The sequence below is a fragment of the Arsenophonus nasoniae genome, assembly GCF_004768525.1.
GTDB classification, from domain to species: Bacteria; Pseudomonadota; Gammaproteobacteria; order Enterobacterales; family Enterobacteriaceae; genus Arsenophonus; species Arsenophonus nasoniae.
On the sequence record NZ_CP038614.1, the window covers coordinates 57672 to 114642 of the forward strand.

The 56971-nt window shown below is 39.4% G+C and carries 58 protein-coding genes and 8 pseudogenes (2 of these 66 only partly in view); 38 read left to right on the plus strand and 28 right to left on the minus strand.

All coding sequences use genetic code 11. The annotated features are described in order from the left end of the window. The 7 genes from ArsFIN_RS19895 to ArsFIN_RS19920 all read right to left on the minus strand — a co-directional run. A protein-coding gene (locus ArsFIN_RS19895) for a hypothetical protein (protein ID WP_135678321.1) crosses the window boundary here: on the minus strand, nt 1-86 show its beginning. The gene continues 286 nt to the left of window position 1, outside the view; 86 of the gene's 372 nt are visible here — the first part of the coding sequence; the start codon lies at nt 84-86; its stop codon lies beyond the left edge, outside the window. Beyond that, nucleotides 83-223 (minus strand): hypothetical protein, encoded by a 141-nt coding sequence (locus ArsFIN_RS26585; RefSeq protein ID WP_155847048.1) that lies wholly within the window; start codon nt 221-223, stop codon nt 83-85. Before ArsFIN_RS26585 ends, ArsFIN_RS19895 begins: the two co-directional genes overlap by 4 nt. A 117-nt stretch (nt 224-340) precedes the next feature. After that, complete coding sequence (locus tag ArsFIN_RS19900) at nt 341-550, minus strand: chromosome partitioning protein ParB (protein ID WP_026824034.1); 210 nt, start codon at nt 548-550, stop codon at nt 341-343. 20 nt (nt 551-570) lie between these two features. Then, nucleotides 571-1200 (minus strand): ParA family partition ATPase, encoded by a 630-nt coding sequence (parA, locus tag ArsFIN_RS19905; protein WP_026824035.1) that lies wholly within the window; start codon nt 1198-1200, stop codon nt 571-573. Nucleotides 1201-1306: 106 nt separating this feature from the next. After that, nucleotides 1307-2239 carry a replication initiator protein A gene (locus ArsFIN_RS19910; protein WP_026824036.1) on the minus strand — a complete coding sequence of 311 codons (933 nt, stop codon included), beginning with the start codon at nt 2237-2239 and terminating at the stop codon, nt 1307-1309. Nucleotides 2240-2887: 648 nt separating this feature from the next. Further along, the gene (locus ArsFIN_RS19915; protein ID WP_135678323.1) at nt 2888-4090 is read right to left on the minus strand and encodes an IS91 family transposase; all 1203 of its coding nucleotides are present in this window, start codon (nt 4088-4090) and stop codon (nt 2888-2890) included. Nucleotides 4091-4099: 9 nt separating this feature from the next. Continuing rightward, nucleotides 4100-4558 carry a hypothetical protein gene (locus tag ArsFIN_RS19920; protein ID WP_210409124.1) on the minus strand — a complete coding sequence of 153 codons (459 nt, stop codon included), beginning with the start codon at nt 4556-4558 and terminating at the stop codon, nt 4100-4102. A gap of 725 nt (nt 4559-5283) precedes the next feature. On the opposite strand from ArsFIN_RS19920, the gene ArsFIN_RS19925 reads away from it, so the two are divergent. The 9 genes and pseudogenes from ArsFIN_RS19925 to ArsFIN_RS19965 form a co-directional block, all read left to right on the plus strand. After that, nucleotides 5284-6735, plus strand: a complete 1452-nt coding sequence (locus ArsFIN_RS19925; protein ID WP_246067508.1) for a UvrD-helicase domain-containing protein — start codon at nt 5284-5286, stop codon at nt 6733-6735. A 227-nt stretch (nt 6736-6962) separates the two neighbouring features. After that, nucleotides 6963-7940, plus strand: coding sequence for an Rpn family recombination-promoting nuclease/putative transposase (locus tag ArsFIN_RS19930; RefSeq protein WP_135678326.1), 978 nt, complete (start codon nt 6963-6965; stop codon nt 7938-7940). Nucleotides 7941-7943: 3 nt separating this feature from the next. Continuing rightward, complete coding sequence (locus ArsFIN_RS19935; protein WP_026823687.1) at nt 7944-8531, plus strand: ProQ/FINO family protein; 588 nt, start codon at nt 7944-7946, stop codon at nt 8529-8531. 48 nt (nt 8532-8579) lie between these two features. Continuing rightward, entirely contained in the window at nt 8580-11588 is a 3009-nt protein-coding gene (locus ArsFIN_RS19940) for a type I restriction endonuclease subunit R (protein WP_026823686.1), read from the plus strand. After that, entirely contained in the window at nt 11581-12903 is a 1323-nt protein-coding gene (locus ArsFIN_RS19945) for a restriction endonuclease subunit S (RefSeq protein WP_026823685.1), read from the plus strand. Before ArsFIN_RS19940 ends, ArsFIN_RS19945 begins: the two co-directional genes overlap by 8 nt. Before the next feature lie 48 nt (nt 12904-12951). Then, nucleotides 12952-14580 (plus strand): type I restriction-modification system subunit M, encoded by a 1629-nt coding sequence (locus ArsFIN_RS19950; RefSeq protein WP_026823684.1) that lies wholly within the window; start codon nt 12952-12954, stop codon nt 14578-14580. A 121-nt stretch (nt 14581-14701) separates the two neighbouring features. Beyond that, nucleotides 14702-15262, plus strand: a complete 561-nt coding sequence (locus ArsFIN_RS19955; RefSeq protein ID WP_026823683.1) for a flavodoxin family protein — start codon at nt 14702-14704, stop codon at nt 15260-15262. A 100-nt stretch (nt 15263-15362) separates the two neighbouring features. Then, nucleotides 15363-15539, plus strand: coding sequence for a Rop family plasmid primer RNA-binding protein (locus ArsFIN_RS19960; RefSeq protein WP_071846899.1), 177 nt, complete (start codon nt 15363-15365; stop codon nt 15537-15539). 420 nt (nt 15540-15959) lie between these two features. Next, nucleotides 15960-16493 (plus strand): annotated as a pseudogene (locus ArsFIN_RS19965) (DNA methyltransferase); the annotation flags it as partial. 157 nt (nt 16494-16650) lie between these two features. Here ArsFIN_RS19965 and ArsFIN_RS19970 read toward each other — a convergent pair. From ArsFIN_RS19970 to ArsFIN_RS26590, 5 genes are all read right to left on the minus strand, one after another. After that, the gene (locus tag ArsFIN_RS19970) at nt 16651-17850 is read right to left on the minus strand and encodes an IS91 family transposase (RefSeq protein ID WP_135678329.1); all 1200 of its coding nucleotides are present in this window, start codon (nt 17848-17850) and stop codon (nt 16651-16653) included. A 33-nt stretch (nt 17851-17883) separates the two neighbouring features. After that, complete coding sequence (locus ArsFIN_RS19975; RefSeq protein WP_026823954.1) at nt 17884-18162, minus strand: hypothetical protein; 279 nt, start codon at nt 18160-18162, stop codon at nt 17884-17886. Between the two features lie 682 nt (nt 18163-18844). Beyond that, the gene (locus tag ArsFIN_RS19980; RefSeq protein ID WP_026823953.1) at nt 18845-19111 is read right to left on the minus strand and encodes a helix-turn-helix transcriptional regulator; all 267 of its coding nucleotides are present in this window, start codon (nt 19109-19111) and stop codon (nt 18845-18847) included. Nucleotides 19112-19167: 56 nt separating this feature from the next. Further along, nucleotides 19168-19788 (minus strand): helix-turn-helix transcriptional regulator, encoded by a 621-nt coding sequence (locus ArsFIN_RS19985; protein ID WP_026823952.1) that lies wholly within the window; start codon nt 19786-19788, stop codon nt 19168-19170. After that, nucleotides 19785-19949, minus strand: a complete 165-nt coding sequence (locus ArsFIN_RS26590) for a hypothetical protein (protein WP_167876721.1) — start codon at nt 19947-19949, stop codon at nt 19785-19787. The genes ArsFIN_RS19985 and ArsFIN_RS26590 overlap by 4 nt, the downstream gene beginning before the upstream one ends. An 830-nt stretch (nt 19950-20779) precedes the next feature. On the opposite strand from ArsFIN_RS26590, the gene ArsFIN_RS19990 reads away from it, so the two are divergent. From ArsFIN_RS19990 to ArsFIN_RS20010, 5 genes are all read left to right on the plus strand, one after another. Then, entirely contained in the window at nt 20780-21235 is a 456-nt protein-coding gene (locus ArsFIN_RS19990; protein WP_051297169.1) for a helix-turn-helix transcriptional regulator, read from the plus strand. A gap of 34 nt (nt 21236-21269) precedes the next feature. Next, the gene (locus tag ArsFIN_RS19995; protein ID WP_026823951.1) at nt 21270-21941 is read left to right on the plus strand and encodes a M15 family metallopeptidase; all 672 of its coding nucleotides are present in this window, start codon (nt 21270-21272) and stop codon (nt 21939-21941) included. Between the two features lie 172 nt (nt 21942-22113). Beyond that, nucleotides 22114-22572: a hypothetical protein gene (locus tag ArsFIN_RS20000; protein ID WP_135678330.1), complete on the plus strand. Its 459-nt coding sequence runs from the start codon at nt 22114-22116 to the stop codon at nt 22570-22572. A gap of 9 nt (nt 22573-22581) precedes the next feature. Beyond that, on the plus strand, nt 22582-23784 hold the full coding sequence (locus ArsFIN_RS20005; protein WP_135678014.1) for an IS91 family transposase: 1203 nt from the start codon (nt 22582-22584) through the stop codon (nt 23782-23784). 124 nt (nt 23785-23908) lie between these two features. Then, nucleotides 23909-25201 carry a purine-cytosine permease family protein gene (locus tag ArsFIN_RS20010; protein ID WP_051297163.1) on the plus strand — a complete coding sequence of 431 codons (1293 nt, stop codon included), beginning with the start codon at nt 23909-23911 and terminating at the stop codon, nt 25199-25201. A gap of 66 nt (nt 25202-25267) precedes the next feature. On the opposite strand, the gene ArsFIN_RS20015 is transcribed toward ArsFIN_RS20010, so the two are convergent. After that, on the minus strand, nt 25268-26824 hold the full coding sequence (locus tag ArsFIN_RS20015; RefSeq protein ID WP_026823911.1) for a hydantoinase/oxoprolinase family protein: 1557 nt from the start codon (nt 26822-26824) through the stop codon (nt 25268-25270). Then, nucleotides 26821-27915, minus strand: a complete 1095-nt coding sequence (locus tag ArsFIN_RS20020) for a DUF917 domain-containing protein (protein WP_034250221.1) — start codon at nt 27913-27915, stop codon at nt 26821-26823. Before ArsFIN_RS20020 ends, ArsFIN_RS20015 begins: the two co-directional genes overlap by 4 nt. A 546-nt stretch (nt 27916-28461) precedes the next feature. Here ArsFIN_RS20020 and ArsFIN_RS26595 point away from each other — a divergent pair. The 5 genes from ArsFIN_RS26595 (at nt 28462) to ArsFIN_RS20040 (ending at nt 32961) form a co-directional block, all read left to right on the plus strand. Then, nucleotides 28462-28638 (plus strand): hypothetical protein, encoded by a 177-nt coding sequence (locus ArsFIN_RS26595; protein WP_167876722.1) that lies wholly within the window; start codon nt 28462-28464, stop codon nt 28636-28638. Between the two features lie 9 nt (nt 28639-28647). Beyond that, complete coding sequence (locus ArsFIN_RS20025; protein ID WP_135678014.1) at nt 28648-29850, plus strand: IS91 family transposase; 1203 nt, start codon at nt 28648-28650, stop codon at nt 29848-29850. 124 nt (nt 29851-29974) lie between these two features. Further along, entirely contained in the window at nt 29975-30730 is a 756-nt protein-coding gene (locus ArsFIN_RS20030) for a conjugative transfer relaxase/helicase TraI domain-containing protein (RefSeq protein ID WP_135678332.1), read from the plus strand. 142 nt (nt 30731-30872) lie between these two features. Continuing rightward, complete coding sequence (locus tag ArsFIN_RS20035) at nt 30873-32543, plus strand: type III secretion system effector inositol phosphate phosphatase (RefSeq protein ID WP_051297160.1); 1671 nt, start codon at nt 30873-30875, stop codon at nt 32541-32543. Between the two features lie 7 nt (nt 32544-32550). Next, on the plus strand, nt 32551-32961 hold the full coding sequence (locus tag ArsFIN_RS20040; RefSeq protein ID WP_051297161.1) for a type III secretion system chaperone family protein: 411 nt from the start codon (nt 32551-32553) through the stop codon (nt 32959-32961). Nucleotides 32962-33147: 186 nt separating this feature from the next. Here ArsFIN_RS20040 and traM read toward each other — a convergent pair whose 3' ends face one another. Further along, complete coding sequence (traM, locus tag ArsFIN_RS20045; RefSeq protein WP_026823888.1) at nt 33148-33522, minus strand: conjugal transfer relaxosome DNA-binding protein TraM; 375 nt, start codon at nt 33520-33522, stop codon at nt 33148-33150. Between the two features lie 553 nt (nt 33523-34075). Here traM and ArsFIN_RS20050 point away from each other — a divergent pair. Together ArsFIN_RS20050 and ArsFIN_RS20055 are read left to right on the plus strand one after the other, a co-directional pair. Continuing rightward, nucleotides 34076-34537 (plus strand): annotated as a pseudogene (locus tag ArsFIN_RS20050) (transglycosylase SLT domain-containing protein). A 26-nt stretch (nt 34538-34563) separates the two neighbouring features. Further along, nucleotides 34564-34863, plus strand: coding sequence for a hypothetical protein (locus ArsFIN_RS20055; RefSeq protein WP_135678334.1), 300 nt, complete (start codon nt 34564-34566; stop codon nt 34861-34863). 27 nt (nt 34864-34890) lie between these two features. Here ArsFIN_RS20055 and ArsFIN_RS20060 read toward each other — a convergent pair whose 3' ends face one another. From ArsFIN_RS20060 to ArsFIN_RS20070, 4 genes are all read right to left on the minus strand, one after another. Continuing rightward, a complete protein-coding gene (locus ArsFIN_RS20060) occupies nt 34891-35106 on the minus strand; it encodes a hypothetical protein (RefSeq protein ID WP_135678335.1) in 216 nt (71 codons plus the stop codon). 136 nt (nt 35107-35242) lie between these two features. Next, on the minus strand, nt 35243-35605 hold the full coding sequence (locus tag ArsFIN_RS20065; RefSeq protein ID WP_135678337.1) for a hypothetical protein: 363 nt from the start codon (nt 35603-35605) through the stop codon (nt 35243-35245). Beyond that, on the minus strand, nt 35602-35772 hold the full coding sequence (locus tag ArsFIN_RS26600) for a hypothetical protein (RefSeq protein WP_155847014.1): 171 nt from the start codon (nt 35770-35772) through the stop codon (nt 35602-35604). The genes ArsFIN_RS20065 and ArsFIN_RS26600 overlap by 4 nt, the downstream gene beginning before the upstream one ends. Before the next feature lie 100 nt (nt 35773-35872). Further along, a complete protein-coding gene (locus ArsFIN_RS20070) occupies nt 35873-36103 on the minus strand; it encodes a hypothetical protein (RefSeq protein ID WP_135678339.1) in 231 nt (76 codons plus the stop codon). Nucleotides 36104-36179: 76 nt separating this feature from the next. On the opposite strand from ArsFIN_RS20070, the gene ArsFIN_RS20075 reads away from it, so the two are divergent. Further along, nucleotides 36180-37339, plus strand: a protein-coding gene (locus ArsFIN_RS20075) for an IS3 family transposase (RefSeq protein WP_135678343.1) whose coding sequence is annotated in 2 segments (ribosomal slippage) — nt 36180-36459 and nt 36459-37339 — 1161 coding nt in all. Because the reading frame shifts where the segments join, the coding sequence is not laid out codon by codon here. 315 nt (nt 37340-37654) lie between these two features. On the opposite strand, the pseudogene ArsFIN_RS20080 reads toward ArsFIN_RS20075, so the two are convergent. Then, nucleotides 37655-38814, minus strand: a pseudogene (locus ArsFIN_RS20080) (IS3 family transposase). Between the two features lie 85 nt (nt 38815-38899). On the opposite strand from ArsFIN_RS20080, the gene ArsFIN_RS20085 reads away from it, so the two are divergent. From ArsFIN_RS20085 to ArsFIN_RS20120, 8 genes and pseudogenes are all read left to right on the plus strand, one after another. After that, entirely contained in the window at nt 38900-39388 is a 489-nt protein-coding gene (locus tag ArsFIN_RS20085) for an Rpn family recombination-promoting nuclease/putative transposase (RefSeq protein ID WP_246067510.1), read from the plus strand. 3 nt (nt 39389-39391) lie between these two features. Next, entirely contained in the window at nt 39392-39943 is a 552-nt protein-coding gene (locus ArsFIN_RS20090; RefSeq protein ID WP_135678345.1) for a ProQ/FINO family protein, read from the plus strand. A 249-nt stretch (nt 39944-40192) separates the two neighbouring features. Beyond that, a complete protein-coding gene (parM, locus tag ArsFIN_RS20095) occupies nt 40193-40744 on the plus strand; it encodes a plasmid segregation protein ParM domain-containing protein (protein WP_135678347.1) in 552 nt (183 codons plus the stop codon). Nucleotides 40745-40777: 33 nt separating this feature from the next. Further along, nucleotides 40778-41254: pseudogene (locus ArsFIN_RS20100) on the plus strand (IS91 family transposase); the annotation flags it as partial. Nucleotides 41255-41338: 84 nt separating this feature from the next. Then, the gene (istA, locus tag ArsFIN_RS20105) at nt 41339-42379 is read left to right on the plus strand and encodes an IS21 family transposase (protein WP_135677651.1); all 1041 of its coding nucleotides are present in this window, start codon (nt 41339-41341) and stop codon (nt 42377-42379) included. Further along, on the plus strand, nt 42366-43127 hold the full coding sequence (istB, locus tag ArsFIN_RS20110; protein ID WP_135677409.1) for an IS21-like element helper ATPase IstB: 762 nt from the start codon (nt 42366-42368) through the stop codon (nt 43125-43127). Before istA (ArsFIN_RS20105) ends, istB begins: the two co-directional genes overlap by 14 nt. 204 nt (nt 43128-43331) lie before the next feature. Next, on the plus strand, nt 43332-43790 hold the full coding sequence (locus ArsFIN_RS20115; protein WP_135678317.1) for a hypothetical protein: 459 nt from the start codon (nt 43332-43334) through the stop codon (nt 43788-43790). Between the two features lie 9 nt (nt 43791-43799). Next, nucleotides 43800-45002: an IS91 family transposase gene (locus ArsFIN_RS20120; protein WP_135678014.1), complete on the plus strand. Its 1203-nt coding sequence runs from the start codon at nt 43800-43802 to the stop codon at nt 45000-45002. Between the two features lie 161 nt (nt 45003-45163). On the opposite strand, the pseudogene ArsFIN_RS20125 reads toward ArsFIN_RS20120, so the two are convergent. Together ArsFIN_RS20125 and ArsFIN_RS20130 are read right to left on the minus strand one after the other, a co-directional pair. Next, nucleotides 45164-45436, minus strand: a pseudogene (locus tag ArsFIN_RS20125) (transposase zinc-binding domain-containing protein); the annotation flags it as partial. A 9-nt stretch (nt 45437-45445) separates the two neighbouring features. Then, nucleotides 45446-45904, minus strand: coding sequence for a hypothetical protein (locus tag ArsFIN_RS20130; protein ID WP_210409132.1), 459 nt, complete (start codon nt 45902-45904; stop codon nt 45446-45448). 106 nt (nt 45905-46010) lie between these two features. On the opposite strand from ArsFIN_RS20130, the pseudogene ArsFIN_RS20135 reads away from it, so the two are divergent. Then, a pseudogene (locus tag ArsFIN_RS20135) lies at nt 46011-46397 on the plus strand (transposase); the annotation flags it as partial. Between the two features lie 135 nt (nt 46398-46532). Further along, nucleotides 46533-46664 (plus strand): hypothetical protein, encoded by a 132-nt coding sequence (locus tag ArsFIN_RS28340; protein WP_276324693.1) that lies wholly within the window; start codon nt 46533-46535, stop codon nt 46662-46664. 84 nt (nt 46665-46748) lie between these two features. Here ArsFIN_RS28340 and ArsFIN_RS26605 read toward each other — a convergent pair whose 3' ends face one another. The 5 genes and pseudogenes from ArsFIN_RS26605 to ArsFIN_RS20155 all read right to left on the minus strand — a co-directional run bounded on the left by ArsFIN_RS26605 (nt 46749) and on the right by ArsFIN_RS20155 (nt 49744). Beyond that, nucleotides 46749-46913 carry a hypothetical protein gene (locus tag ArsFIN_RS26605; RefSeq protein ID WP_167876723.1) on the minus strand — a complete coding sequence of 55 codons (165 nt, stop codon included), beginning with the start codon at nt 46911-46913 and terminating at the stop codon, nt 46749-46751. 16 nt (nt 46914-46929) lie between these two features. Further along, on the minus strand, nt 46930-47520 hold the full coding sequence (locus ArsFIN_RS20140; RefSeq protein WP_135678351.1) for a ProQ/FINO family protein: 591 nt from the start codon (nt 47518-47520) through the stop codon (nt 46930-46932). A gap of 4 nt (nt 47521-47524) precedes the next feature. Beyond that, complete coding sequence (locus tag ArsFIN_RS20145) at nt 47525-48121, minus strand: Rpn family recombination-promoting nuclease/putative transposase (RefSeq protein WP_338023359.1); 597 nt, start codon at nt 48119-48121, stop codon at nt 47525-47527. 36 nt (nt 48122-48157) lie between these two features. Then, nucleotides 48158-49324 (minus strand): annotated as a pseudogene (locus ArsFIN_RS20150) (IS3 family transposase). Nucleotides 49325-49432: 108 nt separating this feature from the next. Then, nucleotides 49433-49744, minus strand: coding sequence for an Rpn family recombination-promoting nuclease/putative transposase (locus ArsFIN_RS20155; RefSeq protein ID WP_246067515.1), 312 nt, complete (start codon nt 49742-49744; stop codon nt 49433-49435). Nucleotides 49745-50274: 530 nt separating this feature from the next. Between ArsFIN_RS20155 and ArsFIN_RS20160 the strand changes: the two genes are divergently transcribed. The 5 genes from ArsFIN_RS20160 (at nt 50275) to ArsFIN_RS20180 (ending at nt 55475) form a co-directional block, all read left to right on the plus strand. After that, on the plus strand, nt 50275-51672 hold the full coding sequence (locus tag ArsFIN_RS20160) for a pentapeptide repeat-containing protein (RefSeq protein ID WP_051297190.1): 1398 nt from the start codon (nt 50275-50277) through the stop codon (nt 51670-51672). 184 nt (nt 51673-51856) lie between these two features. Then, the gene (locus tag ArsFIN_RS20165) at nt 51857-52315 is read left to right on the plus strand and encodes a hypothetical protein (RefSeq protein ID WP_135678353.1); all 459 of its coding nucleotides are present in this window, start codon (nt 51857-51859) and stop codon (nt 52313-52315) included. A 9-nt stretch (nt 52316-52324) separates the two neighbouring features. After that, entirely contained in the window at nt 52325-53527 is a 1203-nt protein-coding gene (locus ArsFIN_RS20170) for an IS91 family transposase (RefSeq protein ID WP_135678014.1), read from the plus strand. A 277-nt stretch (nt 53528-53804) separates the two neighbouring features. Beyond that, nucleotides 53805-54263: a hypothetical protein gene (locus ArsFIN_RS20175; RefSeq protein ID WP_210409124.1), complete on the plus strand. Its 459-nt coding sequence runs from the start codon at nt 53805-53807 to the stop codon at nt 54261-54263. Nucleotides 54264-54272: 9 nt separating this feature from the next. Continuing rightward, nucleotides 54273-55475 carry an IS91 family transposase gene (locus tag ArsFIN_RS20180; RefSeq protein WP_135678014.1) on the plus strand — a complete coding sequence of 401 codons (1203 nt, stop codon included), beginning with the start codon at nt 54273-54275 and terminating at the stop codon, nt 55473-55475. 155 nt (nt 55476-55630) lie between these two features. On the opposite strand, the gene istA (ArsFIN_RS20185) is transcribed toward ArsFIN_RS20180, so the two are convergent. Next, complete coding sequence (gene istA / locus ArsFIN_RS20185; protein ID WP_246067475.1) at nt 55631-56608, minus strand: IS21 family transposase; 978 nt, start codon at nt 56606-56608, stop codon at nt 55631-55633. Between the two features lie 86 nt (nt 56609-56694). On the opposite strand from istA (ArsFIN_RS20185), the pseudogene ArsFIN_RS20190 reads away from it, so the two are divergent. Beyond that, a pseudogene (locus tag ArsFIN_RS20190) lies at nt 56695-56971 on the plus strand (transposase); its annotated part runs 83 nt beyond the window's last position; the annotation flags it as partial.

The window sequence follows — 56971 nt, forward strand, 5'->3', positions numbered from 1 at the left end:
GCGTTGGCCTTAATTTCCCCCTCACTATCCGCAAAACCACAAGGAACAGCGCTACTCAAAAAGAATTTAATCATCTCGGAGTTCATGCTGCACCTCCAATACTACGAAGGTACTCACGCTGACGGGTTGTAAGGTGTTTTGATGTGAGAGCAAAGCTCAAAAGCTGCTCGATTGATATGTCGCACGCTTTCATTATGCGCGCAATATGCGTACTATTTCGCATAGTCCGACTCCTAGTTTGCTTAGGTTTTGGATTAGCTATCTTGTCAGAGCTCTAATTCTGGCAAGATAGTGATAAAATTAACTCAAATAAATTTTAACTCATTTAAGTAAATAAATGTTACTCAGGTAAATGTTCAACAAATTCTGTTAAAACTTCTTTTATAGTTTTTCCTCTTTTTGCAGCATACATCTTTAATTTCAAATGATTATCAAAAGTTAAATCAAAATTTACTCTTTTTAATTGAATATCATCTGATAAGCTAGCAAGCATTTTTTCTTTATTTTTTAATGTTGGCCTACCAGCCGAAAGTATTTTTTGTTTACTCATATGAGTTTTTCACCATAAACTTAAATAAGCTTTTGTTTTATTTCTTCATACAAAGAAATAATCTCAATTGAGGCTGGATTATTAAGATCTTCATCAAGAACTGTTTTGCCTCTTGCCGCCGTGCTAGGATAAACAACACGTTGAGTTATTTTACTTTCCAGCACAGGCAATTCATATTCACTCAAAGTATCGGTTACTTCATTCCCTATTTTTGTCCCTTTAATTACTCTTGAAACTATAAAAGAGGCTTTCACTTTTCCATCAGTGACTTCGATTCTTTGTTTTACCAAATCAACTAAATCAGATGTAGCCCATATATCATATGGAGAAGGTTGGACTGGGATTAAAACAATATCAGAAGCTTTTATTGCAGAAACAGCAAGATCCGCAGCTTGAGGAGCTCCATCAATAATAATAAAATCTTTGTATCCTATATTTTTCAGATCTCTTCCAATAGTTGGTCGATCAATACCCACAACTGTTAAGGGCTGATCTTCTCTTACCGCCGCCCAATCTCTAGCACTACCTTGAGGATCTGAATCAATTAATAAAACGCTAGCACCAAATAATTGGAAAGCTCTTGCTAAATGCGTTGCTATAGTTGTTTTTCCAGAACCACCTTTTTGATTCAAAACAGCAATTATCTTCATCATTACCTCAATAGAGCTTTTGAACTTATACTCTTAAACTTATTTAAGTATAAACTTAAAAAAATGTTAACTCAAATAATTTTTTACTCATTTAAGGAGGGAATAATTACTTTGAAAGTTTATTTTTAATTTTATAAATTTCCTTTTTTCCTTTTTCTCGTTTACGTGATGCTTCTGCCTGAGGAGTATTTTGATTGCGATTTTTGAAAGTAACCTTGTCTGTAATAGAATCAAAAAAAATTTCATAATCAGGGAGATCATTTGTTTTTGCTAGTTGTTTTAGATTATGTCTAAACATTTTTAGAAGGGCTGTACTTCCTGTTTTTATATGTAGTTTTTCAAGAAAAATAGTAAATTCATGTTGACTACCACAATGCTTACGAGCAATTTCGTATAATCGTCTATCGATAGCTTTTCGTATGCGAAAATAATCAGGGCTAATTTTGATTATCTTCTTTTTGTACAATGCCTGATATAACCACTCTGGCAAAGTAATTTCAATCATCCCTATATCAAGTTTACCTTTTTTTTCTCCAATAATACGTGCACTTTCAATCAATCCAAATAAACAAGTTTCTTGTTTATCATCAAAATAATTTATATTTGTTTCAATGACTGTGCCTTTTAAGCGATTTAATGCCTTTCTTAATTCCTTATAAGCGACTCCACTTGTACTTCTGTTTGTTGTAATAAAAAAATCATAAGGGGTAAAAGCCACAGTACGACTAATATCAGAATTATTGTTAATCGCTTCCTGCAATTTTGAAATAGCATAAATCCAGATATCTTTATCAAAGACTGTTGCTAAACCAATTTCAGCAGAAGATCTAACAGTAACTGTTATATTGCCATTTTTATATTTTCTAACTTTTGTATCACCCCCTTTCAAAGCAAAAAAAGGATGTTCCATACTCGCTATTTCGTCACGAAAACTAAAAATATCAATATCGTCAGCGATAAAAAATTCAATTTGCTTATGTTTTTGTGGACGTAACGTCTTCAAATTGCATTTTCCTGTTTTCTTTGTATGATCAGCCATAGCCTCACTCCTAGAGTAATTAGGATTGTTGGTTAGATTCTGTAAGGTGCTGACACACTTTACAGAATCGATATTTTCGTAATTTAAAAACCAAGTTTTAATTATATATATCGTAATTTAAAAACTAATATATCGTAATTTAAAAACCTACTCAATATTTACAGAATAAATTATATAAAAAATAAACAATTTCCCTGTTAATAAGTCATTTCAACTATCGTAATTTAAAAACCAACTATCGTAATTTAAAAACCAACAAGCAGTGTTAAGTGTTTTTTTTATATTTAAAATCAATTTCTTATATTCATTTTGTTTATCTTCTTTTAGTCTTTAACTCTTTTAACTTATACATAACTAAATATAACTACGCGCGCGCGAGGTTTTTCTGTGGATAACTTTTTTTCTAACAAAACCCTAAACCCCAAAATAGGTGACTACTGAGTGACCGTATTTCTCTTTTGCAATTGTGATATTCCGCTTCCTCGATGGTTAGGAAATTGAATCGCTTTTAAAGTGAGTAGCAAAAGCCATCCCTTATTGCAAAAAGGAGATGGGGATCGATTTATTGTGTTTAGTGCCAGTTAACATTTCCTCAGAGAGTGTAATTTCTAACCTGATTTCCTTATTTTAGACACATTGATCCTGCGTTTAGCTGCGTAACCATCGCTTTTTCTCCAGGTTATGCAGTCTTTCTGACAACAATTCCGTTGCTTTTTTACCCATTTGCGCCCCGGTGAAAAGTAGCCTGTCGCCACACAGAATACATTTGTACGGATCGGTACGCAGAAATCCTTTCATCAGCACAGAAAAACCTGGGTTCTCCGGTTTTTTACGTGCCGTCATCTCAAGTGCCTTATACACTTTCGGCAATAGTTTTCCCCGTTTACGATTCGACAAAAAACCAGAGTAACGCACCATTTTAAAATGCCTGGCCGGAATATGGCTTATATAGCGTCTAATCATCTCTTCCTGCGGCAGAGTCTGCTGCCGATGCTGGCCAGTTCGGTGCTCATGGTAGTGATGAACAACGGCACCCCCTCGGTAATGCCGCAGTTTTGACGCAGATACCGGTGGGCGTTTAAGGTAGCGACCGAGGTACTTAACACTATGCCATGCCCCTTTCGTTTTTTTAGCAAAGTGCACTTTCCAATAACGTCCGTACTGCGCCCTCAAGTAACGCCGCCAATGTTTTTTGTCACGGATATGGCCAAGACCGGGAAGAAGGCCAGGGTTAATTAAATCATAACTGTGACGCAGTAGTCGGATAACAGCCCCTCGCCAGATTTCTTCGACATCCTTTTTTTTGAAAAACAGCTTTCGCCATACACTATGTTTACTATCCAAACCCCCTCGAGTGACGGAAACATGAACATGCGGATGTTGATTGAGTTGCCGGCCATAAGTATGCAAGGCACAGAAAATACCAATTTCGATACCCTGTTTGCGAGCCAACTGCAGCATAGCTCGAGTGGCTGCCCGAAACAGAGCATTAAGTAGCGGCCAGTTATTGTTAAAAAAAGGCCAAAGGAGATGTGGCATGGTGAAAGTAATGTGTTGCCAGTCGCAGTCGGGTAAAATATGAACCTGCTGTGCTAACCACTGCTCGGTGGCTTTAAAGCCACATGAACTGCAGGCTTTTGACTTACAGCTTTGGCAGAAAAAACGGCTGTGAGAACAATCAGACGAAGCGCAACAATAGCGCCGGACACCCATGGCACAAGTGCCGCAGGCAAGCATGCGCTCCACAGATAAACTCGTCCACGAACTAACGCTATCGCCGTATTTTTCGAGGAATTTATTCCAACCGTCATCAATGGTGAAAAGTAGTTTAGCAGGACGAGGGATATACATCTGACTCAATTACCTTATGGGCATCTTGCCAAAGAAACAGAAATTGTCAGATTCGTCAGCCCAGTTATCGGTGTGTTTATCCCAGGGTTCAAAGGAAACAGGGATTATTCCTAGCTCCGTATAGGTGATGAATTCATCGGCAGGCAGACTTTCAGTTATTACCCCCTCAGTGTAGTCGTATCCAGCGTCATCGGCTTGGTCTTGGCGTTGTTCAAAACCCCTGATAATCGTGACTAGCGGCGGGTAATACTGCGTGTCGAGAAAAAATTGGGGGCCGAGTCGGACGCAGTGGCGTATGGCTTCTTTTAGGGTGTCATAAAAAAATTCAGGCGGTCTGTCATCATCATTTTCGGGTGGGAGAGAGATCATAAAACGTTTCGGATAAACAGGCGCTGTGGCACGTGAAGTGACGGGCAGCCTGCCTGATTTAACCGGTTTACGCTTTCTGGGAGATTTATTGCGAGCCATCGAGATGAATCCCTGAAAAAAATTAACCTACTGCAGAGTATAAAACAGTACTCAACTCATTAACATCCCCGAAGCAGCACCGCTGCGCCGCTCACGCGTAGCGTGCTACGTTCTGAACATTTTGATAAATTCTTTTGGGTACAATGTGATATTACCTGGATTTTCTGTTTTTGAGTCTACTTTAGATAAAGCTAATAGAACATAAGCACGCCTTTGGCGTGAGCAGCACGGCAAAGGCGTGCTTATGTTCTCATGGTTAATCAACGAGAAAACTGTCAGAATTTAATAGAAATATTGAGTTCAAAACACCTCCATTAATGCCTTACTGTATTGATTGAGATTCCTAACCATCAAGATACAAGCCGTTTTCTCGATAAAAACGCAAATGCGCACCGCTAAAATTTTATCGGCTCTCACAATGTGTTTGGCGAATTTTTCATTTTCGGATTTCAAAAAAGAAAAAGCCAACTTCAAAAGTTGGCTAATTATGTTGATGGAAATTTTTTTATTTCTAATTTTCAATTATCGACTCACAGCAACTCAATCATAAACTTTCAACAAAGATTTTCAACTCCATATTTCACAATCAAACCCATCCAAATTGTTATATTTTGCCAACTAACTTTAGAGGCTATGCGTTTCGACAAATGTAGACGTTTTATCTACAAAACTATTTATTGGATTCTCTGGTAAACTTATAGCATTAAGTTATGCAGGAGAAGATTTTGATTAATCCAACGCCAGAACAACAAGCCGTTATTGACTGGGAGGGAGAGAAGCTTGTCGTTAACGCTTTTGCCGGAACAGGGAAAACCTCAACGTTAGTGAAATATGCCGAAAAGCATCCCGAACTCCGGATGCTCTACATTGCGTTTAATCGTTCAGTGAGGGAAGAGGTAGACGAGAAATTTCCTGCTAATGTGCTTTGCAAAACATCCCATCAACTGGCATGGCCTGGTTTTGGTAGAAATTACGCTCATCGATTAACAAATTCTCTGCGTCTTTTTGATATTGCTAATGCTACTCAGAGTGAAGACTGGGTATACGTAAAAGCGATTCAGGACACCTTAAAGAACTTTATGTGCAGCGTGGATAGTCAGATTATGTTACGCCACTGTCCCTCAATATTGATGGGTGAAGTTAAACAACCATTTATGGCTCATGATGTCGTCAGACAGAGCGAACGGCTCTGGCATCGAATGATTGACCTTGCTGATAATTTTCCCGTCATTCATGATATGTATTTAAAATTGTACCAACTCTCCCAACCTAATCTTTCCCATCGTTTTGACGTTATTTTGTTTGATGAAGCGCAGGACGCTAATCCGGTTACTCACGATATTGTTTTTCGTCAAACCACGAAGTTAGTGATGGTGGGTGATGCTCATCAACAGATTTATCGTTTTCGAGGGGCGGTCGATGCATTAAATGCGCCTTCGCTGAGTGAAGCTGACCGTCTCTGGTTAACCCATAGCTTTCGCTTTGGTGCCTGTGTCGCGGATATGGCTAATGCATTACTGGCCATGAACGGTGAAACGCATCAGGTGGTTGGCAGAGGTGAAAAAGATGACATTCTTATTGATGTCCCTAAGAAAGGCTTTCCTCACCGCGCCATACTCAGTCGAACGGTAGCAGGCGTCATTGGTTCGGCGCTGGAAGCCAGTAGCAAAAAAGCCACTATCTACTGGGTCAACGGGATAGATGCTTATCGTATCGATGAATTAATTAACCTTCACTGGTTTTCACTCGGTAAGCGAAAAAAGATGAGTCACCAACGGCTTTACACCGAATATCGCAATTATGCGAATTATAAGCACATGGCGAATACCAGTGGTGACCAGGAAATGTTGCAATCTATCAAAATCATCGAAAAATTTACGCCATTACCGAAGAAAGTGGATGTTTTACGTAAACGAACGGTAGATACTGAAGACGAAGCCAGCATTACTGTTACCACTGCCCACCGAGCAAAGGGATTAGAGTGGGATATCGTTGAAATCAATAATGACTTTCCGAATAATCTTTTTGACCCTGAAATGGACAAAGCAGCCTTTAGAGATGAAGTGAATTTACTGTATGTTTCCGCGACCAGAGCGAAGAAGACACTTATCATCAATAAATTGTTGGTAAATATTCTAGCCAACGTTGCTGAGAATGAAAAAACGGCAAAAGTTTAATTCAGAAATACCTCTAGAAACGCTTGTAATCGATTTTGAGAGGTTTTCTTGTGATTAGCCATAAAAAGATACCAGTAACAAAAAATAGACGCACCTGAGAAGAATAGGGTGCGTTTTTCTATGGCTGGATTATGATGTATGAAATGTAATGAATAAATAGCGTATTTAATATAGCGGGTTTGTTTGCCATAATTCAATCTGACGCGAGCAATTACTGAAGATATCGGATGAGTAAAAAATTCACCCCAACGCCCCACGATGCGGTATTTCGCCAGTTTCTAAGTGAGAAAGCGACAGCAAAAGACTTCTTTGATATCTGGCTGCCGGATGAGATTAAGTTGCTGTGTGACTTAGATAGCCTCAAAGTGGAGTCTGGCTCATTCATCGATAGTGAGATGAAGAATTACCAAAGTGATATTCTCTATTCAGTTAGCACTATAAAGGGAAGTGGATATATTTACGTATTGATTGAGCATCAGTCCACCCCTGATAAACTCATGGCATGGCGATTGATGCGTTATAGTATGGCAGCGATGCAGAAACATTTAGAACAGGGAAATAAGCAATTACCGCTCGTTTTCCCAATACTCTTTTATTGCGGTGAACAAAGCCCTCACCCCTATAGCACGAATTGGTTGGACTGTTTTCATGATAGAAAACTAGCAGAACGTATCTATACACAACCGTTCCGATTAGCAGATGTTACAACTTTAGATGATGGTCAAATTATGCAGCATAGACGAATGGCGTTATTGGAGTTAATCCAGAAACACATTCGTAGAAGGGATATGACAGAGCTTATGAATGAAATTGTGACGCTGTTGTCGTATAATTATTATACCGATAATCAAGTTATTACCCTGTTTAACTATCTCATCCAAGAAGGTAATACCCAAAAGCCAATGGAATTTATCACTGAGATAGCCAAACAATCAGAAAAACACGAAGGAGCACTTATGACTATTGCTCAAGCATTAAAACAAGAAGGATTACAAGAAGGATTACAAAGAGGAAAGCTGGAAGGCCGTCAAGAAGGCTATCAGCTAGGTAAAAATGACGGCGTTCAAGAAGGTAAACTTGAAGGCGAAAAACAGGCTTCGATGAAGATAGCGCGGCAAATGCTTGAAAGTGGCATGGACAGGCAATCTGTGATGAAATTTACGGGCTTAAATGATACTGAAATGAGCACCCTGTTTAAAGATTGAACCATGACAGAACGCAAGAAATTAAGCCTCAATCGCTCAAGAAAGGCTTCACAGGAAGAGCAGCCACAAAGTAACTCAGTTTACCGTAAAAAGGTCTGGGTGAATGCTGCGCCCAAAAAGCAGGCAAAAAAGCCTCATCCTCCCAAAGTAGCAAAACAGCAACCCAAGAAGGTGGTTGAAAAATCTAAACAGGCAGTGAAGGTTAAAATACCAAAACCGCCCACACTGCCCAAAAAGCGATTGCCGTTAGAGGAAGCGATTTCCCAGATAACCACGTTTTGGCCTAATTTATTTCCTGAAAATCAATTGAGACCCATGAAAATTGGTATCCAGCAGGATATGTGGCAGGAGGTTAAGAAAAAATCATTACCGATAGCCAGAAGGCGCTTGAAAGCCTGTCTAGGCAGTATTGGTCATCATGTTGATTATCGGGCACTTATCCAGTTAGGGGCGTTTCGTTATGACAAAGAAGGTCAGAGAGTCGGAAAGGTCACCCAAGCCGATGTTAAGGATAACTTGCAACGTTTAGCACGGCGAAATACATCAAATCATCACGTTATAGATTGTATTCTTCCTTTGACTAAAAACTGAGAATGTTAAAAATTCTTCCTCATGCAGCAAAATTAACAGGTTTCTCTCATGACCAAAGAACAACATATTGAACAAGGGTTAATCGCCAAACTGCGCGAGCTGAAGTATATTTATCGGGATGATATTCGTGATAAGGTGAGTCTTGAGCAAAACTTCCGTAAGAAGTTTGAATCCCTAAACCAAGTCAGCTTAACGGATGTGGAATTTACCCGCTTGTGTGATGAAATAGTGACGCCTGATGTTTTCGCGGCTGCGCAAAAACTGCGTGAAAAAGGTAAATTTACCCGAGAAGATGGTACACCGCTTGAATATATGCTGGTGAACATAAAAGACTGGTGCAAAAATGATTTTGAAGTTGTTAACCAATTCCGCATTAATACTGAAAATAGCCATCAACGCTATGACGTTATCTTATTGATTAATGGTTTACCTTTGGTACAAATTGAGCTTAAGGCTTTTCAGTTAAGTCCACGAAAAGCGATGCAACAAATTGTTGATTATAAGAATGAGCCAGGTAATAGCTATAGCCATACACTGTTTTGTTTTATGCAGTTGTTTATCGTTAGTAACGGCAATGATACCCGTTACTTCGCAAATAACCGAAATGCGCATTTCAGTTTTAACGCAGATGAGCGGTTTCTGCCCATTTATCAGCATGCTGATAAAGATAATAACAAGATAACCCACCTGCATGATTTCGCCGATGACTTCCTGGTGAAGTGTACGCTTGGGCAATTAATCAGTCGTTATATGGTATTGGTGCAAGTTGAGCAAAAAACCCTCATTATGCGCCCCTATCAAATCTACGCTGTTAAAGCGATGGTTGAGGCCATTCATCAAAATCGCGGAAACGGCTATATTTGGCATACAACCGGTTCAGGCAAAACCCTAACTTCTTTCAAAGCCTCTACCTTACTTAAAGATAACCCCGACATTGAGAAATGTTTGTTTGTTGTCGACCGCAAAGACCTTGATCGGCAGACACGCGAAGAATTTAACAAATTTCAGGTGGGCTGCGTCGAGCAAAATACCAATACCGAAGCGCTGGTGCGCCGCATGTTATCGGAAGATTATGCTGATAAAGTGATTGTGACGACTATCCAAAAACTGGGGTTGGCATTGGATAAAAACCGTCGACATAAGCAAGGTGAACAAACTTACAATGAACGACTCGAATCGCTGCGCAACAAGCGGATTGTTTTTATCTTCGACGAATGTCATCGCTCCCAATTTGGTGAAAATCACAAATTGATTAAGGCCTCTTTTCCGAAAGCCCAGTTGTTCGGTTTTACGGGAACCCCTATTTTCGACCAAAACTCAATCTATCAGCAGGTTGATGGTAATTTGGCTTCTTTTAAAACTACTGCAGATATTTTTGAGAAAGAGCTTCATGCTTATACCATCACCCATGCAATTGAGGATAAGAATGTCTTGAGTTTTCATATTGATTATTTTGCTATAGATGGGAATAGCAAATCAAAAAAAGGTCAGAAGCCCTCACCTGAAGCCGTAATCAGAACCATTTTTGAAAAGCATGACAGCGCTACCAATCATCGCCGCTTCAATGCTTTGGTGGCTACCGCCTCTATCAATCAGGCGATTGAATATTTTGAACTGTTTAAAATTATGCAGATGGAAAAACAGGCGGGAGATGAAAACTTTAAGCCACTTAATATCGCCTGTGTGTTTTCCCCGCCCGTTCAAACTGTGGTAAAAGAGGGGGAAGCAAACAGTAAGAACATAGTGGATATCAAACAATTGCAGGAAGATTTACCGCAAGAGCGTGCCGACAACAAGGTTGAGCCGGAAAAGAAAAAAGCGGCGCTTATGACGATTATTTCCGACTATAATGCACAATACGGCACGAATCACAGTATAAATGAATTCGATCTTTATTATCAGAATGTCCAGCAGCGTATAAAAAACCAGCAATATAGCAATGTTGATTATCCCCGAAAAAACAAAATCGACATCACTATCGTGGTAGATATGTTGCTTACAGGGTTTGATTCCAAATACCTCAACACGCTATATGTCGATAAAAACCTCAAACAACATGGTTTAATTCAGGCTTTCTCGCGCACTAACCGCGTGCTAAACGACACCAAGCCGTGGGGTAACATTCTTGATTTCCGTTATCAGGAAAACGAAGTTAACGCGGCTATCGCGTTGTTCTCAGGCGGTGCTAAAGACAAAGCCAGAGAAATCTGGCTGGTTGAACCTGCACCGAAAATGGTAGAAAAGTTCGAGAAGGCGGTAGAACAATTGCACGCTTTTATGGTGGGTAAAGGTTTACCGTGCGAACCCTCTCAGGTTCATAATCTAAAAGGCGATATAGCGAAAGCTGAATTTATCAACCACTTCAAAGAGGTGCAAAAGCTAAAAACCCAGTTGGAGCAATACACTGACCTGGATGAAAAAAGCAAAACCTTAATTGAACAGAGGCTGCCTACCGATACCTTGCGTGGCTTCAAGGCCATTTATCTTGACACCGCAATGGAATTGAAACGTAAGCACGGAAAAAACGAAGAGGTTGATAAAACGCTAGAACAATTGGAATTTGATTTGGTGTTGTTTTCCTCCAGTATCATTGACTACGATTACATTATGGAACTGATTGCCACCTCTACCCAATCTGTTGGCAAGCGAAAGATGACTCGGCAAGAGCTTATCGACATGATAAGCGCAAACGCTAACTTAATGGATGAGCGAGAAGATATCATTACGTATATCAATAGCCTAAAAGTAGGCGAAGCCTTAAATGAAAAAGAAATCAGGGAAGGCTATCAAGCTTTTAAAGCGCAAAAAGCCGTTCAAGCCTTAACACAGATAGCCAAGAAACATGGACTACAAGCTCAGTCTTTACAAGTGTTTGTCGAGAATATTATTGAGCGCCTGATATTTGATGGTGAGCAATTGACTGACCTGTTTGCACCATTGGTGCTAGGTTGGAAGGCGCGGCGAGGGGCGGAACTGGCATTAATGGCAGATTTAGTGCCTTATCTGCAAAAGCAGGCGGCAGGACGTCAGATTTCAGGGTTGAATGCTTATGAGTAAGCAGAAGAATGGATTGGTTCCCGTGTTAAGGTTTCCAGAGTTCATTGGTGAAACAAAATGGTGTTTTGAGCAGTTTGATAAGATATATGAATTTAAATCTACTAATTCTTTATCAAGAGATAAACTTAATTCCAACGGTGGAACGGTTAAAAATATTCATTATGGAGATATTCATACTAAATTTTCAACTCTCTTCGATATTACTTCAGAAAATATCCCTTATATTAATGATTCGAAATTTTTAGAAAAGTTAAAACCAGAAGCATATTGTCGTGAAACCGATATTATTTTTGCTGATGCCTCTGAAAATATGGAAGATATTGGGAAAAGCATTGAGATAATTAATATTAACAATGAGAGGCTCATTTCAGGACTTCATACTTTATTGGCTCGACAAAAGAATCAGAAGTTAATAAAAGGTTTTGGTGGGCATTTATTTAACGCGACTGTAATTCGAATGCAGATTCAAAAAGAAGCACAAGGAACAAAGGTTCTTAGTATAACTACTAGACGAATTGCCTCTATAAAAGTGCCACATCCGGATGATAAAAAGGAACAACAAAAAATTGCGGATTGTCTTTCTTCCATCGATGAGCTTATTATGGCTCATACCCAAAAACTCAATAGCCTAAAAGCCCACAAAAAAGCTCTAATGCAACAACTTTTCCCTTCCAAAGGAGAGAGTTTGCCTAAACTCCGTTTTGTAAAAGATGATGGTGCAGACTTTCTACCTTGGAAGAGTGTAAAGCTAGAAGCCGTTGCAAATCGTGTAATAAATAAAAACAAAGGTGAAAAACTATTTCGTGTTTTAACGAACTCGGCAGTCGATGGGGTTGTTGATCAAAAAAATTATTTTAAAAAAGATATCGCTGTTAAAGGTAATTTAGATGGATATTATATTGTTGAATTAGGCGATTATATTTACAACCCAAGAATATCAACTTTGGCACCAGTTGGACCTATTTCTAAAAATAAGGTTGGTAAAGGAGTTATATCACCCCTCTATACAGTTTTTAGATTCCTTAATAAGAATAATGATTTCTATGAACAGTATTTTAAGTATTCTAATTGGCATCACTTTTTACAATCTGTATCAAATAGTGGAGTTCGCCATGATCGTATAAGTATTAAGAGTAACGAATTTATGGTAATGCCAGTCCCGGATCTTGATGAGAAAGAACAACAAAAAATCGCTGATTGCCTTTCTTCCCTTGATCAACTGATAGGCTTACAAAACCAAAAACTCGAAAGCTTAAAAAAACACAAAAAAGGCTTAATGCAACAACTTTTTCCTGTCATTAGTGAGATGATTTAACCCAGAATTCTTCATGAAATGGCAATGAAATTAGGCGAAGAAAATAGTATGACAAAAGAACAATTAAGCCAACTTGGGAAAACCCTTTGGAACATAGCTGATAATTTGCGGGGTGCGATGAATGCGGATGATTTTCGTGATTACATGCTGTCATTTTTATTTTTACGTTATTTGTCTGATAACTATGAACAGGCAGCTCAAAAAGAATTAGGTCGCGATTATCCGAAACCTAAAGAGGGAGACCGTAGGGCACCGCTGACTATTTGGTATGAAAATAACCCTACCGATATTATTGACTTTGAGAAGCAAATGCGGCTTAAAACCCATTATGTCATTGAGCCGCCGTTTTTATGGAGTAGTATTGCCGAAATGGCTCGAATCCAAAGTGATGATTTACTTATCATCCTTGATAAAGGGTTTGATTATATTGAATCGCGTTCGTTTGGGTCTAATTTTCAGGGGTTATTTTCTGAAATTAATTTGTACTCGGAAAAATTAGGGAAAACGCAAAAAGCCCGTAATGATACCCTTTGTGAAATTATAAAAAAAATCGCGGGGGGTATTACTCAATTTAGTACTGATAAGGATATTTTGGGGGATGCTTATGAATATCTCATCGGTCAGTTTGCAGCAGGTTCAGGTAAGAAAGCTGGTGAGTTTTATACCCCGCAACAAATATCGACGATTCTTTCTGAAATTGTGACGCTTGATAGTCAAGACCCCACCACGGGTAAGAAGAAAAAAATTAGACAGGTGCTCGATTTTGCCTGTGGTTCTGGCTCCTTATTATTAAATGTTCGTAAACAGTTACATGAAGCCGGTGGAAAAATCGGTAAAATCTTCGGGCAAGAGAAAAATATCACGACTTACAACCTAGCTCGTATGAATATGTTGTTACATGGGGTGAAAGATACCGAATTTGAGATTTATCATGGCGATACACTGGGAAATGACTGGGCTATGCTTAATGAGTTAAATCCCGCTAAAAAGCAACAGTTTGATGCGGTGGTTGCTAACCCACCCTTTAGTTATCGTTGGGAATCAACTGAATTATATGGAGAAGACTTCCGTTTCAAAAATTACGGTGTGGCGCCCAAATCTGCGGCGGATTTTGCCTTCCTGCTTCATGGATTTCATTTCCTGAGTGACGATGGTGTGATGGCTATCATTTTGCCACATGGGGTGTTGTTTAGAGGCGGTGTAGAAGAACGTATCCGTACCAAATTGTTAAAAGATGGGCATATTGATGCGGTGATAGGTTTACCAGCTAACCTGTTCTTCTCTACGGGAATTCCGGTATGTATTCTGGTTCTCAAACGATGTAAAAAATCTAATAATGTGCTGTTTATTAATGCGTTAGAGCAATTTGAAAAAGGCAAACGCCAAAATCAGCTATTGCCAGAACATATCGAAAAAATCATCGATACCTATCAATTCCGCAAAGAAGAGGTGCGTTATTCACGTAGGGTGTCAATGGAGGAGATTGAAAAGAATGATTATAATCTTAATATCACTCGTTATGTGAGTACCGCAAAGGCAGAAGAAAAAATAGATTTACAAAAGGTGAATAATGAACTGTTAGATTTAGAGAAACAGATTTACAACGCTACTTTACGTCATAACGAGTTTCTTATCGAATTAGGACTTTCGCCACTGCCATTGACAGGCAAGAAATGATGCTGATTATTGTGCATTTATCTATTTAAGTACATATATTTATTATAAAGCGTGTCAAATGATCTGATAGACCATATTTACAACGTTTAGCATGGTGAAATAATAATAACAGGAGGACATAATGGTTAATATTGCAGTGGTTTATCATAGTGGTTATGGTCATACCAAAGCGATTGCTGAAGCGGTTATTGATGGCGTTAAGGAAGTGACTGATGTTGATGTTAAATTAATTTCGGTAGAAGACATAGACCAACATTGGGATTTTCTTAATAATCAAGCCAATGCGATTATATTTGGTTCGCCAACTTATATGGGTGGCGTATCTGCTCAGTTTAAAGGTTTTATGGATGCTTCATCTAAACATTGGGGTAGTTGGCGAGATAAATTGGCGGCAGGTTTTACATGCTCTGCTTCACGTAGTGGTGATAAGTTGTCAACTTTGCAGCATTTATCGGTATTTGCCGCGCAGCATCAAATGTTATGGGTGAGTTTAGGATTAATGCCTGGTAATAATAATTCTCAAGGCTCTGAAAATGATGTTAATCGTTTAGGTTCATTTCTTGGTATGATGGCACAAGCAAATGCTGACCAGGGTATAGAAGGTATTAGGTCATCTGACAAAGAAACGGCTAAAATATTGGGAAAACGTGTCGCGCAAGCTACATTACGTTGGAATAAATAATTTTTCATTGTAATCAATTATCCCTTGCTGATTTTATTTTTTAGGGTCAGTAAGGTTAGTTCGTGTATTTTAAAAGCTTAAAATTAATACTTAAGAAGTTATGACAAAGCAAGAGCTAACAGCCCTCAATATGGCCGGTTTTATCAAAAGTCAGACATTAATACTCTTAGATAAGCTCAATCAACTTAATCTGGATGATTGTGCAGATGAGTGCGAAGAATTGCACGACATGGCAGAAGCACTTTATCTTAATTTGAAGAGAACACTGGAAAGATAATTACTCACTCCTATTTTTTGCACAGAAAAACAAACAAAAGATTGTAATTACTCATAAAAATAAGGATGTCGCCGCTAATGGCGGCTCCACTTATGTTTCCCTACGGGATGTCAGAAGCATAGTGAAAAAAAGCGTATCGCTTAAATAAATTGAATTCCGCCTGTAAATCAGATTTATCCATCGCATTAATTTAAAATTTGAAGGATTTCCCTTACTGCCCGATGCCAGCTTGCCATTCGCCCATTTTTAGGGGACGGCAAGCCTTAAAGTGGCTTTCGCGGCATATCCTCGCCATACATGGCTCCGGTATTCCACGTTCCAGTTGACCCCAAATGGTCAATGGCTTCGTGACATCGGGCAGTAAGGGAACGGTGACGCGGGGTCACCTCCTGCTGTCCCACTAAATAGGAGACACCTGAAATGTCCCGATTTATACAGGGTGACAGCCTTAAAATTATGTCAACTTTTCCTGATAATGCAATCGATTTTATCCTGACCGATCCTCCCTATCTGGTTGATTATACCGATCGCTCAGGGCGTTCAATTGCCAACGATAAAAATGACGAATGGCTAAAGCCAACCTGTCAACAAATGTTTCGTGTGTTGAAAACCAACAGTCTGATGGTTAGTTTTTACGGCTGGAATCGGGTTGAAAAATTTGTTGATGCGTGGAAAAAATCCGGCTTCCGTATTGTTGGTCATCTCGTTTTCAAGAAACGTTATGCGTCGAAAACTGGTTTTTTGGGGCACAGCCACGAAAATGCTTATCTGCTGGCGAAAGGCCGTCCCGTGATGCCCGTCAAGCCAATGAAAGACGTACAGTCATGGCAATATACAGGCAATATACAGGCAATATACAGGCAATATACAGGCAATATCTATCATCCAACTCAAAAGCCTGTCAGTAGTTTACAACCCCTCATAGAATCTTTTACGCAACCTAACGCTATTGTACATGGTTAGGAATCTCAATCAATACAGTAAGGCATTAATGGAGGTGTTTTGAACTCAATATTTCTATTAAATTCTGACAGTTTTCTCGTTGATTAACCATGAGAACAGTAATTCGGTTAAATTATCATCTAAAAACCTAATAATAGGCACACTGCTCCTAGGCTGCGGTTTGTAACCATCGTTTTTTGACCATTTTATCCCGCCTTTCTGACAGTAAAGTGACGGCGTGTATTCCTTTTTCCGCACTCATAAACCGCAATCGGTTTCCACATAAAATACATTGGTACGGGTCAGTATTTAAAAAACCTTTGATAAGGGCCCCAAACCCAGGTTTTTCAGGCACATTAGGAGATATCATGTCTAACGCCTCATACACCTTCGGTAATAAGCACCCGCGTTTGCGATTGGCTAAAAAACCGTAATAACGGATCATCTTAAAATGTCGCGCAGGGATATGACTGACATAACGCCGTATCATTTCTTCTTGGGATAAGGTCTGTCGTCTGTATTGTTGGCTGTGGTGGTCATAGTAATGATGAACCACGGTGCCGCCGCTGTAGTGTTTCAATTGAGAAGCGGAGATAGGGGGACGTTTAAGATAACGGCCCAGATATTTCACATTATGCCAGGCCCCGCGTGTCTTTTTGGCAAAATGTACTTTCCAATAACGTTGAAACTGGGCATTGAGGTAACGGCACCAGGTCTGATAATTGCGAATGTGCCCGAAGCCAGGCAATTTATTGGGTTGTAACTGAAAATAGTTATCCCTAAGGAGTCGAATGACCGCACTGCGCCAGACCTTTTCAACGTCTTTCTTTTTAAAGAAAATCGGTTTCCAGGTGTCATATTGAGTGAGTCCCCCACGCGTGACGGATAAATGAATATGCGGATGTTGATTGAGTTGGCGACCGTAAGTATGCAGCGCACAAAAAATGCCAATTTCGAGGCCTTGGCGCTTGGCGTGTTTGAGCATGGCGCGGGTTGCACAGCGAAAGAGTTGGTTGAGCAAGTACCAGTTATTGTTAAAAAAAAGCCAAAGTAGGTGAGGCATAGTGAGGGTAATATGTTGCCATTCGCAATCCGGCAAAATATGGCGCTGCTGGGCAATCCACTGTTCGGTGCCTTTGAGGCCACACGCACTGCAGGCTTTGGATTTACAGGTTTGACAAAAGAAGCGTGAATGAGAGCATTCAGGTGAAGAACAGCAATAACGGCGAACGCCCATAGCGCAGGTGCTGCAGGCGAGCATCTTTTCGACAGAGAGTAGTTGCCATTCATCCACCTGATTATTTTCGATGAAAAGGTTCCATCCGTCATCGTATTGAAATAGCAGTTTTGCAGGTCTGGGGATGTACATAGAGCAGAGTATAAAAGACGAGAAGGGAATTGCCTAGAAATAGAGCGCCTTTGCCGCGATGCTCACGCCAAAGGCGTGCTTATGTTCAATAATCCAAACTATTCTCGTTCCTAGCTTATAACCATAAACTTCGGTTGTGATAGCCGAAAGCAAATAACAAAGAGAAAAAATTATCCCACTTGCCGTTATTTTCACAGAATAAAAATCAAACGTCTTATACACAAGTGTGTCACAGGTAATCATAATGGTTACCGTTAACCCTACAAATAACTCGTACAATTTAAAGTCATTTTTTAATACTAATTTATTCATACTAAACCTTACGCTTACATAAAATATACTTTTAAAAGGGTACTTAATAATATAAGCGAAAAAGTAAGATGTGCTATCTTCCTAGTAAGGTTACTAGAAATAGAAGTTTTTTCTTCACCTAGAACAATAATATAAAATATTATAATGCTTATTTTTATAGCTATTTTTTATAATGAAGCTTATTACTACATAATTAAATCAAAAACAACTTAACGTGGGTGTACACCTGTGTCGGCATACGTCCGGCCAGAAAGCGTTATAAGCTCCGCCTTGAGCGTAAAAATCAAGGCTACCGGCGATCAACCCGTTATTCCGTCGCTAATTTTTAGCAGCGAAATAACGAGTCATGCAACATGACTACATCGTTTTCCGCCATGCGGATCGCCGATACTGATTTGTTAAAGAGCAGATGCAACTGTCAAAGGCACCTCTACCAAAACTGGATGTTTTCAGTTTCAGATTCGACCAGAAAACGTGGGCGAGGGAAAATGATGCCTTAAAAAATTAGCTCGGGGTATGGAGGTAACCTCCGTTTTTCAATAAAAATAAAAACTTAAAAATCAATAAGTTAAAAATAATAAAAAATAAAACACCTATTTATCAAATATTTATTAATGAGCAGTATTTAAAATAACACTCTACAAATTTTATGACTGAATTGCAGAGTGTTTTCTCATTACAGTTACGTAGAAGCGATTAACTTAATAAAGGCATCTTGAATAATAAAGTTAAACAATGCTTTTAATTCAGAAGAGGAATTAAGTTCGTACTTATGCATTGAACTGTTCAAATGATTATCTATCGTACTTACACTAATATTCAGTTTTAACGCTATTTCACTCCTCGTTAATCCAACCCTAAAAAGTGATAAAATCTCAATTTCTCTTTTAGATAGCTTTGGAAAAAGCTCTGAGTAAGGTGTAAAATCTTCAATACGAAAATACTTCATTATTTCCCCTATTCAGTTAGCGTAACCGTCAGAGCACACCGCTCTGACGACAAGACTTAAACGCTAATGACTTGACTACCAGAAGGTAGAAATTCAGGAGGAAGGTATTGATTCATACCGTTAGTGCAGCAATAGTTCCTAAATTGCCGACAATTATGCACACCCGATTTCTGATAAATCGATTGCAAATTGTTTTCTATCGTCCGATGGGATAAATTAAGTTTTCTGCCAACTTCTTTGCTACTTAATAGCTGTAGTGTAAAAAATACAATCTGGCGCTCTCGCTGACTAAATCGGTTATCTGACTGAATCAGATTAATGGTATAAGGTGACTCACCTTCGATATACTCAAGCAGCGATAAAAACAAGAAGGGTTGAGCATAAAAAAATGCCCCTTGATAAACGTTCTTTTCATCGAATCTCGGAAAAAAATCAAACAGCAACGGTTGAGACGGTTTTTTGTAACCAGCGGGTAGCGTACTCAGCAGCGATAACGGCAATTTCTTATGGCGAAAGACCTCCTCGTGCTCATAGAAAACGTCCAGCACCTGAGAAGATTCTACCGTCATCCCCAGAATATCCGTCATCGCGGCATTGGTATAAACCTCTGATTCAGCGTCAGTAAAGCCACAGGGGATAGTGAGACTTTGGTAAAATTGCGTGATTGGGCTGTTCATGCAACACCCCCTATTTTCAGAAGGTATGCACGTTGGCGCGGTGTCAAATTGTGTGAAATGTGTGCAAATTTAGCGAGTGTGGCATGTCTGGCGTTACAGACACGTTGGCAAAAAATGGGATGCAGATTTCTAGGACGAGCCTTAAGGTGGGTAGTAGCCATGATAGCAACCTCAGTAAGTGGCTGGTTTTGCTACCACCAGAGTTCTGACACTCATAGGGTGGTAACCCAGACGGGGGTCAGAAACCGGCCTTACTGAACACCGGCCATCCCAAAGGATGCCCCGCCTGAGTCACCATTATTTCAGCTATACTTAGGCGTTTTGCAACACATAAAAAAGACGCATGGCGCGTCTGGTGTCGCCAGTAAGACACACGGGTTCTGACGCCCAGTTAACCATTGAGAGTTAACGTTTCAATTATAGCGACGGAACGGAAAAGCAGCAAGGATATAATTTAACTATACTGATTATTGAGTTATATCAATAGATCTAATAAGATAGCGATGTCACTGGAGAACTACAGTGATCAAGGTTTTGCAGCCTTGGACACATACCACTGGTAAAAATATTTACCAGTGTACTCCTCCTGTTATCACCTTCTATGGCGGTTCAGGTGGGGGAGTCGAAAGACTCGCCGGAGTATGTGCCGGTCTGCAAACCCCGTCTGGATCGCCACCCAACTTTCATTTTTCTCACTAAAATAAGGGTGAGATTAAACAGAAGTTGATCTAACCAACACTTCAGGTGGGGGGGAAGCATGAAACATAAAAAAACCAAGAAAAAAAAATGATTTTGGATCTTTTATTGATTTTATCGATAGAAGTGATATGCCTTATTTTATAAGAGATAATGAATCAAGATTTCTTTATATTAACAAATCCGGTCTCTTTTTTTAAATATCCCCTCAAATTTTAAAATCGAAGGAAAACTAGACAAAGATTTACCTGTCGATTGGGCTGAATTTAGTGAAGAATTTCAAAGACAGGATAGAATGACAGAAAATCTAGAAAAAAGCTCATCGATAATTTCAACGCAATTATACAATTTTAAAAATGAAATAGAGCCTTTCTTTTGCCCTAAAAGTCCATTTTATTTAGGAAATGAATACATTGGAACTTTAGGCTCAGCAAGTAAGTTAAAATTCATTTCTGTCCCTACCTTTATCGATCAAAGAAAACCTTTTGTGCTGTCAACACATCCGCCAAATCATCTTTTTACAAAAAGAGAACTTGACATAATCTTTTGGTTACAGCAAAGATTAATGAGTAAAGAAATTGCCAGAAGGTTAAATATCTCACATAGAACGGTCAATAATAAAATTCAGATTATTTATGATAAAGCTAATGTGCATTCTTTTATTCAATTTATTGAATTTTGTAAATATTCAGGGTTTGACCGTTATATTCCGCCAGAATTTATCAATAAAGGAGTTCAATTTATTACCTAGTTTTGGTTTAACAATAAGTGATTAAGGGTTAACTATGTTTGATACGCATATTGAAATAAGGGTGCCCTCTGACTTTGTTAATGTTCAAAATGAAATACCAGAGATAAAAACAGATATAAGATATTTTAATGGAAATAATTTCACGGGTAGGAAAATTAATGGATATAACGCCCCCGTGTGTTTAATGACAAAGTCAGCCACTGAAGCCCTTAAAAAAGTGGTTCGCATTTTATACCCGTTAGGTTTAACACTAAAAGTTTACGATTGTTATCGCCCTCAAAGCGCAGTCAATGATTTTATTTCCTGGTCACAGGACGTTCACAATCAGTCAATGAAGAACGTATTTTACCCTGATGTAGAGAAATCAAAGTTATTCAAAGAAGGTTATATTGCTAAAAAATCCGCACATTCACGTGGTAGCACCGTTGATTTAACTATTGTCCCGGTTAATTCAAATGATTATTCAAAAGAACTTGATTTCGGCTCCTATTTTGATTTTTTTGACCAAAAATCCGCTTTCTTATATCAAAATCTTCCCGAACAGGCTAAAGCAAATCGATTATTACTTAACCTATTAATGACCTCTGCTGGGTTTAAAGGATATGACAAAGAATGGTGGCACTTCACATTAACCAATGAGCCTTACCCAAATACCTATTTTGATTTCCCGGTAAACAACCTAAATATGAAGGTAACGCGCCCATGAAAAATAAAAACGTGGTATTCAACCATGATCACCATACCTTATCCAGAGTACCGTTGAATGAACGTAGCACGCTACGCGTGAGCGGCGCAGCGGTGCTGCTTCGGGGATGTTAATGAGTTGAGTACTGTTTTATACTCTGCAGTAGGTTAATTTTTTTCAGGGATTCATCTCGATGGCTCGCAATAAATCTCCCAGAAAGCGTAAACCGGTTAAATCAGGCAGGCTGCCCGTCACTTCACGTGCCACAGCGCCTGTTTATCCGAAACGTTTTATGATCTCTCTCCCACCCGAAAATGATGATGACAGACCGCCTGAATTTTTTTATGACACCCTAAAAGAAGCCATACGCCACTGCGTCCGACTCGGCCCCCAATTTTTTCTCGACACGCAGTATTACCCGCCGCTAGTCACGATTATCAGGGGTTTTAAACAACGCCAAGACCAAGCCGATGACGCTGGATACGACTACACTGAGGGGGTAATAACTGAAAGTCTGCCTGCCGATGAATTCATCACCTATACGGAGCTAGGAATAATCCCTGTTTCCTTTGAACCCTGGGATAAACACACCGATAACTGGGCTGACGAATCTGACAATTTCTGTTTCTTTGGCAAGATGCCCATAAGGTAATTGAGTCAGATGTATATCCCTCGTCCTGCTAAACTACTTTTCACCATTGATGACGGTTGGAATAAATTCCTCGAAAAATACGGCGATAGCGTTAGTTCGTGGACGAGTTTATCTGTGGAGCGCATGCTTGCCTGCGGCACTTGTGCCATGGGTGTCCGGCGCTATTGTTGCGCTTCGTCTGATTGTTCTCACAGCCGTTTTTTCTGCCAAAGCTGTAAGTCAAAAGCCTGCAGTTCATGTGGCTTTAAAGCCACCGAGCAGTGGTTAGCACAGCAGGTTCATATTTTACCCGACTGCGACTGGCAACACATTACTTTCACCATGCCACATCTCCTTTGGCCTTTTTTTAACAATAACTGGCCGCTACTTAATGCTCTGTTTCGGGCAGCCACTCGAGCTATGCTGCAGTTGGCTCGCAAACAGGGTATCGAAATTGGTATTTTCTGTGCCTTGCATACTTATGGCCGGCAACTCAATCAACATCCGCATGTTCATGTTTCCGTCACTCGAGGGGGTTTGGATAGTAAACATAGTGTATGGCGAAAGCTGTTTTTCAAAAAAAAGGATGTCGAAGAAATCTGGCGAGGGGCTGTTATCCGACTACTGCGTCACAGTTATGATTTAATTAACCCTGGCCTTCTTCCCGGTCTTGGCCATATCCGTGACAAAAAACATTGGCGGCGTTACTTGAGGGCGCAGTACGGACGTTATTGGAAAGTGCACTTTGCTAAAAAAACGAAAGGGGCATGGCATAGTGTTAAGTACCTCGGTCGCTACCTTAAACGCCCACCGGTATCTGCGTCAAAACTGCGGCATTACCGAGGGGGTGCCGTTGTTCATCACTACCATGACCACCGAACTGGCCAGCATCGGCAGCAGACTCTGCCGCAGGAAGAGATGATTAGACGCTATATAAGCCATATTCCGGCCAGGCATTTTAAAATGGTGCGTTACTCTGGTTTTTTGTCGAATCGTAAACGGGGAAAACTATTGCCGAAAGTGTATAAGGCACTTGAGATGACGGCACGTAAAAAACCGGAGAACCCAGGTTTTTCTGTGCTGATGAAAGGATTTCTGCGTACCGATCCGTACAAATGTATTCTGTGTGGCGACAGGCTGCTTTTCACCGGGGCGCAAATGGGTAAAAAAGCAACGGAATTGTTGTCAGAAAGACTGCATAACCTGGAGAAAAAGCGATGGTTACGCAGCTAAACGCAGGATCAATGTGTCTAAAATAAGGAAATCAGGTTAGAAATTACACTCTCTAAGGAAATGTTAACTGGCACTAAACACAATAAATCGATCCCCATCTCCTTTTTGCAATAAGGGATGGCTTTTGCTACTCACTTTAAAAGCGATTCAATTTCCTAACCATGAACGAAAGGGGTTATTTACGACTTGCATCATCAGAATAGGCGCAACAACATCTCTCGTGCAGTTTATGTTGGGGGCGACATTAGGCCATAGCATGACATTTAATCAGGCAATGATTGCAACCATTTTAGGGAGTCTTTTTCTGGAATTTATCAGTCTCGGATTAGGTATTGCGGGTGCAAAAGAAGGATTATCAACCAGCCTTTTATCGCGCTGGTGTGGATTTGGCTACTTTGGATCAGCCTTAATCGGCGGGATGATATCGATAAGTACCCTTGGCTGGTTTGGGGTACAAAATGCAATCGTAGCTAAAGGCATATTGGCTGCCATGGCATTAGAGAACCCTCACTATGCTTTTTATGTCGTGGCAGCAATTTCAGGCTTGTCATTATCCACGTTAGTTGCTTTTGGGTTCAATGGGTTAAGCTGGATAGCCAAGACTGCATTGCCTCTTTTTTTTCTAGTGGTTGGCTGGAGTTTTTATCAAATCTTAAAAAATTACGATATATATCCCTTATTCACTATGGAACCTCTAGGAAATCCTCTTTCTATCAGCGCGGCAGCAACAGCGGTAGCCGGTGGATACATCGTGTTTGCAATTATTAGCCCTGATATGAGCCGCTATTGCAAAAATGGAAGACAGGTTTTTGGGATGATGACCAGTTCTATTTTTGTCGGGGAATTCATTGTTAACGGCATATCAATATTAATTTCTCACGCACTGAATACCGCTAATGTGGTCGAAATTATGACACAAAGCGCGGGATGGATTGGGCTTTTTTCTGTCTTGCTTTCTGCGGTTAAAATTAATGATCTAAATTTATATTCGGCCGTACTTGGTTTTTCAAATTTTTTATCAGTTATTACCCGAAAGAAATGGCATTATGCAGGTTTAACCTTATTCTTGGGTGTAACAGGCACTTGCATTTCAATGATCGGTATTTTAGAAAAGTTTATTCCTTTTCTTATCATGCTGGGCGTATTATTTCCGCCGGTCGCAGGGATAATGCTGGTTGATTACTACATTTTACGCACTCATCGTGATTTACTTGAACTCACGCACAATCGGGGAACGCTCCCAAGCATAGAATACATAAAGAAAACAGGTAAAGCGGCAATGATGGCATGGATTGGAGGGAGTGTAGTTGGATTCACTATTGAATCGGGGATACCTTCACTTAACTCGCTACTCGCTGCGAGTGTCATTTACGGGGTTATCTGTATCTTTAATACAAAAATACAGATTTTAAAATAATCAAGATAAAATAAAAATGAATTTTAACCGTATAATGGATGGATAGATAATCCCCTATAGCGGTATTTATCGTCTTAATGACCCAGCTGCTTTTGCTTTTATTCTTATCGTATTTTCTGACATATACCCCAAAGGTAAAGATTCGAGTTCAATAAGTGTTATTGATTCCGGTACAGCTCCCGCTTCTACCGCCGCTTTAATTGCCATATTTTCAGCCTGTTCTAAATAAGTTTCTAATGTTTTTCTTTTGGTAGAAATAATCATATCAACACTACCGCTCACCTGAGCCATAGCAACACCAATAGCATTTGCTACTCCAGAATGTAATAGCCTGATAACCTTTGAGGCACCTTTTAATTTAATGGGTAAAAGTTCAGCCCCACCCCCAACTAAAATAACCGGCAAATCATTAGCACTGTTGTTCATTTTTTCCAGAACACTTTCTATCATCGATACGTAACAACGTGCCGCTTTTTCTACTAATTTTGAAGAAAGATAAGCGATTTTATTTCCATCACCTATGTTCGCCCACCCCATAGCGACGGCTATATCAGTAACCGTCAACACATCACCACCGAAAACAAGGGACTTCTGGGGTAACTGATAACCAACACTCTCTGGGCCGATGGTTACGGTATTATCTTCACTTACCTTAACAACAGACCCACCCCCGAGACCAATAGAGGTCACATCAGGCATCCGAAAATTAGTCCGTACACCCCCGATCTCTGCAGATAAATAGGATTGTCTAGGATAGCCATTTTTTACGATACCCACATCTGTCGTTGTACCGCCAACATCAACCACAATGGCTTCATCCAAACCAGCTAACTTTGCTGCCCCGAATATACTGTTAGTCGGACCTGATGCAATGGTTAAAACCGGAAATTTTCTTGCCTGACTCAGAGACATCAACGTGCCATCATTCTGACCAAAATAAAGTTCAGCGCTGATATCATGTCGCTTTAGTGTTTGTTGGAACCCTTCGGTAATTCCCTTTGCAACCTGACATAATGCAGCGTTAAGGATAGTGGCATTTTCGCGTTCCAGTAAACCAATCGTTCCAACTTGCGACGATAGAGAGATGGCAACAGAATCCCCCAGAATTTCTTTTATCAACACTTCAGCTCTACGCTCTTGTTCGTCAGTTATTGATGAAAATAAGCCACAGACTGATACTGATTTTATTACGTCTTTGATTGAATAAAGTTGTTTTCTCAGTGTTTCTTCATCAAGTGCAGAAAACAACGTACCATCATAGTGATACCCACCTTTAACCGAAAATAGATGGACAGATAGACTATTTTTAAATTCCAGTGGCATGTCTGTTAAAGGCGCTATCGATAAAGCGGCGGGTGACGTCAACCGAAAATGCGAAATCGGTGACAACCCTTTTCGTTCCACAATGGCATTAGTGCAATGGGTCGTCCCTAACATAGCACGATGAATTAACGCTCGATTGATTGACTTATCGGCAAGTAACACCTCTAAGGCTTTATTGATACCTTGCATAACCTGAGATGTTGTAATTTGTTTAGTTTTAGCCACAATTCTATTATGAGAATCAAGCAAGACTGCATCCACATTCGTACCACCTACATCAATTCCGATACAGTAAGTCATACTCTTTCCCGCTTGTCATTCTCGACCAATTGTTCAACCGAGACATAATTCAGCGAATATTTAAAGTAATTGGGTCCACTGACCTCAATACCACGAGGTGTCCGCCATTTTTCATTAGCCGGCGCACCAATCGCAACAACATTCATGCCATAACTTAATCGCTCAGTCAGTATAGGAACACCGGTATCCTCATCAACCAAAATAATTAAATCCGGGGTCATACATAACGGCGTGTCGGTTTTCTGTACCAATAAATATTCATTTTGAAATAAAACAGTAAAACTCATTTTTTTATCATCTAAACTAAGAAAACTAGCATATCCATGTGTAAAACCGCCTTCACTACGTCGATTCAATCGATTCAATTTTCCACGAAACAAAACATAGCCATTAAGTATCGACGCCAACGTATTAACTAAATTATCTTTATTCACAATAGCTTGGTGCATCTGCTCACCAATAGATTTCATTAAACTTAGAGATCCTGCAATCCCCGATTTTTCGGCTTGAATAGCCGAAATGGGATAACCAGCAAAAATAGCCGCCCCACCCATTTTATCAGTGATGGTACGGATAAAAATTTCAGATTGATAACTGTCTGTAGCATCGACCATAACTGTGTTCAGTTTTTCATCGATAACAACAAAAGGAGAAGCATTGATTTTATCAAGATAAAAAGTGGTCATATGAAACTGAGGAAAAGCTCGTCCCATCCCATCGACATCTACTACAGGCAAACCTAAAAGACAGGCGGTGGTGAGCGGTAACAAAGAATTAATTCCACCGGCTTCTATGGGATAAATAGCCGTAATTTTTTTCTTTAAACTTTCTTCCACTCGACGACAGGCTAAAATAGATTCTTTACCATTCGGTAGTTTTTCTATCATAACAGCCGGAGAGCCTGTCATGCCTGTTGACAACAACATGTCATTTGGGTGCAATTCATTAATGCTAATTAATCGAATTGGGCCATGTTTTTCAATAGCCTGCTGAGCCATTATTTTCCCGATATATGGATCACCCCCGCCGCCACTCGCTAAAACCGAAGCACCATAGCTAATATGCTCTATTGCCTCAACATCAAGAAGCATCACTGTTTTTCTCTTAAAAAGATATAAATAGTGCAAGCTATCATGATAGAGAAAAACGAATAATTCAAGGGCGCAATGCTTATTTATTTCTGTTTTTATAACAATGTTTTTACAAAATCTACATCATAATATTGCTTCTACAACGTAAATCCAACTAAAAGGCTTAGACAAAATTAATAATAAAAAAGAGTAATTAATCACCATATCTAATGATTAGATATGGTGTTATTTTTTAAAAACGCGTTACACCGACGTATAACAATACTAAATTTTAACTCAAAATGATGATGTACGAAGAGACGTTAAATTTTTCAAATAAAAATAGTTTGAATTTAATAATAAAAAACCACGAAAAATGGGGCTTTGAGAATTAGTTTTAGCTGGCAAATTAGCCAACATCAGGGAAATACAATAATAATTATTTTGCTTTAAAGATTACTTTTTTACTTACCAACACCATGGAAACACCCAAAGGGAATATGTAGCAGTACAAGAGCATATTCCCTTTACCTAAAATTTTCTTTTGAGAACAAAGAGGAAATTATCATGATTCAACCCAACAAACACAGAACAACATTTCGAAGACTCCAACCTGGTATGTCCGTTTTGTACAACGAAGAAGTTGTAAAAATAATAAGATTAGAACCCTGGGATAAACACACCGATAACTGGGCTGACGAATCTGACAATTTCTGTTTCTTTGGCAAGATGCCCATAAGGTAATTGAGTCAGATGTATATCCCTCGTCCTGCTAAACTACTTTTCACCATTGATGACGGTTGGAATAAATTCCTCGAAAAATACGGCGATAGCGTTAGTTCGTGGACGAGTTTATCTGTGGAGCGCATGCTTGCCTGCGGCACTTGTGCCATGGGTGTCCGGCGCTATTGTTGCGCTTCGTCTGATTGTTCTCACAGCCGTTTTTTCTGCCAAAGCTGTAAGTCAAAAGCCTGCAGTTCATGTGGCTTTAAAGCCACCGAGCAGTGGTTAGCACAGCAGGTTCATATTTTACCCGACTGCGACTGGCAACACATTACTTTCACCATGCCACATCTCCTTTGGCCTTTTTTTAACAATAACTGGCCGCTACTTAATGCTCTGTTTCGGGCAGCCACTCGAGCTATGCTGCAGTTGGCTCGCAAACAGGGTATCGAAATTGGTATTTTCTGTGCCTTGCATACTTATGGCCGGCAACTCAATCAACATCCGCATGTTCATGTTTCCGTCACTCGAGGGGGTTTGGATAGTAAACATAGTGTATGGCGAAAGCTGTTTTTCAAAAAAAAGGATGTCGAAGAAATCTGGCGAGGGGCTGTTATCCGACTACTGCGTCACAGTTATGATTTAATTAACCCTGGCCTTCTTCCCGGTCTTGGCCATATCCGTGACAAAAAACATTGGCGGCGTTACTTGAGGGCGCAGTACGGACGTTATTGGAAAGTGCACTTTGCTAAAAAAACGAAAGGGGCATGGCATAGTGTTAAGTACCTCGGTCGCTACCTTAAACGCCCACCGGTATCTGCGTCAAAACTGCGGCATTACCGAGGGGGTGCCGTTGTTCATCACTACCATGACCACCGAACTGGCCAGCATCGGCAGCAGACTCTGCCGCAGGAAGAGATGATTAGACGCTATATAAGCCATATTCCGGCCAGGCATTTTAAAATGGTGCGTTACTCTGGTTTTTTGTCGAATCGTAAACGGGGAAAACTATTGCCGAAAGTGTATAAGGCACTTGAGATGACGGCACGTAAAAAACCGGAGAACCCAGGTTTTTCTGTGCTGATGAAAGGATTTCTGCGTACCGATCCGTACAAATGTATTCTGTGTGGCGACAGGCTGCTTTTCACCGGGGCGCAAATGGGTAAAAAAGCAACGGAATTGTTGTCAGAAAGACTGCATAACCTGGAGAAAAAGCGATGGTTACGCAGCTAAACGCAGGATCAATGTGTCTAAAATAAGGAAATCAGGTTAGAAATTACACTCTCTGAGGAAATGTTAACTGGCACTAAACACAATAAATCGATCCCCATCTCCTTTTTGCAATAAGGGATGGCTTTTGCTACTCACTTTAAAAGCGATTCAATTTCCTAACCATCAAGGCAGAGCCGCTTTACGCGCGTCCCATCTTTCAGGCGAAAGTATGGGTAAATGGCTTAGAATGGGTAAGAAATACCCACAAAACTACTTAGGCTTCCCTGTTTTTGACCAAAACGGCAAACAGGCTGGCGTGTGGATGACACGATTGAATAACGGCAATACCCAAAAGCCAATCGGAAACCACACGATAGGAAAAAGAATAGGTAGCCAGGAAGCCCGATTTTTAGCTTTTCAGCATAGCCAAAACGGGAAAACGGCTCTTGCAAACACCCTGACGGAAGCCGTCGAGATTGCTGCCAATCATCCACAAAACGGCTTAATAGTGAGACTGGAAGGCAATGATATCCCTCACAACCTCAAAGCCATCACAGGCGGGCAGCAGTGGGCTAATCAGCCACCAGACGAATTTACGCAAACCAAACGGGAACTGGAGGAAAACGCCAGGAAGATAGCCAAATCGTTTGGCAAAGAAACGGATAAATTCAATCCGCTTTCACCAGATAAGACCAAAGAATATGTTGATAGCCTGAAAGAAAGACAAACCTCAACATTAACCCCTGAGCAACGAAAAGCCCTGGAAGATTATCAGCAAAAACAAAATATCGATGAGATAGTCAAAAAAGTCGTCAATGAAAATCGATTAACCAAACAACTTCAACAAATAGAACGGGAGATGGTACGTGATCTTGCTAAAGAAAAAACGTTAGGAGACTAAAACATATTACATTTATAAACAAATTGATAAAATTTATTGTGTTATAGTAAAACTAAATAATAAGTTATTGAACAATAAAGTTATTAATATATATCTGTCAAAATTATTTTTCAATTAAAACCAGGTTAATAAATTATTAAAAATGAATATGAAAATAATAAATAATAGTTTGAATGTTAATCTTTATCATTCAAATAAAGAAAAAATAAATAGTGTAGAATTTAATAAAGTTAGATTAACTGTTAGTCATGGTAAACCACCAAAAAAAGCTTATAAAGCTTATCAAAAAATCATTTCTCTGAATAAATCAATAAAAAATAAATTTAAAACCAACCAATCAATTCATGATATCTACGACTATCAGCGTAATTTAATAGATGCCGCTATTCTAGCTATGAATAAGGTAGGAGGAGATAGTTCTACGCTAATTTCGCTATCCAATCAATTGGATGCTTCAAAATTTAAGGAAAACAGAGTCGCAACAGATAAAGAAATAGAAATTTCCAAAAAATTACGTAATAATCTTGTTAACTTAATATCTAATAACTTTTTACAAAATAAACATTCTTCTTTTAAAGCTAAAAAATTAGCCAATATCACTTTTAAAGAAGCATTAATTGAACACCTAAATAATAAAAATTGGCGTACCATAAAAAATAATATTACCTATGCTGGGAAAACCTATTTAAGTAAACAACAACCAGCAAGTAAAATGAAATTAGGGAAAGATGATATTTTCCCTATATCTTATTCCGATAAAGGTATCTGTTCATCCTCAACAAAAGAAACTTATCATGCGACTAATTTATGGAAATCATCAATAAGTATAAAAGAGAATGGTATTAATAAAACGCTTTTTGAAGGTATACGTCACGGGGTTTTATCACCTTATGAATTGCCAGAAAATTCGTACGAAAGAACCCTTGGAGCTAGAAATCGAGCCAGAGAAGTAGTTACAGCAGCGCTTTTTTCTAAGACACATATCCTTGATAAAGCCTTAAAAGGAGAGCCTGTTAAACTACGGTTGGTATCTACTTCTTTATTAACCAATACTAAGATAGGTAATGAAGAAACAATGCTACGTGATCAGATCAAAGCATGGGAGGCGCTTAGTAATCAACAAAAAATGACTTTAAGAATTAGAGACAAACAAGGTCAAATACAAAATGTTAAAGTTATCTTAGAGGTATCTGCTTTTAATTTTGGAGTAAACGAATTAGCACTAAAGTTTAAGGTGGGTAATTCAGCCTCTGATGTTTATAACTCTATGGCAATGCAAAAATTATTAGGTGATGATTTGGAGCCAAATTCAACTCCTGGAGGTTGGGTTGGTGAGTATTTAAAAGGAAACCCAGATAATGTAGATAAAGTCCTGGAGTTAAGCAAACAAATAAAGACTATATGGAAAAATAAATGGCATCATGTTGATGATGGTGAACCTTATAAAGCATCAAAACGCATTGCTATGCTTGCATATGAAATTAAAGCGGTTCCATGCTGGAATTGTAAAAGTGGAAAAGATAGGACTGGAATGCTAGATTCAGAGATAAAACAAGAAGTTATTTCCTATAATCAAAGAATAAAACTTAGTAAACCAGGATCACCTTATGGTGGAATAAACAATGAGTTAATGAAAGAAGTTTTCACCAAAAGTGGTAATCAAGAAATACAGTATTATAATACTGGAGCAAAAGGTAATAAAGTCATCAAAAATTTGCCATTAAGTTTTTTAAACCTTTCATATGAAAAACGTATTGCTGATAAAAAGGTATTCAATAGCTTAAAAGGTCTTTCTAATTTAGTTAAAAGTTGATGGATTTATGCAAAAATTGCTATCATTTTTATATGATTACTTTGGTCTAGAATTAGATAATGAAGAGCCTGTGTTATCTATAAATAATGATCTATCTATTTACTTTGATAGATCAAATGGAGTAATAGAGATGATCTGCCCTTTAATGAGGGCAACTAATGACCCAGAATTATTAATCCAAATTTTAAAAATAAACTATTATTCTAATGTAATATTATCTACGGATTTAGATGCTTCAGTGATATTAGCAATTTATCGTATACCAGGAGAAAGTTCAGAATCAGATATGTTGTCAGCATTGGAATTAATAATTAATTTTTCTATAAAATTTCAACAAGACTTTTTGTACGATAAAAAACCAGTTTTAAAAAATGAAATAAGTGATAAAAAATATTTATTTAATACTAAAAAGATATAGTTTTTCCTTAAATTTTATATTTACCTAAAAAATATTTTTGTACGTAATATTTAGGTTATTTTTTATTTTTATCTCAATTTCTGTTATACATATTCAAATCATGATCGGCGTGATGCAAATATGCAATAATTACAAATAAATTTAAAATACCGTCAAAATGACGGTATTCAATTAATAGAGTTAAAATTAATCATCTGGAAAAAATTTCTTAATCTCTTCTTTAGCAGCATCTCTAATTTCATTAACCATTTTATGATATTCATAATTTTCTTTTCCTTCTAAATAAGGAGAAAAAGATTGCATACCTAAAATTAACGACACGGCTTTTTTTGTCTTTATTAAACTTTCAAGTACAACTTTATTAAAGGCTTCCTGATTAAAAGAATTATCTTCATTATTTTGTTGAGCTTCATAAACCCTTAAACCAAGTTCAAGTAACATTGTCCCTACACTGGATAAGCTAATTTCAGTTTCATTCGCACCCTCATTTTTTTGTTGATTTACGATATTAACAATCCGATTAAAAACATCATTTGACGTGTAAATTTGTAATCTTGCCATGAAATTTTATCCTTGACGAATAGACTATGATTAGGTTAAAAATTAGCCATATCAAAGCAAGTTGCACACAACTCTTTATTGAGTCAATAACGAGTCGTTTACGACTCACTCACAACTCTTTATACAACTCGCATAACAAAAATGCAAGTCGTAAACGACTTACATAACGACTCGTAAGACGACTCATTGCTCAGAAATACGAGTCGCTAACGACTTGAATTACGACTCTTATACGACTTACAAATAGAAAAACACGAGTCGTAAGGCGAGTCTTTTAAGGACTTGACTCTAGAGTTGAGTCTAGCTATCCGTATGAAAAATAACAATAACTCTAATAAGACTCTATTTTTAAGTTGTTAACGACTCTAGTTTTTTAGATGTAAAATAATTAATTAAATATTAAAAAACCTAACTTATTGATTTTAAATTTATTTATTGCAAATTTTTAATTTGCGTGGGGTGTGAACATATTCTATGCTAAGGAGTGGGCGATAAGAAGTGTTGTGAGAGCGATGGACTAGGGACTTTTGGGGGATAAAATCGAGGCTGTTTGATGAAATTTTTAAAACTTTTAATCGTAATTTTTCTGTTTGGATTTTTCACTAATGCCAGTTTTGCCGATTGTTTTTATTTGGCGGGCAGAGATTATAAAATAGACCCTGATTTATTACGGGCTATCGCTTGGGTAGAATCAAAATATAATCCGAATGCTATCGGAAAAAATAATAATAACAGTATTGATATTGGCCTCATGCAAATTAACTCACAGCATATTAATTATCTTAAATCGTTAGGTATTACCCCTTATCAATTAAGAAATGATGCTTGTATGAATATTTATACTGGCGCTTATTTTTTAGCGCTGGCATTTAATAAATGGGGTGTAACCTGGTAAGCAATAGGCGCTTATAATGCCGGATTTAAAAATAATGAAATACAGAATAAACAAAGATTAATTTACGCCAGAAAAATTAACAAAGTTTATCGTAAAATAAAAAATAATCAGCACCAGTAAATAAACATTAAATTAAGGAATAATAAATGAGAATAAAATTTAATGGTCGCTGGAATAAACAAAGTCTTAAGAAAGCAATTTGTGAAGCGATTGAAGAATTACAATTTTATGACATTAAATTTCTCTCCGGCGTTAATCTTTATTTTCATGGTGAAAATATTAATTTTGATAAGATTGAAATTCGGAACGAAAATGATGACCCTGTTATGTTTATTTATGATAATCATATTCCGGTTATAAAACCACGCAAAAAGAAAAGAAGGAAAGCACCCGTTATCAGCCTTGCGGATTTTAAAATAAATAAACAGCAAAAAGATAAATTATAAAAAAAGGCGGATATACCGCCGATTTTATTATAATTGCTTATTTCCGATATAATTTATAATCGTTTTAAATTTTCTTAACCTTTTTTGATTAAAAATTTGAGGGGCAAAGTTTTGTGTCTGCTCTACAACTCTTTTGGTTTCTTCAAAATCACGGTTAATCATTTCACACAAGGCAAAAAATTCATTCTCATTATCAAAAATTGATAATAGTTTCGAATTATCATCAAAACAATCAGTTTGCATAACTGCCTCCTTCACACCCCGTTATCACCTTTTTATCATGATCATAAAGTCCCCAGGTCGTCTTTTCAGAAAAAGGCAAATTATCATAATCTTTGCCTTTCCAACCGTTACCATCATTAAAACCGTTTTCTATTAGCTAAAATTTACACGCCGTTAGTAATTCGCCTTTCATTTTGTTTAATATTTTCATGACTATCGTTTTATTGCCGATGTCTGTCCCGCAAGATTGATAATGATAAAAGGCAATATTAGCCATAATTTGTAGGCCAGCGGCATAAGCCTTATAGCCATCTTCCTCATATAAATCAGTTTGTTGTTTTGAAAAATCATATCTTACTGTCGGTTCATTCTCGGAATAACGCTCGTTTACTGATCTAGAATTTAAACTCATCATCATATCTAAAAATGCTTGCGCTTCGGCTTCATGAATGTAATCCAACTCAATCAATGCAGTTACGATACTGGAGGCAGTTTTGTTGTTAATGATATAGCAACTCATTTATCATCCCCTCCTTCAATGCGCTGTTCCGCTTGTTGTTTTAATGTCGCTACAAGACAAATAAAATTGACACACTCACGAATAATTAAAATTTTTGACGTACAAAACGGCTTGTTTAATATGCTGCACGCTTTCATTACGCGTGCGATATGCGTATTATTTCGCATAGCTCAACTCCTACTATCTTTAGGTTTTAGGTTAGGTACTTGAAGGGAGTCGGATCCCTACAAGTACCGTTAGATTTTATTTAATTCTTTATAATCAAATTCAGAATTGATAATTTTGCCGTGCCATAGCAACTTCAACACAAAGAGATTGCTCAAATTGGTTACGAACAAAAGCAATTATTTCCTCCCCTAATTCACCGTACAAATCGGGAATTAAGGTTATTGCCTTTATCCAATATTTGACCACGGAATATTTTAACTTTGGTTCCTGCCAGTTACTTACGCCGTGATTTAAGACGTTTTCAGTTATTGCCATGAGTTGTTCAAACAACCATTGGCCTGTAGTGGTCTAATAAAACTGTAGAGATTTATAGCTTATAATTAAGCAAAATCTTATAGGTATAAATATGACCCGAAAAGTAAAAGTAACCTTTAGCGGAAAGCAAAAACTGGAATATGCAAAACTCATGGTTGAAGGTGGATATAGCAATATCCAAGTTGAAAAAATATCCGGTGCGGGTAAATCTGCCGTATCACGATGGAAGCAACAATATCTTGCCGAGTTAAATGGGAATACGCCTGTAAAATCAAAAGCGTTAACACCCGAGCAACAGCGCATACAAGAATTAGAAGTTCAACTTAAGCGTGCTCAGAGGGATAATGACATATTAAAAAAAGCCGCGGCTTACTTCATCCTCGACAATCAAAACTCAAAATCGTGAAGCAACTGAAAATCATGTACCCCAATTTTACGGTCACTGAGTTATGCCATCTTTTTGAAGTAAGCAGCAGTAGTTTTTATTATGAAACGAAAATACCGACAGTTGAAAATGAAAGACTGTGTGGCGAAATCAAACGTATTTTTTATACATCGGGTCAAATTTATGGCAAAAGACGTATTCAAGCCGAGTTAAAGGGTTTAGGGCACCAAATTGGCACTTATAAAATATCGAACATCATGAAATTAAATCAATTAGTTGCAATTAGACCAACGAAAAAGCACTACTATCACTCATCGGGTAACGAACATCGATATACCCCTAATTTGCTTAAACGACAATTTTCCCCTGAACAGCATAATCACTATTATGTCGGGGATATCACGTATATTAGACATCACTATGGGTGGAGCTATTTAGCCTGTGTGTTGGATTTAGCCACCAAAGAAATTATTGGTTATGCCTTATCAACAAAACCGGATTCGAAATTAGTGAAAGAAGCCTTAGATAACGCAATTGAACGGCAATTACCGGATACGACAAGTTTGATGTTCCATTCAGATCAAGGTTGCCAATATTCATCGGAGGAGTTTAGGGCGCACCTCTTTGAACGGAAAATAACTCAAAGCATGAGTCGGCGAGGTAATTGCCTCGATAATGCCGTGATGGAAAGATTTTTTAGGAGTTTAAAGACAGAAAGACTTAACCGTTTATCGTTTATGAATCATCAATCTGTTGTCTGTGAAGTTGAAAATTATATTCAGTTTTACAATTATTATCGACGCCATTCAACGATTGGTTATTTAACGCCATATCAAAAATATCATGAACTAAAAAATGCCGCTTAGATCTTCTACAGAATTTGTTGACCATTACACTGTTTAATTATCTCATCCAGGAAGGTAACGCCAAAAAGCCAATGGAATTTATCACTGAGATAGCCAAACAATCAGAGAAACATGAAGGAGCACTTATGACTATTGCTCAACAAATTGAAGAAATAGGTATTCAAAAAGGTATTCAAATTGGTGAACAAAAAGGTGTTCAAAAAGGCAAACTTGAAGGAATTCAAGAGGGAATGCAAAAGGGTAAATTTGAAGCTCAACTTGAGATAGCAAAACAAATGCTAATAACTGTAATGGTCAACAAATTCTGTAGAAGATCTAAGCGGCATTTTTTAGTTCATGATATTTTTGATGTGGCGTTAAATAACCAATCGTTGAATGGCGTCGATAATAATTGTAAAACTGAATATAATTTTCAACTTCACAGACAACAGATTGATGATTCATAAACGATAAACGGTTAAGTCTTTCTGTCTTTAAACTCCTAAAAAATCTTTCCATCACGGCATTATCGAGGCAATTACCTCGCCGACTCATGCTTTGAGTTATTTTCCGTTCAAAGAGGTGCGCCCTAAACTCCTCCGATGAATATTGGCAACCTTGATCTGAATGGAACATCAAACTTGTCGTATCCGGTAATTGCCGTTCAATTGCGTTATCTAAGGCTTCTTTCACTAATTTCGAATCCGGTTTTGTTGATAAGGCATAACCAATAATTTCTTTGGTGGCTAAATCCAACACACAGGCTAAATAGCTCCACCCATAGTGATGTCTAATATACGTGATATCCCCGACATAATAGTGATTATGCTGTTCAGGGGAAAATTGTCGTTTAAGCAAATTAGGGGCATATCGATGTTCGTTACCCGATGAGTGATAGTAGTGCTTTTTCGTTGGTCTAATTGCAACTAATTGATTTAATTTCATGATGTTCGATATTTTATAAGTGCCAATTTGGTGCCCTAAACCCTTTAACTCGGCTTGAATACGTCTTTTGCCATAAATTTAACCCGATGTATAAAAAATACGTTTGATTTCGCCACACAGTCTTTCATTTTCAACTGTCGGTATTTTCGTTTCATAATAAAAACTACTGCTGCTTACTTCAAAAAGATGGCATAACTCAGTGACCGTAAAATTGGGGTACATGATTTTCAGTTGCTTCACGATTTTGAGTTTTGATTGTCGAGGATGAAGTAAGCCGCGGCTTTTTTTAATATGTCATTATCCCTCTGAGCACGCTTAAGTTGAACTTCTAATTCTTGTATGCGCTGTTGCTCGGGTGTTAACGCTTTTGATTTTACAGGCGTATTCCCATTTAACTCGGCAAGATATTGTTGCTTCCATCGTGATACGGCAGATTTACCCGCACCGGATATTTTTTCAACTTGGATATTGCTATATCCACCTTCAACCATGAGTTTTGCATATTCCAGTTTTTGCTTTCCGCTAAAGGTTACTTTTACTTTTCGGGTCATATTTATACCTATAAGATTTTGCTTAATTATAAGCTATAAATCTCTACAGTTTTATTAGACCACTACACTTGATGATGGTGAAATAATGCAGCATAGGCGAATGGCTTTGTTGGAATTAATACAAAAGCACATCCGCAGACGGGATATGACCGAGCTTTTGAGTGAAATTATCACACTGTTGTCGTATAATTATTATACTGATAATCAGGTTATTACTATGTTTAACTATCTCATCCAAGAAGGTAACGCACAAAAGCCCATGGAATTTATCACCGAGATAGCCAAACAATCAGAGAAACACGAAGGCGCACTTATGACTATTGCTCAACAGATTGAAGAAATTGGAATCAAGAAAGGTATACAACAAGGTATGCAACAAGGTATGCAACAAGGTAAAGCCGAAGGTCGCCAAGAAGGTAAAATTGAAGGCATTCAAGAGGGTATGCAGAAGGGTGAAAAACAGGCTTCGATGAAGATAGCGCGCCAACTTCTTGATAAAGGGGTAGAAAGAGATATTGTGAAACTATCAACAGGGCTTACTGATACTGAAATGAGCACCCTGTTTAAAGATTGAATCATGAAAGAACGCCAAAAATTAAGCCTCAATCGCCCTAGAAAGGCTTCACCAGAAGAACAGACTTCAAGTACCCCTGCTTACGGTAAAAAGGTATGGGTGAATGCTGTGCCCAAAAAACAGGTAAAAAAGCCTCATCTTCCCAAAGTAGCAAAACAACAACCCAAGAAACCCGTCGTTAAACCTAAACAGGCAGTGAAGGTTAAAACACCAAAACCACCGACTCCGCCAAAAAATCGATTGCCGTTAGAAGAAGCCATCTCACAGATAACCACGTTTTGGCCTTATCTTTTCCCTGATGGCAAGTTATGCCCAATGAAAATTGGTATCCAGCAGGATATGTGGCAAGAGGTTAAGGATAAGTGTTTACCGATAGCCAGAAGGCGTTTGAGTGCCTGTTTAGGCAGTATTGGTCATCACGCTGATTATCGCGGACTCATTCAGTTAGGCGCGTTTCGTTATGACAAAGACGGTCAGATAGTCGGAGAAGTTACCCAAGCGGATGTTGAGGATAATCTGCAACGTTTAGCGCGACGAAACAAGAAAAAGATATAACCAAAGACAATAATCTCAAAGTGAGCAAGATTGTTATTATCTTAATATGATAAAAAGCATATCTTTTCTTGTGTGGTCTCAATTTGAGGTTTTGTTATTTTTTGTTTCAATTTGAGTTGGTTAATGCTCTATATTTTCTTATTTATGTTTAATTTTATTTTTATTAACACTCATAATGATTTTTATTTGAAATTTAACTCATTTTGAGTTAATTTATGTAAATATAATTACCCTTATTGAGTTTTATTTATGTTGAAAATTGCCTGTGATGATGGTTCTACTAGCGTTAAATTAGCCTGGCTAGAAAATGAAAAAATAGTGACACATATATCACCAAATAGCTTTAAAGAAGGTTGGAATACTGAGATATTGAGTAATAATCCAGTATTCAATTATTTAGTTGATGATAAAAAATATACTTTTGATATCGGGAGTAGTTCTGTTATTGAAACAACGCATGTGTCCTATCAATACAGCGCGCTCAACCGACTCGCCATTCACCATGCGCTTTTAACTTCGGGTTTACTCCCCCAAGATATTGAGTTGACTGTGACGCTTCCTGTTACTGAATTCTTTACGGAAGATGCGCAAATTAACGAAAAAAATATTCAGCGAAAAAAAGAAAATATTTTAAAGAAAGTTAATATCAATAAAGGGGAAAACTTTAACATCGTTAACGTGATGGTGATGCCTGAGTCTATTCCGGCAGTGAGGGAAGTATTAATAAAAGATAATATTTCTTCTTTAGAACATAAGCACGCCTTTGGCGTGAGCATCGCGGCAAAGGCGCTCTATTTCTAGGCAATTCCCTTCTCGTCTTTTATACTCTGCTCTATGTACATCCCCAGACCTGCAAAACTGCTATTTCAATACGATGACGGATGGAACCTTTTCATCGAAAATAATCACGTAGATGAATGGCAACTACTCTCTGTCGAAAAGATGCTCGCCTGCAGCACCTGCGCTATGGGCGTTCGCCGTTATTGCTGTTCTTCACCTGAATGCTCTCATTCACGCTTCTTTTGTCAAACCTGTAAATCCAAAGCCTGCAGTGCGTGTGGCCTCAAAGGCACCGAACAGTGGATTGCCCAGCAGCGCCATATTTTGCCGGATTGCGAATGGCAACATATTACCCTCACTATGCCTCACCTACTTTGGCCTTTTTTTAACAATAACTGGTACTTGCTCAACCAACTCTTTCGCTGTGCAACCCGCGCCATGCTCAAACACGCCAAGCGCCAAGGCCTCGAAATTGGCATTTTTTGTGCGCTGCATACTTACGGTCGCCAACTCAATCAACATCCGCATGTCACCGATCATGCAAAACTGATCCACTAACGATCATCTAAAACTGATCCACTTGGTATTATTCGCACATTTTTGTACGGATAATTTATGTTAACCAAGGAGATATTTGTGGATATTCATGTTCGCTTTGCACAAGGACAAAGCCTTCGAAAAATTGCCAGTGAGTTGGGTATATCCCGTAACACCGTAAAACATCATTTACAACAACAGACAATGCCAACTTATGCTAAAAGAAGTCAACAACCGACTAAATTATCCCCCTTTAAACCTTATTTGCTTCAGCGAATTGAACTGGCTAAACCTGATTGGATCCCTGCAACAGTCTTATTTGATGAGGTAGTTGAAAACGGCTATCAAGGTGGTATTGCTCAATTACGCCGATTTGTTTGTCAATTTAAACCAAGCATTGTTCCCGAAGTAGTCGTCCGTTTTGAAACACAGCCAGGTCAACAAATGCAAATCGACTTCACCAGCATCCGGCGAGGTAAAAAATCGCTGAAAGCGTTTGTTGCAACGCTAGGCTATTCGCGTGCGAGTTATGTAAAGTTCTTTGATAATGAACGAGCAGAATCGTGGCAGCAAGGTTTAAGAGAAGCTTTCGACTACTTTGGTGGTGTACCACAGGAAGTATTGTGTGATAACGCAAAATCCCTCATCATCGAACGGGATGCTTATGCAGAAGGTGAGCATAAATTACATGTCGAAATGCTTCAAATGTCGAAAGATTACGGGTTTAAATTGAAGGCTTGCAAGCCCTACAGGGCAAAAACGAAAGGGAAAGTAGAGCGCTTTAACCACTATTTAAAAAACAGCTTTATCGTGCCATTAAACACCGACCTTCGTGCTCATAATCTTGAACTGGATATTGAAATAGCTAATGCAAAAGTGGGTCCATGGTTACAACGCGTTGCCCATCAGCGAATTCATGGAACAACGTTAGAGAAGCCAGCAGATAGATTAGCTAAGGAAGTGAAGTCTCTTCTACCCTTACCAGCAAGGGTTTGCCAATCTATCCCACAGACTAATACGCTTAATATCCCTATCGTACCGCCCCTTGAATCTGTCAGTTTGCAACACTCAATCAGCGTATACGAAGCATTACTGGGAGGTGAACATGTTATTGCATGAACAAATTGAACACCTGTGTGAGTCATTGAAATTAAATTCTATTCCGACTCATTGGTCATCACTTGCCGAAAAATGCATTGCCCAAGACAAAAGCTACGGAGAGTTTTTACTGTCCCTGTTAAAATGTGAGCAACAACAACGAGATGAACGAACTCGTAATCTTTTGAGTCGGATGGCAGGATTCCCAGCACATAAAGAACTTAATACGTTCGATTTTAAGTTTGCAACGGGGATCCCCAAACAACACATACAGGAATTAAGCGCATTAACGTTTATTGAACGTAATGAAAATGTCGTGTTGCTTGGCCCAAGCGGTGTAGGCAAAACGCATTTAGCTATTGGGTTAGGATTAAAAGCAGTACAGGCCAAGAAGAAAACCCGCTTTACCACGGCAGCTGAACTGATGTTGCAACTCTCAACTGCCAAACGACAAAATAAGCTCAAACAATATCTATCACGTTCGGTGATGGCCCCGAAGTTGTTGATTATCGATGAGATTGGATACCTGCCGTTTGGGCGAGAAGAAGCAAACCTGTTTTTCAATGTGATTGCCAAGCGTTATGAGCATGGCAGTGTCATATTGACGAGTAACCTATCATTTGGGCAATGGCCAAGTGCTTTTGCTGATGACGCAACATTAACTGCCGCTATGCTTGATCGTTTACTTCATCATTCGCATGTACTGCAATTAAGCGGTGAAAGCTACCGATTGAAAGATAAGCGGCGCTCAGGAGCAATAACTGAGTAAAACAGTGGATCAATTTTGATTGATCGGATTTAGATAAAAAGTGGATCAGTTTTCGGTGATCGTTGACACCAGTCGCAGTCGGGTAAAATATGAACGTAGCACGCTACGCGTGAGCGGCGCAGCGGTGCTGCTTCGGGGATGTTAATGAGTTGAGTACTGTTTTATACTCTGCAGTAGGTTAATTTTTTTCAGGGATTCATCTCGATGGCTCGCAATAAATCTCCCAGAAAGCGTAAACCGGTTAAATCAGGCAGGCTGCCCGTCACTTCACGTGCCACAACGCCTGTTTATCTGAAACGTTTTATGATCTCTCTCCCACCCGAAAATGATGATGACAGACCGCCTGAATTTTTTTATGACACCCTAAAAGAAGCCATACGCCACTGCGTCCGACTCGGCCCCCAATTTTTTCTCGACACGCAGTATTACCCGCCGCTAGTCACGATTATCAGGAGTTTTGAACAACGCCAAGACCAAGCCGATGACGCTGGATACGACTACACTGAGGGGGGAATAACTGAAAGTCTGCCTGCCGATGAATTCATCACCTATACGGAGCTGGGAATAATCCCTGTTTCCTTTGAACCCTGGGATAAACACACCGATAACTGGGCTGACGAATCTGACAATTTCTGTTTCTTTGGCAAGATGCCCATAAGGTAATTGAGTCAGATGTATATCCCTCGTCCTGCTAAACTACTTTTCACCATTGATGACGGTTGGAATAAATTCCTCGAAAAATACGGCGATAGCGTTAGTTCGTGGACGAGTTTATCTGTGGAGCGCATGCTTGCCTGCGGCACTTGTGCCATGGGTGTCCGGCGCTATTGTTGCGCTTCGTCTGATTGTTCTCACAGCCGTTTTTTCTGCCAAAGCTGTAAGTCAAAAGCCTGCAGTTCATGTGGCTTTAAAGCCACCGAGCAGTGGTTAGCACAGCAGGTTCATATTTTACCCGACTGCGACTGGCAACACATTACTTTCACCATGCCACATCTCCTTTGGCCTTTTTTTAACAATAACTGGCCGCTACTTAATGCTCTGTTTCGGGCAGCCACTCGAGCTATGCTGCAGTTGGCTCGCAAACAGGGTATCGAAATTGGTATTTTCTGTGCCTTGCATACTTATGGCCGGCAACTCAATCAACATCCGCATGTTCATGTTTCCGTCACTCGAGGGGGTTTGGATAGTAAACATAGTGTATGGCGAAAGCTGTTTTTCAAAAAAAAGGATGTCGAAGAAATCTGGCGAGGGGCTGTTATCCGACTACTGCGTCACAGTTATGATTTAATTAACCCTGGCCTTCTTCCCGGTCTTGGCCATATCCGTGACAAAAAACATTGGCGGCGTTACTTGAGGGCGCAGTACGGACGTTATTGGAAAGTGCACTTTGCTAAAAAAACGAAAGGGGCATGGCATAGTGTTAAGTACCTCGGTCGCTACCTTAAACGCCCACCGGTATCTGCGTCAAAACTGCGGCATTACCGAGGGGGTGCCGTTGTTCATCACTACCATGACCACCGAACTGGCCAGCATCGGCAGCAGACTCTGCCGCAGGAAGAGATGATTAGACGCTATATAAGCCATATTCCGGCCAGGCATTTTAAAATGGTGCGTTACTCTGGTTTTTTGTCGAATCGTAAACGAGGAAAACTATTGCCGAAAGTGTATAAGGCACTTGAGATGACGGCACGTAAAAAACCGGAGAACCCAGGTTTTTCTGTGCTGATGAAAGGATTTCTGCGTACCGATCCGTACAAATGTATTCTGTGTGGCGACAGGCTGCTTTTCACCGGGGCGCAAATGGGTAAAAAAGCAACGGAATTGTTGTCAGAAAGACTGCATAACCTGGAGAAAAAGCGATGGTTACGCAGCTAAACGCAGGATCAATGTGTCTAAAATAAGGAAATCAGGTTAGAAATTACACTCTCTGAGGAAATGTTAACTGGCACTAAACACAATAAATCGATCCCCATCTCCTTTTTGCAATAAGGGATGGCTTTTGCTACTCACTTTAAAAGCGATTCAATTTCCTAACCATGAACCTGCTGTGCTAACCACTGCTCGGTGGCTTTAAAGCCACATGAACTGCAGGCTTTTGACTTACAGCTTTGGCAGAAAAAACGGCTGTGAGAACAATCAGACGAAGCGCAACAATAGCGCCGGACACCCATGGCACAAGTGCCGCAGGCAAGCATGCGCTCCACAGATAAACTCGTCCACGAACTAACGCTATCGCCGTATTTTTCGAGGAATTTATTCCAACCGTCATCAATGGTGAAAAGTAGTTTAGCAGGACGAGGGATATACATCTGACTCAATTACCTTATGGGCATCTTGCCAAAGAAACAGAAATTGTCAGATTCGTCAGCCCAGTTATCGGTGTGTTTATCCCAGGGTTCAAAGGAAACAGGGATTATTCCTAGCTCCGTATAGGTGATGAATTCATCGGCAGGCAGACTTTCAGTTATTCCCCCCTCAGTGTAGTCGTATCCAGCGTCATCGGCTTGGTCTTGGCGTTGTTCAAAACCCCTGATAATCGTGACTAGCGGCGGGTAATACTGCGTGTCGAGAAAAAATTGGGGGCCGAGTCGGACGCAGTGGCGTATGGCTTCTTTTAGGGTGTCATAAAAAAATTCAGGCGGTCTGTCATCATCATTTTCGGGTGGGAGAGAGATCATAAAACGTTTCGGATAAACAGGCGCTGTGGCACGTGAAGTGACGGGCAGCCTGCCTGATTTAACCGGTTTACGCTTTCTGGGAGATTTATTGCGAACCATCGAGATGAATCCCTGAAAAAAATTAACCTACTGCAGAGTATAAAACAGTACTCAACTCATTAACATCCCCGAAGCAGCACCGCTGCGCCGCTCACGCGTAGCGTGCTACGTTCATCATTACTATGACCACCACAGCCAACAATACAGACGACAGACCTTATCCCAAGAAGAAATGATACGGCGTTATGTCAGTCATATCCCTGCGCGACATTTTAAGATGATCCGTTATTACGGTTTTTTAGCCAATCGCAAACGCGGGGGCTTATTACCGAAGGTGTATGAGGCGTTAGACATGATATCTCCTAATGTGCCTGAAAAACCTGGGTTTGGGGCCCTTATCAAAGGTTTTTTAAATACTGACCCGTACCAATGTATTTTATGTGGAAACCGATTGCGGTTTATGAGTGCGGAAAAAGGAATACACGCCGTCACTTTACTGTCAGAAAGGCGGGATAAAATGGTCAAAAAACGATGGTTACAAACCGCAGCCTAGGAGCAGTGTGCCTATTATTAGGCTTTTAGATGATAATTTAACCGAATTACTGTTCTCATGGTTAATCAACGAGAAAACTGTCAGAATTTAATAGAAATATTGAGTTCAAAACACTTCCATTAATGCCTTACTGTATTGATTGAGATTCCTAACCATGAACGTTATGCCGAGGCTTATCAGATGCAACAAACCGTATTAAAACGGCTTCCTGAAAAAATCCAAAAGCAATTTGAAGAAGAAAAAAGGAAATTACTGAATGAGCATTAAATTCCGCTTCCTCGACAATGCTGTTCGGTGCTCGCAAGCTGCGCTCCGCCTCAGCATCGTCTGTGGGGAGCGGATTGATATTTATTAAGCATTCATTCTGGCAATGACAAAAATAACCACCGCCATTATCAAAAATATCAAAAGGGGGAGTCCAATTGTAAATTTTAAATACTTCACAAATGACTTAACCAGTGCTTGTTCTACGGCTTTTTGTATTATTTTTTCTAATTCTAATGGAGTAATGTTCATTTGTTTAACACTTCGTTTAGTTACTAAGGATTAAATTAGCATGAAAACCTGTAGATTGATGGGTTGATTTATTTCGTCGTGCCAAACGTTGCAGATTATCCTCAACATCCGCTTGGGTGACCTCTCCGACTATCTGACCGTCTTTGTCATAACGACTAGCCCCTAACTGGATAAGTGCGCGATAATCAGCGTGATGCCCAATACTGCCTAAACAGGCTCTTAAACGCCTTCTGGCTATCAGTAATGACTTTTCTTTCACTTCTTGCCACATATCCTGCTGGATACCAATTTTCATTGGGCACAACTTGCCATCAGGAAATAAATTAGGCCAAAACGTGGTTATCTGTGAGATGGCTTCTTCTAACGGCAATCGCTTTTTAGGCGGTGTAGGTGGTTTTGGTATTTTAACCTTCACTTCCTGTTTAGGTTTAACTACCGATTTATGGGACTGCTGTTTTACTACCTTTTGGGGTTTCGGTTTTTTTGCCTGTTTTTTGGGCGCAGCATTGACCCAGACCTTTTTACCGTAAACAGGGTTACTCGAGGTCTGATCTTCTTGTGAAGCCTTTCTAGGGCGATTAAGGCTTAATTTCTTGCGTTCCGTCATCGTTTTAATCTTTAAACAGGTTACTCATTTCAGTATCAGTGAGACCCGTTGATAGTTTCACGATATCTCTTTCTACGCCTTTCTCAAGAAGTTGGCGCGCTATCTTCATCGAAGCTTGTTTCTCGCCTTCTTGAATTCCTTCAAGTTTACCTTTTTGAACACCTTTTTGTTCACCAATTTGAATACCCTTTTGAATACCTATTTCTTCAATTTGTTGAGCAATCGTCATAAGTGCTCCTTCGTGTTTCTCTGATTGCTTGGCTATCTCAGTGATAAATTCCATTGGCTTTTTGGCGTTACCTTCCTGAATGAGATAGTTAAACATAGTAATAACTTGATTATCGGTATAATAATTATACGACAGCAGTGTCACAATTTCATCAAAAAGCTCTGTCATATCCCTTCGGCGAATGTGCTTCTGTATCAGCGTTAACAAAGCCATTCGCTTATGTTGCATAATCTCACCATCTTCAAGTGTGGTGACATCGGCTAACTTAAAGGGATTGGTATAAATACGCTCTGCTAGTTTTCTATCATGAAAACAGTCCAACCAATTCGTGCTATAGGGGTGAGGACTTTGTTCACCACAATAAAACAGTATAGGAAAGTGTAATGGTCAACAAATTCTGTAGAAGATCTAAGCGGCATTTTTTAGTTCATGATATTTTTGATGTGGCGTTAAATAACCAATCGTTGAATGGCGTCGATAATAATTGTAAAACTGAATATAATTTTCAACTTCACAGACAACAGATTGATGATTCATAAACGATAAACGATAAACGGTTAAGTCTTTCTGTCTTTAAACTCCTAAAAAATCTTTCCATCACGGCATTATCGAGGCAATTACCTCGCCGACTCATGCTTTGAGTTATTTTCCGTTCAAAGAGGTGCGCCCTAAACTCCTCCGATGAATATTGGCAACCTTGATCTGAATGGAACATCAAACTTGTCGTATCCGGTAATTGCCGTTCAATTGCGTTATCTAAGGCTTCTTTCACTAATTTCGAATCCGGTTTTGTTGATAAGGCATAACCAATAATTTCTTTGGTGGCTAAATCCAACACACAGGCTAAATAGCTCCACCCATAGTGATGTCTAATATACGTGATATCCCCGACATAATAGTGATTATGCTGTTCAGGGGAAAATTGTCGTTTAAGCAAATTAGGGGCATATCGATGTTCGTTACCCGATGAGTGATAGTAGTGCTTTTTCGTTGGTCTAATTGCAACTAATTGATTTAATTTCATGATGTTCGATATTTTATAAGTGCCAATTTGGTGCCCTAAACCCTTTAACTCGGCTTGAATACGTCTTTTGCCATAAATTTGACCCGATGTATAAAAAATACGTTTGATTTCGCCACACAGTCTTTCATTTTCAACTGTCGGTATTTTCGTTTCATAATAAAAACTACTGCTGCTTACTTCAAAAAGATGGCATAACTCAGTGACCGTAAAATTGGGGTACATGATTTTCAGTTGCTTCACGATTTTGAGTTTTGATTGTCGAGGATGAAGTAAGCCGCGGCTTTTTTTAATATGTCATTATCCCTCTGAGCACGCTTAAGTTGAACTTCTAATTCTTGTATGCGCTGTTGCTCGGGTGTTAACGCTTTTGATTTTACAGGCGTATTCCCATTTAACTCGGCAAGATATTGTTGCTTCCATCGTGATACGGCAGATTTACCCGCACCGGATATTTTTTCAACTTGGATATTGCTATATCCACCTTCAACCATGAGTTTTGCATATTCCAGTTTTTGCTTTCCGCTAAAGGTTACTTTTACTTTTCGGGTCATATTTATACCTATAAGATTTTGCTTAATTATAAGCTATAAATCTCTACAGTTTTATTAGACCACTACAAACACTAAAGGTAACTTTTTGTGGCCAGCGTCTAAATGTTTTTACATCGCGCCCATGCTATAGCGCATCAGTCGCCATGCAATGAGCTTATCAGGCGAAGATTGTGCTTCAATCAAAACATAAATATATCCACTTCCCTTTGAGGTACTGACTGAATAGAGAATATCACTTTGGTAATTTTTCATATTCGCATCAATGAAAGAGCTAGATTCTACTTTTAAGCTGTCTAAGTCACACAGCGACTTAATCTTATCCGGAAGCCAAATATCGAAAAAATCTTTAGCCGTCTCTTTCTCACTTAAAAACTGCTTGAATATGGCATCGTGTGGGCTTGGGGTGAATTTTTTACTCATCCGATATCTTCAGTAATTGCTCGCGTCAGATTGAATTATGGCAAACAAACCCGCTATATTAAATACGCTATTCATTACATTTCAGACATCATAATCCAGCCATACAAAAACGCACCCTATCTTCTCAGGTGCGTCTATTTTTTGTTACTGGCATATATTTGGCTAATCACAGGAAAATGGCTCACAATCGATTAGACCCGATCTCGAAAATGAAAAGTATAACCAATTTGTAATTTCCACTCTGTAATTAAATTAAGGTAATTACCTGATAACAAATAAAATAAAAATCATAAATATAAAAAATAAATTGATTAGATAGGAAATTTCTATTTTTTAATAATTTATGCACAAAAAAGCTTGAAATAGCTAAGAAAAAAAACAAATTAATTAACCTGATTTTTACATAACTGTATTTATTAACAATTTATTTTTATCTTAAAAACCCAAAATTGCTTGTTATTCTGGATGTGGAACGGATGAGATAAAAAATAAATTAGATAATTTTTAATAAAAAAACCAAAGGAATAAAAATGTCTTATATCAACACCAATATAGATCATTACACTAAATTTATGGAAAGTAATTTGGGTATTAATGATATGGATGTTAAAAAAGCAACATCGCCTAATACAATACTGGAACATATTATTGATTTCATTACATTCGGAGGAGTAAAAAAAGAACTTACTAAACAATATAGCGAGTTCTGTTCAAAAATTGTCGATACTCTCGAACAATCTAATGGCTTAGATCGATACGAAATTCCAAAAAATCTTAAATTTAATTTCTCAGGTAAAGACGTTATTTTTTCAAATAATGACGGTTTCGTTTCTATCAACGTTGAAGGTAAAGTCGCTGAAAAAAGAATTGATGAAAAATGCTTTAATAATTTTTGTACGATTCAGTTATTAATGAAGCGCGAAGGTTTATCTGAAAATCAAGCTAGGTTAACAAATGACGGAAATATTTGTTTAGCAAACGCTGACCTTTCTAACAGAGATTTGTCGGGCATTGATTTAAGGGGCGCGGAATTGCATGATGTAAACTTATCTAACTCAGATTTAAGTTTTTCGAATCTAAAGGGGGCACAATTACAATTCACCAGGCTTGATTCCGTATGTTATGGTAAACAAGCAGAACGAAATACGTGTATGAGCAATCTCTGTGATTACCTAAAAACCACCTATCAAATAGATAGTGAAGGTAAAAGAAACTCTAAAAGTGATGGTTTATTTAGGGTTTCAGCTAACCATACTGACTTTCTTGATATCAAAAAAGCTTTCAATGAAGGAAATATTAATTTTGAAGAACATTTAGTACATTCGTTAATAAAAATCCTTGCAGATGAATGTAAAAGATTAAGCCCAATTGATGACCTGATGTTAATAGAGGTGAAAAGCGGACAAGAGGAATTTTTATCTATCTTTAATAAAAAAGTTCAATCAATGATCCCTGAAGAAAGGAAAGAGTTTGAAATAATTCTTGGTTTATATGCGGATGCTTACGATTCAGCTGAAGACGGTAATACCAGTAGTTTTAATAAAAATTCGATCTTAACCGGATCGTTTTATCCATCCTTATTTTTGGGCGGTGGACAAACTATAGCTACAGATATTGAAACTATAAGTAAACAAAGAGAATTTTCCAAAGAAATAATAACATCATTCAAGCACTTAAATGATGTTGAATTACCTGTTCTACACGATAATCGTAATATTCATAGTCAATCAGTAGAAAAAAATAAAACAGTCAATGAAGTTGATCCATCACACGCAAGGACAAGAAGCGAGTTAGTTAAAGCCAGAAAAGCATTTTTTGAACAGCTTACATCAACAAATGTAAATAATTTGAAACAACCAATTTCAACTGGGGCGTCAAGAGATGTAACAACGTTACGAAAGTTTTTTGATAATAACAGCCCAAGCTGATGCTATTTTGAAAACTTAATGAAAAAAAGATAGGTTTTAGGTTATCCCAAACCGGTTAGATAAAAAATCATGAACGTAGCACGCTACGCGTGAGCGGCGCAGCGGTGCTGCTTCGGGGATGTTAATGAGTTAAGTACTGTTTTATACTCTGCAGTAGGTTAATTTTTTTCAGGGATTCATCTCGATGGCTCGCAATAAATCTCCCAGAAAGCGTAAACCGGTTAAATCAGGCAGGCTGCCCGTCACTTCACGTGCCACAGCGCCTGTTTATCCGAAACGTTTTATGCTCTCTCTCCCACCCGAAAATGATGATGACAGACCGCCTGAATTTTTTTATGACACCCTAAAAGAAGCCATACGCCACTGCCTCCGACTCGGCCCCCAATTTTTTCTCGACACGCAGTATTACCCGCCGCTAGTCACGATTATCAGGGGTTTTAAACAACGCCAAGACCAAGCCGATGACGCTGGATACGACTACACTGAGGGGGGAATAACTGAAAGTCTGCCTGCCGATGAATTCATCACCTATACGGAGCTAGGAATAATCCCTGTTTCCTTTGAACCCTGGGATAAACACACCGATAACTGGGCTGACGAATCTGGCAATTTCTGTTTCTTTGGCAAGATGCCCATAAGGTAATTGAGTCAGATGTATATCCCTCGTCCTGCTAAACTACTTTTCACCATTGATGACGGTTGGAATAAATTCCTCGAAAAATACGGCGATAGCGTTAGTTCGTGGACGAGTTTATCTGTGGAGCGCATGCTTGCCTGCGGCACTTGTGCCATGGGTGTCCGGCGCTATTGTTGCGCTTCGTCTGATTGTTCTCACAGCCGTTTTTTCTGCCAAAGCTGTAAGTCAAAAGCCTGCAGTTCATGTGGCTTTAAAGCCACCGAGCAGTGGTTAGCACAGCAGGTTCATATTTTACCCGACTGCGACTGGCAACACATTACTTTCACCATGCCACATCTCCTTTGGCCTTTTTTTAACAATAACTGGCCGCTACTTAATGCTCTGTTTCGGGCAGCCACTCGAGCTATGCTGCAGTTGGCTCGCAAACAGGGTATCGAAATTGGTATTTTCTGTGCCTTGCATACTTATGGCCGGCAACTCAATCAACATCCGCATGTTCATGTTTCCGTCACTCGAGGGGGTTTGGATAGTAAACATAGTGTATGGCGAAAGCTGTTTTTCAAAAAAAAGGATGTCGAAGAAATCTGGCGAGGGGCTGTTATCCGACTACTGCGTCACAGTTATGATTTAATTAACCCTGGCCTTCTTCCCGGTCTTGGCCATATCCGTGACAAAAAACATTGGCGGCGTTACTTGAGGGCGCAGTACGGACGTTATTGGAAAGTGCACTTTGCTAAAAAAACGAAAGGGGCATGGCATAGTGTTAAGTACCTCGGTCGCTACCTTAAACGCCCACCGGTATCTGCGTCAAAACTGCGGCATTACCGAGGGGGTGCCGTTGTTCATCACTACCATGACCACCGAACTGGCCAGCATCGGCAGCAGACTCTGCCGCAGGAAGAGATGATTAGACGCTATATAAGCCATATTCCGGCCAGGCATTTTAAAATGGTGCGTTACTCTGGTTTTTTGTCGAATCGTAAACGGGGAAAACTATTGCCGAAAGTGTATAAGGCACTTGAGATGACGGCACGTAAAAAACCGGAGAACCCAGGTTTTTCTGTGCTGATGAAAGGATTTCTGCGTACCGATCCGTACAAATGTATTCTGTGTGGCGACAGGCTGCTTTTCACCGGGGCGCAAATGGGTAAAAAAGCAACGGAATTGTTGTCAGAAAGACTGCATAACCTGGAGAAAAAGCGATGGTTACGCAGCTAAACGCAGGATTAATGTGTCTAAAATAAGGAAATCAGGTTAGAAATTACACTCTCTGAGGAAATGTTAACTGGCACTAAACACAATAAATCGATCCCCATCTCCTTTTTGCAATAAGGGATGGCTTTTGCTACTCACTTTAAAAGCGATTCAATTTCCTAACCATTGAACGTAGCACGCTACGCGTGAGCGGCGCAGCGGTGCTGCTTCGGGGATGTTAATGAGTTGAGTACTGTTTTATACTCTGCAGTAGGTTAATTTTTTTCAGGGATTCATCTCGATGGCTCGCAATAAATCTCCCAGAAAGCGTAAACCGGTTAAATCAGGCAGGCTGCCCGTCACTTCACGTGCCACAGCGCCTGTTTATCCGAAACGTTTTATGATCTCTCTCCCACCCGAAAATGATGATGACAGACCGCCTGAATTTTTTTATGACACCCTAAAAGAAGCCATACGCCACTGCGTCCGACTCGGCCCCCAATTTTTTCTCGACACGCAGTATTACCCGCCGCTAGTCACGATTATCAGGGGTTTTGAACAACGCCAAGACCAAGCCGATGACGCTGGATACGACTACACTGAGGGGGTAATAACTGAAAGTCTGCCTGCCGATGAATTCATCACCTATACGGAGCTAGGAATAATCCCTGTTTCCTTTGAACCCTGGGATAAACACACCGATAACTGGGCTGACGAATCTGACAATTTCTGTTTCTTTGGCAAGATGCCCATAAGGTAATTGAGTCAGATGTATATCCCTCGTCCTGCTAAACTACTTTTCACCATTGATGACGGTTGGAATAAATTCCTCGAAAAATACGGCGATAGCGTTAGTTCGTGGACGAGTTTATCTGTGGAGCGCATGCTTGCCTGCGGCACTTGTGCCATGGGTGTCCGGCGCTATTGTTGCGCTTCGTCTGATTGTTCTCACAGCCGTTTTTTCTGCCAAAGCTGTAAGTCAAAAGCCTGCAGTTCATGTGGCTTTAAAGCCACCGAGCAGTGGTTAGCACAGCAGGTTCATATTTTACCCGACTGCGACTGGCAACACATTACTTTCACCATGCCACATCTCCTTTGGCCTTTTTTTAACAATAACTGGCCGCTACTTAATGCTCTGTTTCGGGCAGCCACTCGAGCTATGCTGCAGTTGGCTCGCAAACAGGGTATCGAAATTGGTATTTTCTGTGCCTTGCATACTTATGGCCGGCAACTCAATCAACATCCGCATGTTCATGTTTCCGTCACTCGAGGGGGTTTGGATAGTAAACATAGTGTATGGCGAAAGCTGTTTTTCAAAAAAAAGGATGTCGAAGAAATCTGGCGAGGGGCTGTTATCCGACTACTGCGTCACAGTTATGATTTAATTAACCCTGGCCTTCTTCCCGGTCTTGGCCATATCCGTGACAAAAAACATTGGCGGCGTTACTTGAGGGCGCAGTACGGACGTTATTGGAAAGTGCACTTTGCTAAAAAAACGAAAGGGGCATGGCATAGTGTTAAGTACCTCGGTCGCTACCTTAAACGCCCACCGGTATCTGCGTCAAAACTGCGGCATTACCGAGGGGGTGCCGTTGTTCATCACTACCATGACCACCGAACTGGCCAGCATCGGCAGCAGACTCTGCCGCAGGAAGAGATGATTAGACGCTATATAAGCCATATTCCGGCCAGGCATTTTAAAATGGTGCGTTACTCTGGTTTTTTGTCGAATCGTAAACGGGGAAAACTATTGCCGAAAGTGTATAAGGCACTTGAGATGACGGCACGTAAAAAACCGGAGAACCCAGGTTTTTCTGTGCTGATGAAAGGATTTCTGCGTACCGATCCGTACAAATGTATTCTGTGTGGCGACAGGCTGCTTTTCACCGGGGCGCAAATGGGTAAAAAAGCAACGGAATTGTTGTCAGAAAGACTGCATAATCTGGAGAAAAAGCGATGGTTACGCAGCTAAACGCAGGATCAATGTGTCTAAAATAAGGAAATCAGGTTAGAAATTACACTCTCTAAGGAAATGTTAACTGGCACTAAACACAATAAATCGATCCCCATCTCCTTTTTGCAATAAGGGATGGCTTTTGCTACTCACTTTAAAAGCGATTCAATTTCCTAACCATCAAGGGGCGGTACGATAGGGATATTAAGCGTATTAGTCTGTGGGATAGATTGGCAAACCCTTGCTGGTAAGGGTAGAAGAGACTTAACTTCCTTAGCTAATCTATCTGCTGGCTTCTCTAACGTTGTTCCATGAATTCGCTGATGGGCAACGCGTTGTAACCATGGACCCACTTTTGCATTAGCTATTTCAATATCCAGTTCAAGATTATGAGCACGAAGGTCGGTGTTTAATGGCACGATAAAGCTGTTTTTTAAATAGTGGTTAAAGCGCTCTACTTTCCCTTTCGTTTTTGCCCTGTAGGGCTTGCAAGCCTTCAATTTAAACCCGTAATCTTTCGACATTTGAAGCATTTCGACATGTAATTTATGATCACCTTCTGCATAAGCATCCCGTTCGATGATGAGGGATTTTGCGTTATCACACAATACTTCCTGTGGTACACCACCAAAGTAGTCGAAAGCTTCTCTTAAACCTTGCTGCCACGATTCTGCTCGTTCATTATCAAAGAACTTTACATAACTCGCACGCGAATAGCCTAGCGTTGCAACAAACGCTTTCAGCGATTTTTTACCTCGCCGGATGCTGGTGAAGTCGATTTGCATTTGTTGACCTGGCTGTGTTTCAAAACGGACGACTACTTCGGGAACAATGCTTGGTTTAAATTGACAAACAAATCGGCGTAATTGAGCAATACCACCTTGATAGCCGTTTTCAACTACCTCATCAAATAAGACTGTTGCAGGGATCCAATCAGGTTTAGCCAGTTCAATTCGCTGAAGCAAATAAGGTTTAAAGGGGGATAATTTAGTCGGTTGTTGACTTCTTTTAGCATAAGTTGGCATTGTCTGTTGTTGTAAATGATGTTTTACGGTGTTACGGGATATACCCAACTCACTGGCAATTTTTCGAAGGCTTTGTCCTTGTGCAAAGCGAACATGAATATCCACAAATATCTCCTTGGTTAACATAAATTATCCGTACAAAAATGTGCGAATAATACCAAGTGGATCAGTTTTAGATGATCGTTAGTGGATCAGTTTTGCATGATCGGTGACACCGAACTGGCCAGCATCGGCAGCAGACTCTGCCGCAGGAAGAGATGATTAGACGCTATATAAGCCATATTCCGGCCAGGCATTTTAAAATGGTGCGTTACTCTGGTTTTTTGTCGAATCGTAAACGGGGAAAACTATTGCCGAAAGTGTATAAGGCACTTGAGATGACGGCACGTAAAAAACCGGAGAACCCAGGTTTTTCTGTGCTGATGAAAGGATTTCTGCGTACCGATCCGTACAAATGTATTCTGTGTGGCGACAGGCTGCTTTTCACCG

What these genes read in the sequence shown, in the direction of transcription:
- ArsFIN_RS26585 (WP_155847048.1), bottom strand. Translation starts at nt 223, where the DNA reads ATGCGAAATAGTACGCATATTGCGCGCATAATGAAAGCGTGCGACATA.
- ArsFIN_RS19900 (WP_026824034.1), bottom strand. Translation starts at nt 550, where the DNA reads ATGAGTAAACAAAAAATACTTTCGGCTGGTAGGCCAACATTAAAAAAT.
- parA (WP_026824035.1), bottom strand. Translation starts at nt 1,200, where the DNA reads ATGAAGATAATTGCTGTTTTGAATCAAAAAGGTGGTTCTGGAAAAACA.
- ArsFIN_RS19910 (WP_026824036.1), bottom strand. Translation starts at nt 2,239, where the DNA reads ATGGCTGATCATACAAAGAAAACAGGAAAATGCAATTTGAAGACGTTA.
- ArsFIN_RS19915 (WP_135678323.1), bottom strand. Translation starts at nt 4,090, where the DNA reads ATGTATATCCCTCGTCCTGCTAAACTACTTTTCACCATTGATGACGGT.
- ArsFIN_RS19920 (WP_210409124.1), bottom strand. Translation starts at nt 4,558, where the DNA reads ATGGCTCGCAATAAATCTCCCAGAAAGCGTAAACCGGTTAAATCAGGC.
- ArsFIN_RS19930 (WP_135678326.1), top strand. Translation starts at nt 6,963, where the DNA reads ATGAGTAAAAAATTCACCCCAACGCCCCACGATGCGGTATTTCGCCAG.
- ArsFIN_RS19935 (WP_026823687.1), top strand. Translation starts at nt 7,944, where the DNA reads ATGACAGAACGCAAGAAATTAAGCCTCAATCGCTCAAGAAAGGCTTCA.
- ArsFIN_RS19940 (WP_026823686.1), top strand. Translation starts at nt 8,580, where the DNA reads ATGACCAAAGAACAACATATTGAACAAGGGTTAATCGCCAAACTGCGC.
- ArsFIN_RS19945 (WP_026823685.1), top strand. Translation starts at nt 11,581, where the DNA reads ATGAGTAAGCAGAAGAATGGATTGGTTCCCGTGTTAAGGTTTCCAGAG.
- ArsFIN_RS19950 (WP_026823684.1), top strand. Translation starts at nt 12,952, where the DNA reads ATGACAAAAGAACAATTAAGCCAACTTGGGAAAACCCTTTGGAACATA.
- ArsFIN_RS19955 (WP_026823683.1), top strand. Translation starts at nt 14,702, where the DNA reads ATGGTTAATATTGCAGTGGTTTATCATAGTGGTTATGGTCATACCAAA.
- ArsFIN_RS19960 (WP_071846899.1), top strand. Translation starts at nt 15,363, where the DNA reads ATGACAAAGCAAGAGCTAACAGCCCTCAATATGGCCGGTTTTATCAAA.
- ArsFIN_RS19970 (WP_135678329.1), bottom strand. Translation starts at nt 17,850, where the DNA reads ATGTACATCCCCAGACCTGCAAAACTGCTATTTCAATACGATGACGGA.
- ArsFIN_RS19975 (WP_026823954.1), bottom strand. Translation starts at nt 18,162, where the DNA reads ATGAATAAATTAGTATTAAAAAATGACTTTAAATTGTACGAGTTATTT.
- ArsFIN_RS19980 (WP_026823953.1), bottom strand. Translation starts at nt 19,111, where the DNA reads ATGAAGTATTTTCGTATTGAAGATTTTACACCTTACTCAGAGCTTTTT.
- ArsFIN_RS19985 (WP_026823952.1), bottom strand. Translation starts at nt 19,788, where the DNA reads ATGAACAGCCCAATCACGCAATTTTACCAAAGTCTCACTATCCCCTGT.
- ArsFIN_RS26590 (WP_167876721.1), bottom strand. Translation starts at nt 19,949, where the DNA reads ATGGCTACTACCCACCTTAAGGCTCGTCCTAGAAATCTGCATCCCATT.
- ArsFIN_RS19990 (WP_051297169.1), top strand. Translation starts at nt 20,780, where the DNA reads ATGACAGAAAATCTAGAAAAAAGCTCATCGATAATTTCAACGCAATTA.
- ArsFIN_RS19995 (WP_026823951.1), top strand. Translation starts at nt 21,270, where the DNA reads ATGTTTGATACGCATATTGAAATAAGGGTGCCCTCTGACTTTGTTAAT.
- ArsFIN_RS20000 (WP_135678330.1), top strand. Translation starts at nt 22,114, where the DNA reads ATGGCTCGCAATAAATCTCCCAGAAAGCGTAAACCGGTTAAATCAGGC.
- ArsFIN_RS20005 (WP_135678014.1), top strand. Translation starts at nt 22,582, where the DNA reads ATGTATATCCCTCGTCCTGCTAAACTACTTTTCACCATTGATGACGGT.
- ArsFIN_RS20015 (WP_026823911.1), bottom strand. Translation starts at nt 26,824, where the DNA reads ATGACTTACTGTATCGGAATTGATGTAGGTGGTACGAATGTGGATGCA.
- ArsFIN_RS20020 (WP_034250221.1), bottom strand. Translation starts at nt 27,915, where the DNA reads ATGCTTCTTGATGTTGAGGCAATAGAGCATATTAGCTATGGTGCTTCG.
- ArsFIN_RS26595 (WP_167876722.1), top strand. Translation starts at nt 28,462, where the DNA reads ATGATTCAACCCAACAAACACAGAACAACATTTCGAAGACTCCAACCT.
- ArsFIN_RS20025 (WP_135678014.1), top strand. Translation starts at nt 28,648, where the DNA reads ATGTATATCCCTCGTCCTGCTAAACTACTTTTCACCATTGATGACGGT.
- ArsFIN_RS20035 (WP_051297160.1), top strand. Translation starts at nt 30,873, where the DNA reads ATGAATATGAAAATAATAAATAATAGTTTGAATGTTAATCTTTATCAT.
- ArsFIN_RS20040 (WP_051297161.1), top strand. Translation starts at nt 32,551, where the DNA reads ATGCAAAAATTGCTATCATTTTTATATGATTACTTTGGTCTAGAATTA.
- traM (WP_026823888.1), bottom strand. Translation starts at nt 33,522, where the DNA reads ATGGCAAGATTACAAATTTACACGTCAAATGATGTTTTTAATCGGATT.
- ArsFIN_RS20055 (WP_135678334.1), top strand. Translation starts at nt 34,564, where the DNA reads ATGAGAATAAAATTTAATGGTCGCTGGAATAAACAAAGTCTTAAGAAA.
- ArsFIN_RS20060 (WP_135678335.1), bottom strand. Translation starts at nt 35,106, where the DNA reads ATGCAAACTGATTGTTTTGATGATAATTCGAAACTATTATCAATTTTT.
- ArsFIN_RS20065 (WP_135678337.1), bottom strand. Translation starts at nt 35,605, where the DNA reads ATGAGTTGCTATATCATTAACAACAAAACTGCCTCCAGTATCGTAACT.
- ArsFIN_RS26600 (WP_155847014.1), bottom strand. Translation starts at nt 35,772, where the DNA reads ATGCGAAATAATACGCATATCGCACGCGTAATGAAAGCGTGCAGCATA.
- ArsFIN_RS20085 (WP_246067510.1), top strand. Translation starts at nt 38,900, where the DNA reads ATGCAGCATAGGCGAATGGCTTTGTTGGAATTAATACAAAAGCACATC.
- ArsFIN_RS20090 (WP_135678345.1), top strand. Translation starts at nt 39,392, where the DNA reads ATGAAAGAACGCCAAAAATTAAGCCTCAATCGCCCTAGAAAGGCTTCA.
- parM (WP_135678347.1), top strand. Translation starts at nt 40,193, where the DNA reads ATGTTGAAAATTGCCTGTGATGATGGTTCTACTAGCGTTAAATTAGCC.
- istA (WP_135677651.1), top strand. Translation starts at nt 41,339, where the DNA reads ATGTTAACCAAGGAGATATTTGTGGATATTCATGTTCGCTTTGCACAA.
- istB (WP_135677409.1), top strand. Translation starts at nt 42,366, where the DNA reads ATGTTATTGCATGAACAAATTGAACACCTGTGTGAGTCATTGAAATTA.
- ArsFIN_RS20115 (WP_135678317.1), top strand. Translation starts at nt 43,332, where the DNA reads ATGGCTCGCAATAAATCTCCCAGAAAGCGTAAACCGGTTAAATCAGGC.
- ArsFIN_RS20120 (WP_135678014.1), top strand. Translation starts at nt 43,800, where the DNA reads ATGTATATCCCTCGTCCTGCTAAACTACTTTTCACCATTGATGACGGT.
- ArsFIN_RS20130 (WP_210409132.1), bottom strand. Translation starts at nt 45,904, where the DNA reads ATGGTTCGCAATAAATCTCCCAGAAAGCGTAAACCGGTTAAATCAGGC.
- ArsFIN_RS26605 (WP_167876723.1), bottom strand. Translation starts at nt 46,913, where the DNA reads ATGAACATTACTCCATTAGAATTAGAAAAAATAATACAAAAAGCCGTA.
- ArsFIN_RS20140 (WP_135678351.1), bottom strand. Translation starts at nt 47,520, where the DNA reads ATGACGGAACGCAAGAAATTAAGCCTTAATCGCCCTAGAAAGGCTTCA.
- ArsFIN_RS20155 (WP_246067515.1), bottom strand. Translation starts at nt 49,744, where the DNA reads ATGAGTAAAAAATTCACCCCAAGCCCACACGATGCCATATTCAAGCAG.
- ArsFIN_RS20160 (WP_051297190.1), top strand. Translation starts at nt 50,275, where the DNA reads ATGTCTTATATCAACACCAATATAGATCATTACACTAAATTTATGGAA.
- ArsFIN_RS20165 (WP_135678353.1), top strand. Translation starts at nt 51,857, where the DNA reads ATGGCTCGCAATAAATCTCCCAGAAAGCGTAAACCGGTTAAATCAGGC.
- ArsFIN_RS20170 (WP_135678014.1), top strand. Translation starts at nt 52,325, where the DNA reads ATGTATATCCCTCGTCCTGCTAAACTACTTTTCACCATTGATGACGGT.
- ArsFIN_RS20175 (WP_210409124.1), top strand. Translation starts at nt 53,805, where the DNA reads ATGGCTCGCAATAAATCTCCCAGAAAGCGTAAACCGGTTAAATCAGGC.
- ArsFIN_RS20180 (WP_135678014.1), top strand. Translation starts at nt 54,273, where the DNA reads ATGTATATCCCTCGTCCTGCTAAACTACTTTTCACCATTGATGACGGT.
- istA (WP_246067475.1), bottom strand. Translation starts at nt 56,608, where the DNA reads ATGTTAACCAAGGAGATATTTGTGGATATTCATGTTCGCTTTGCACAA.